The organism is Streptomyces sp. NRRL F-5727, from assembly GCF_000719555.1.
Taxonomy (GTDB): Bacteria; Actinomycetota; Actinomycetes; order Streptomycetales; family Streptomycetaceae; genus Streptomyces.
The window spans coordinates 52,260-102,805 of the sequence record NZ_JOGX01000044.1 but is presented as its reverse complement, the minus strand read 5'-3'; the positions used below and the strand labels follow the sequence as shown (position 1 = coordinate 102,805).

At 73.5% G+C, this 50,546-nt stretch carries 39 protein-coding genes; 17 read left to right on the top strand and 22 right to left on the bottom strand.

The window, feature by feature from the left end:
* The first annotated feature begins 34 nt into the window (after positions 1 to 34).
* Positions 35 to 1,537, top strand: a complete 1,503-nt coding sequence (locus IF73_RS0126130; protein WP_234338340.1) for a DUF5691 domain-containing protein — start codon at positions 35 to 37, stop codon at positions 1,535 to 1,537.
* A gap of 78 nt (positions 1,538 to 1,615) precedes the next feature.
* Here IF73_RS0126130 and IF73_RS0126125 read toward each other — a convergent pair whose 3' ends face one another.
* On the bottom strand, positions 1,616 to 2,026 hold the full coding sequence (locus IF73_RS0126125) for a cobalamin B12-binding domain-containing protein (RefSeq protein WP_030494332.1): 411 nt from the start codon (positions 2,024 to 2,026) through the stop codon (positions 1,616 to 1,618).
* A gap of 289 nt (positions 2,027 to 2,315) precedes the next feature.
* Between IF73_RS0126125 and IF73_RS0126120 the strand changes: the two genes are divergently transcribed.
* Positions 2,316 to 3,113, top strand: coding sequence for an esterase/lipase family protein (locus IF73_RS0126120; protein WP_031012236.1), 798 nt, complete (start codon positions 2,316 to 2,318; stop codon positions 3,111 to 3,113).
* A gap of 242 nt (positions 3,114 to 3,355) precedes the next feature.
* The gene (locus tag IF73_RS0126115; RefSeq protein ID WP_031012234.1) at positions 3,356 to 4,912 is read left to right on the top strand and encodes a M23 family metallopeptidase; all 1,557 of its coding nucleotides are present in this window, start codon (positions 3,356 to 3,358) and stop codon (positions 4,910 to 4,912) included.
* A gap of 73 nt (positions 4,913 to 4,985) precedes the next feature.
* Here IF73_RS0126115 and pcrA read toward each other — a convergent pair whose 3' ends face one another.
* Positions 4,986 to 7,454 carry a DNA helicase PcrA gene (gene pcrA, locus IF73_RS0126110; RefSeq protein WP_031012233.1) on the bottom strand — a complete coding sequence of 823 codons (2,469 nt, stop codon included), beginning with the start codon at positions 7,452 to 7,454 and terminating at the stop codon, positions 4,986 to 4,988.
* A gap of 170 nt (positions 7,455 to 7,624) precedes the next feature.
* Complete coding sequence (locus IF73_RS0126105) at positions 7,625 to 7,978, bottom strand: hypothetical protein (RefSeq protein ID WP_031012231.1); 354 nt, start codon at positions 7,976 to 7,978, stop codon at positions 7,625 to 7,627.
* Positions 7,979 to 8,323: 345 nt separating this feature from the next.
* On the opposite strand from IF73_RS0126105, the gene IF73_RS0126100 reads away from it, so the two are divergent.
* Positions 8,324 to 9,451: a C40 family peptidase gene (locus IF73_RS0126100; protein ID WP_031012229.1), complete on the top strand. Its 1,128-nt coding sequence runs from the start codon at positions 8,324 to 8,326 to the stop codon at positions 9,449 to 9,451.
* Positions 9,452 to 9,471: 20 nt separating this feature from the next.
* Here IF73_RS0126100 and IF73_RS0126095 read toward each other — a convergent pair whose 3' ends face one another.
* Both IF73_RS0126095 and IF73_RS0126090 read right to left on the bottom strand, forming a co-directional pair.
* Positions 9,472 to 10,203, bottom strand: coding sequence for a LuxR C-terminal-related transcriptional regulator (locus IF73_RS0126095; RefSeq protein WP_031012227.1), 732 nt, complete (start codon positions 10,201 to 10,203; stop codon positions 9,472 to 9,474).
* Positions 10,200 to 11,465, bottom strand: coding sequence for an ATP-binding protein (locus tag IF73_RS0126090; protein ID WP_031012225.1), 1,266 nt, complete (start codon positions 11,463 to 11,465; stop codon positions 10,200 to 10,202). The genes IF73_RS0126095 and IF73_RS0126090 overlap by 4 nt, the downstream gene beginning before the upstream one ends.
* A gap of 168 nt (positions 11,466 to 11,633) precedes the next feature.
* Between IF73_RS0126090 and IF73_RS0126085 the strand changes: the two genes are divergently transcribed.
* A complete protein-coding gene (locus tag IF73_RS0126085) occupies positions 11,634 to 13,001 on the top strand; it encodes a PspC domain-containing protein (protein ID WP_031012223.1) in 1,368 nt (455 codons plus the stop codon).
* Positions 13,002 to 13,157: 156 nt separating this feature from the next.
* On the opposite strand, the gene IF73_RS0126080 is transcribed toward IF73_RS0126085, so the two are convergent.
* The 4 genes from IF73_RS0126080 to guaA form a co-directional block, all read right to left on the bottom strand.
* The gene (locus tag IF73_RS0126080) at positions 13,158 to 13,673 is read right to left on the bottom strand and encodes a DoxX family protein (protein ID WP_031012221.1); all 516 of its coding nucleotides are present in this window, start codon (positions 13,671 to 13,673) and stop codon (positions 13,158 to 13,160) included.
* A 103-nt stretch (positions 13,674 to 13,776) separates the two neighbouring features.
* The gene (locus tag IF73_RS0126075) at positions 13,777 to 15,027 is read right to left on the bottom strand and encodes a hypothetical protein (protein ID WP_031012219.1); all 1,251 of its coding nucleotides are present in this window, start codon (positions 15,025 to 15,027) and stop codon (positions 13,777 to 13,779) included.
* A 152-nt stretch (positions 15,028 to 15,179) separates the two neighbouring features.
* Positions 15,180 to 15,968, bottom strand: a complete 789-nt coding sequence (locus IF73_RS0126070; protein ID WP_031012217.1) for a class II aldolase/adducin family protein — start codon at positions 15,966 to 15,968, stop codon at positions 15,180 to 15,182.
* Between the two features lie 115 nt (positions 15,969 to 16,083).
* Positions 16,084 to 17,676 (bottom strand): glutamine-hydrolyzing GMP synthase, encoded by a 1,593-nt coding sequence (gene guaA, locus IF73_RS0126065; RefSeq protein WP_031012214.1) that lies wholly within the window; start codon positions 17,674 to 17,676, stop codon positions 16,084 to 16,086.
* Between the two features lie 359 nt (positions 17,677 to 18,035).
* On the opposite strand from guaA, the gene IF73_RS0126060 reads away from it, so the two are divergent.
* Positions 18,036 to 18,326 (top strand): chorismate mutase, encoded by a 291-nt coding sequence (locus tag IF73_RS0126060; RefSeq protein ID WP_031012212.1) that lies wholly within the window; start codon positions 18,036 to 18,038, stop codon positions 18,324 to 18,326.
* Positions 18,327 to 19,109: 783 nt separating this feature from the next.
* Here the strand turns inward: IF73_RS0126060 and IF73_RS0126055 are convergent.
* From IF73_RS0126055 to IF73_RS0126030, 6 genes are all read right to left on the bottom strand, one after another.
* Positions 19,110 to 20,918: a GMC oxidoreductase gene (locus IF73_RS0126055; RefSeq protein WP_031012210.1), complete on the bottom strand. Its 1,809-nt coding sequence runs from the start codon at positions 20,916 to 20,918 to the stop codon at positions 19,110 to 19,112.
* Positions 20,919 to 20,969: 51 nt separating this feature from the next.
* A complete protein-coding gene (locus IF73_RS0126050) occupies positions 20,970 to 22,637 on the bottom strand; it encodes a succinic semialdehyde dehydrogenase (protein WP_031012208.1) in 1,668 nt (555 codons plus the stop codon).
* 152 nt (positions 22,638 to 22,789) lie between these two features.
* Entirely contained in the window at positions 22,790 to 24,463 is a 1,674-nt protein-coding gene (locus IF73_RS0126045; RefSeq protein ID WP_031012206.1) for a serine/threonine-protein kinase, read from the bottom strand.
* A gap of 181 nt (positions 24,464 to 24,644) precedes the next feature.
* Positions 24,645 to 27,521 carry a protein kinase gene (locus IF73_RS0126040; protein WP_031012204.1) on the bottom strand — a complete coding sequence of 959 codons (2,877 nt, stop codon included), beginning with the start codon at positions 27,519 to 27,521 and terminating at the stop codon, positions 24,645 to 24,647.
* Between the two features lie 54 nt (positions 27,522 to 27,575).
* Complete coding sequence (locus IF73_RS0126035; RefSeq protein ID WP_031012202.1) at positions 27,576 to 29,975, bottom strand: serine/threonine-protein kinase; 2,400 nt, start codon at positions 29,973 to 29,975, stop codon at positions 27,576 to 27,578.
* A gap of 197 nt (positions 29,976 to 30,172) precedes the next feature.
* The gene (locus IF73_RS0126030; protein WP_031012200.1) at positions 30,173 to 31,879 is read right to left on the bottom strand and encodes a glycerol-3-phosphate dehydrogenase/oxidase; all 1,707 of its coding nucleotides are present in this window, start codon (positions 31,877 to 31,879) and stop codon (positions 30,173 to 30,175) included.
* Between the two features lie 303 nt (positions 31,880 to 32,182).
* On the opposite strand from IF73_RS0126030, the gene IF73_RS0126025 reads away from it, so the two are divergent.
* Together IF73_RS0126025 and IF73_RS0126020 are read left to right on the top strand one after the other, a co-directional pair.
* Positions 32,183 to 33,424 (top strand): nucleotide sugar dehydrogenase, encoded by a 1,242-nt coding sequence (locus tag IF73_RS0126025; RefSeq protein ID WP_031012198.1) that lies wholly within the window; start codon positions 32,183 to 32,185, stop codon positions 33,422 to 33,424.
* 98 nt (positions 33,425 to 33,522) lie between these two features.
* A complete protein-coding gene (locus IF73_RS0126020; RefSeq protein WP_031012196.1) occupies positions 33,523 to 34,113 on the top strand; it encodes a hypothetical protein in 591 nt (196 codons plus the stop codon).
* Between the two features lie 74 nt (positions 34,114 to 34,187).
* Here IF73_RS0126020 and IF73_RS0126015 read toward each other — a convergent pair whose 3' ends face one another.
* The 4 genes from IF73_RS0126015 to IF73_RS0126000 form a co-directional block, all read right to left on the bottom strand.
* Positions 34,188 to 35,312 carry a GuaB3 family IMP dehydrogenase-related protein gene (locus tag IF73_RS0126015; protein ID WP_030750136.1) on the bottom strand — a complete coding sequence of 375 codons (1,125 nt, stop codon included), beginning with the start codon at positions 35,310 to 35,312 and terminating at the stop codon, positions 34,188 to 34,190.
* Between the two features lie 105 nt (positions 35,313 to 35,417).
* Positions 35,418 to 36,920 (bottom strand): IMP dehydrogenase, encoded by a 1,503-nt coding sequence (gene guaB / locus IF73_RS0126010; protein WP_031012195.1) that lies wholly within the window; start codon positions 36,918 to 36,920, stop codon positions 35,418 to 35,420.
* 140 nt (positions 36,921 to 37,060) lie between these two features.
* Complete coding sequence (locus IF73_RS0126005) at positions 37,061 to 37,663, bottom strand: sigma-70 family RNA polymerase sigma factor (RefSeq protein ID WP_030750140.1); 603 nt, start codon at positions 37,661 to 37,663, stop codon at positions 37,061 to 37,063.
* Between the two features lie 231 nt (positions 37,664 to 37,894).
* Positions 37,895 to 38,506: a response regulator transcription factor gene (locus IF73_RS0126000; RefSeq protein ID WP_003948568.1), complete on the bottom strand. Its 612-nt coding sequence runs from the start codon at positions 38,504 to 38,506 to the stop codon at positions 37,895 to 37,897.
* A gap of 438 nt (positions 38,507 to 38,944) precedes the next feature.
* Here IF73_RS0126000 and IF73_RS0125995 point away from each other — a divergent pair, with 438 nt between their 5' ends.
* Complete coding sequence (locus tag IF73_RS0125995; RefSeq protein ID WP_031012194.1) at positions 38,945 to 39,319, top strand: WhiB family transcriptional regulator; 375 nt, start codon at positions 38,945 to 38,947, stop codon at positions 39,317 to 39,319.
* A 93-nt stretch (positions 39,320 to 39,412) separates the two neighbouring features.
* Here IF73_RS0125995 and IF73_RS0125990 read toward each other — a convergent pair whose 3' ends face one another.
* Positions 39,413 to 40,312 (bottom strand): LysR family transcriptional regulator, encoded by a 900-nt coding sequence (locus tag IF73_RS0125990; RefSeq protein WP_031012193.1) that lies wholly within the window; start codon positions 40,310 to 40,312, stop codon positions 39,413 to 39,415.
* Between the two features lie 94 nt (positions 40,313 to 40,406).
* Here IF73_RS0125990 and IF73_RS0125985 point away from each other — a divergent pair, with 94 nt between their 5' ends.
* From IF73_RS0125985 to IF73_RS0125950, 8 genes are all read left to right on the top strand, one after another.
* The gene (locus IF73_RS0125985; protein WP_031012192.1) at positions 40,407 to 41,093 is read left to right on the top strand and encodes an MOSC domain-containing protein; all 687 of its coding nucleotides are present in this window, start codon (positions 40,407 to 40,409) and stop codon (positions 41,091 to 41,093) included.
* Positions 41,094 to 41,201: 108 nt separating this feature from the next.
* Positions 41,202 to 41,975, top strand: a complete 774-nt coding sequence (locus IF73_RS0125980; protein ID WP_031012190.1) for an SDR family NAD(P)-dependent oxidoreductase — start codon at positions 41,202 to 41,204, stop codon at positions 41,973 to 41,975.
* A 113-nt stretch (positions 41,976 to 42,088) separates the two neighbouring features.
* Positions 42,089 to 43,198 carry a substrate-binding domain-containing protein gene (locus IF73_RS0125975; protein ID WP_031012188.1) on the top strand — a complete coding sequence of 370 codons (1,110 nt, stop codon included), beginning with the start codon at positions 42,089 to 42,091 and terminating at the stop codon, positions 43,196 to 43,198.
* Positions 43,199 to 43,338: 140 nt separating this feature from the next.
* Entirely contained in the window at positions 43,339 to 44,655 is a 1,317-nt protein-coding gene (locus tag IF73_RS0125970; RefSeq protein WP_031012186.1) for an ABC transporter substrate-binding protein, read from the top strand.
* A 4-nt stretch (positions 44,656 to 44,659) separates the two neighbouring features.
* Positions 44,660 to 45,550, top strand: coding sequence for a carbohydrate ABC transporter permease (locus IF73_RS0125965; protein WP_031012184.1), 891 nt, complete (start codon positions 44,660 to 44,662; stop codon positions 45,548 to 45,550).
* A complete protein-coding gene (locus tag IF73_RS0125960) occupies positions 45,547 to 46,410 on the top strand; it encodes a carbohydrate ABC transporter permease (RefSeq protein ID WP_031012182.1) in 864 nt (287 codons plus the stop codon). The genes IF73_RS0125965 and IF73_RS0125960 overlap by 4 nt, the downstream gene beginning before the upstream one ends.
* A gap of 17 nt (positions 46,411 to 46,427) precedes the next feature.
* Positions 46,428 to 47,447: a hydroxyacid dehydrogenase gene (locus IF73_RS0125955; RefSeq protein ID WP_031012180.1), complete on the top strand. Its 1,020-nt coding sequence runs from the start codon at positions 46,428 to 46,430 to the stop codon at positions 47,445 to 47,447.
* A 43-nt stretch (positions 47,448 to 47,490) separates the two neighbouring features.
* Positions 47,491 to 48,189: an ester cyclase gene (locus tag IF73_RS0125950; protein WP_031012179.1), complete on the top strand. Its 699-nt coding sequence runs from the start codon at positions 47,491 to 47,493 to the stop codon at positions 48,187 to 48,189.
* 73 nt (positions 48,190 to 48,262) lie between these two features.
* Here IF73_RS0125950 and groL read toward each other — a convergent pair whose 3' ends face one another.
* Together groL and groES are read right to left on the bottom strand one after the other, a co-directional pair.
* Positions 48,263 to 49,891 (bottom strand): chaperonin GroEL, encoded by a 1,629-nt coding sequence (gene groL / locus IF73_RS0125945; RefSeq protein ID WP_031012177.1) that lies wholly within the window; start codon positions 49,889 to 49,891, stop codon positions 48,263 to 48,265.
* A 110-nt stretch (positions 49,892 to 50,001) separates the two neighbouring features.
* Positions 50,002 to 50,310 (bottom strand): co-chaperone GroES, encoded by a 309-nt coding sequence (gene groES, locus IF73_RS0125940; protein WP_004955293.1) that lies wholly within the window; start codon positions 50,308 to 50,310, stop codon positions 50,002 to 50,004.
* Positions 50,311 to 50,546: the final 236 nt, after the last annotated feature.

Here is a 50,546-nt window from a genome sequence, read left to right as displayed (position 1 = left end):
CCCCGGCACCCGCGGCCCCACCGCCGCCGACGCCCTGCTCGACACCGCCGCCCGCCACGCCCTGCGCCGCCGCGCCGGCCTGCGCCCCGGCCCCGCCGCCGTGCCGCCGGCACCGGCCCCGGAGGACCCCCGCCCGCCGCTGCCCGACGCGGCCCGCCGCCGGCTGGAGCGGCTGCTCGCCGGCCGCGCCGCGCCCGCGCCCGCGGGCGGCCGCCGGGGCACCGCGCCGGACCTCGCCGAACTGCTGCCGCAGTGGCTGGCGCTGGCCGTGGAGCGCGGTTTCAAGGCGCCCGCCGCGGCCCTGCCGGCGCTCCTCGACGCGGCCAGGGCGCGCACCGACCTGCGGCCCCAGGCGCTGGCGCTCGCCGGACCGCGCGGGCTGTGGCTGGCCGGGCTCAACCCGGACTGGCGGTTCGCGCTGCGGGGCGGCGGCGCGGGTGGCTCGCTGCCGGACCCGGAGGACGCGGAGGCGGTGCGGGAGCTGTGGGAGGAGGGCCTGTTCGCGGAGCGGGTCGCGCTGCTCGGAGCCGTACGGGCGAAGGATCCGGCGGCCGGGCGGGCCCTGCTCGCGGGGACCTGGGCCGGGGAGCGGGCCGAGGACCGGCTGATGTTCCTGGACTCGCTGCGCGCGGGTCTCTCGGCGGCGGACGAGGAGTTCCTGGAGGCGGCCCTCGCCGACCGCAGCCGCAACGTCCGGGCGACCGCCGCCGAGCTGCTCTCCGCGCTGCCGGGCTCGGCGCTCGCGGGCCGCATGGCGGACCGGGCGGTCACCTGTGTGGGACTGGACCGGACGGCGGCCGTGCCGACGGTCGTCGTGGAGGCCCCGCACGAGTGCGACGAGGAGATGCGCCGGGACGGTGTGTCGGCGGTGCCGCCGTCGGGCCGGGGCGAGCGGTCCTGGTGGCTGGGGCAGCTGGTGGAGGCGGCGCCGCTGTCCTGCTGGCCGGCCCGGTTCGGGGGGCGTGCTCCGGAGGAGATCGTGGCGCTGCCGGTCGCCGACGACTGGCAGGCGGAGCTGCACGCGGCGTGGTGCCGGGCGGCGGTGCGGCAGCGGGACGCGGCCTGGTCGCGGGCGCTGCTCGGCGCGCCGTCGGTGCCGCCTGCGACGGGTCCCGGCACCTCCTCGCTGGCGGAGCGGGCGCAGCTGCTCGCGACGCTCGATCCGGCGGAGCGGGCCGGGTGGGTGGCGGCGTTCGTGGCGGCGCACGGCCTGTCGGAGGCCTTCCAGCTGCTCGGGGTCTGCGCGGTGCCGTGGGCGGAGCCGCTGGGCGAGGCGGTGATCGACGCCCTGGACATCGCGCGGGACGCGGGCAGCTATCCGTGGAGCTTCAGCGGGGTGATGGGGCTCGCGGAGCGGTGCCTGTCCCCCACGGCCGCCCGGCAGCTGGAGTCGCTGGCCGCCGCGGTCCCGGAGGCGGAGGACGCCTCGCCGGGCGCGGGCGCGTACTGGGCGGAGGCGTTCCAGCGGCTGGTGGCGACGCTGGACCTGCGCGCCCGGATGCGCGCGGAGCTGGACGGCCCGGGCGCCCGGGCCTGAGGGCGGGTACGCGGACGGCCGGGAGCCTCGTCGGAGGGGGCTCCCGGCCGGTCGGGCCCGGACGGGTGTCAGGCGGGGTCAGGCGGCCGTCACGCGGACGTTCGCGTTCACCCAGTCGACGATCGACGCGGTCGTGGCGCCCGGCGTGAAGATCTCCGCGACGCCCTTCTCCTTCAGCGGCGGGATGTCCGCGTCGGGGATGATGCCGCCGCCGAAGACCTTGATGTCCTCGGCGTCGCGCTCCTTGAGGAGCTCGATGACCTTGACGAAGAGCGTGTTGTGCGCGCCCGAGAGGATCGAGAGGCCGATCGCGTCGGCGTCCTCCTGGATCGCGGTGTCGACGATCTGCTCGGGCGTCTGGTGCAGCCCGGTGTAGATCACCTCCATGCCGGCGTCGCGCAGGGCCCGCGCGATGACCTTGGCCCCGCGATCGTGGCCGTCGAGACCCGGCTTGGCGACGACCACGCGGATCGGACCGGTCACACCCATCACTGCCTCCACATGCGACCCCCGCGCAACTGTGCCGGGGAGGTGAACGAACGTTATCGACAGCATCCCGCAACGGGCCGTTTCGCGGTGCCCGGCGAGGGGGAAATCACACGTGGGACACGTTCGTTCCGCGGCCCACCCCGCTCCGGCCCTCCTCCTGGGCCACTCCAGCCGCCCGCGGGGCCGGTCGCGAACGGAGCCGCGACGCCGGTCGCCGGAGCTCCGTGCCGTCGTCCGTACGGCACGGGGGTCCGGCGCTCCGGCGTACGTGCCGCACGGGAGGTCGGCGATGGAGCTCGCCCAGGTCACCGCCCTGCTGAAGGCCACCACCCTGGAAGCCGCCGTCCTCACCGGCCGTCTCGTCCTCTATCCGTCGGGGCTCCTCTCCGGCCGGCCGGCCCCGGGCGCGTCGGCCGACGGGCCGGCGGTGGCCGAGGCGGGCGGCGGCGGGCGTCCGGTCGTGCTGCTGCACGGCTTCGCCGACAACCGCTCCGTCTTCCTGCTGCTGCGCCGCGCGCTCGCCCGGCACGGCCGCACCCGGGTCGAGTGCCTCGACTACTCGCCGTTCACCGGCGACCTGCGGACCGCCGCGGAGGAGCTGGGGCGGCGGATCGACGGGCTCCTGGACCGCACCGGCCGCGCCGAGGTGGACCTGGTGGGGCACAGCCTGGGCGGGCTGATCGCCCGTTATCACGTACAGCGGCTGGGTGGTGACGTACGGGTGCGGACGCTGGTCACGCTCGGCACCCCGCACGCGGGCACGACGGTCGGGACGCCGCTGGCCGACGCGCACCCGCTGGTGCGGCAGATGCGGCCGGGGTCGGAGGTGCTGCGGGAGCTGGCGGCTCCGGCGCCGGGCTGCCGGACGCGGTTCGTGAGCTTCTGGAGCGATCTGGACCGGATCATGGTGCCGGTGGAGACGGCCCGCCTCGACCACCCCGACCTGCTGGTGCACAACGTGCGGGTGAGCGGGATCGGTCATCTCGCGCTGCCGGTCCATCCGACGGTGGCCGCCGGGATCCTGGAGGCCCTGGATGCCGGTGGGGCGGAGGAGGCGGCGGACGAGGGGGCGGCCTCGGTGGCCTGACACCCCCGCTCGGGGCGACACCCCCGACACCGTTCTTCGAACGTTCCTCGAACACAAGGCCAAAGCTCTGTGCGTGAGCTGGCGAAACACGGCCGATTGCCCGTTTCCTGCGCCCGTCGGCCCTTCCGAAGATTGTCGGTCCCGCATACCGCCGGGTACAGTCGCGCCACTGCTTCCCCCCGGGACACCCCCTGTCGGGCCCGCCCCGGACTGGTCCTGCTGCCGAGGCGAGAGAGACGTTGGTGAACGACCAGCACCCCCACGCCGGGTACGCCGGAGACGGCGCCCACTCCACCGGCAGCTTCGCGACCGACCCGCTCTTCGGAACCTGGTCCGACACCGGGCAGACCGGCCACAGCGGCCAGTGGGACCTCGGCCAGTACGCCGCCACCGGCACGTACGACACGACGGGCCAGTGGGACACCACCGGCCAGTGGTCCACCGCCACCGCGACCGCCACCTTCACGGACCCCTACGCGACGGCGACGACGCCGTACGCGCAGCACGAGCAGTACGACACCACCGGCCAGTGGGACGCCTCCGCCTGGACCGCGGCCCAGCACACCGGCCAGTACGAGACCCTCCACTCCGGCGCCTACGCGGCGCAGGGCGCGTACGGGCACGAGGCGTACGACGCGACCGGCCAGTGGGCCGCCCCCGCCTTCGCGACCGACACCGGCGCCTACGACGCCACCGCCTGGAACCAGGCCGCCGACCCGGCCGAGCCGGTCGTCCCCCACCAGTACGTCCCCCCGACCGAACACGTCGGCCACACCGCCGAGTTCGAGTTCGCCTACGAACCGGCCCCCGAGCCCGAGGCGACGGCGTACGAGCCGGAGACGGCCTACGAGACCGAGGCCGCGTACGAGCCGGAGGCCGCGTACGAGCCGGAGGCCGCGTACGAGACCGAGACGTACGAGACCGAGACGTACGAGACGGTCGCGTACGACGCGCCCGAGGACGAGGCCCCCGCGCCCGCCGCCGAGGTCCGTACCGACGCCGCCACCGCCGCCCGTCCCGTACGCCGCTCCGCCGGCGGGAGCCGCGCCCGGCGCCGTACCCCGGCCAAGCGCTCCGCCCTGCTGACCGTCGCCGTCCCCTCCGCCTGCGTCATGGGCGTCGCCGGCATCGCCGCCGCCTCCGTCAGCGGACTCACCGGGGCCGACACCGACGGCCCCCAGCAGAAGAGCACCACCGCCCTCGCCGCCGCCGACCCGGCCGCCGTGAAGCAGGTCCCCGCCAACACCGCCCTGGACACCCAGCTCAGCGCCCTCGACGCCGACGTCCGCGACTTCGGCGACCGCGCCAGCCGCACCCAGGAGCGCATCGACCTCAAGGCCCGCCAGGCGGCCGAGAAGAAGAAGCGCGAGGAGGAGGCCGCCCGCAAGGAGGCCATGCGGCCCAAGTTCATGCTGCCGGTGAAGCTGCACCAGCTCAGCGCCCGCTTCGGCCAGTCCGGCGTCAACTGGATGTCCGTGCACACCGGCATCGACTTCCCCGTCCAGTACGGCACCCCCGTCATGGCCGCGACCGACGGCACCGTCCGCACCCAGTGGAACCCCGCCTACGGCAACATGGCGATCGTGACCGCCGCCGACGGCACCGAGACCTGGTACTGCCACCTCAGCAGCACCAAGATCCGCTGGGGCCAGGTCAAGGCCGGCGACGTCATCGCCTACTCCGGCAACTCCGGCAACTCCACCGGCCCCCACCTCCACTTCGAGGTGCGCCCCGGCGGCGGCTCCGCGATCGACCCGCTGTCCTGGCTCCGCAGCCACGGCCTCGACCCGACGAGCTGACACCCCGTCCCCGCACGCGCGAGGGCCCGGTCCATCGGACCGGGCCCTCGCGCGTGTCGTACCGGCGTACCGGCTACAGCTTCTCGACCGGCGCGTACCGCAGCAGCAGCCGCTTCGGCTTCTCGTCGCCGAAGTCGATCGTCGCCTGGGCGTCCGAACCCCCGCCCGTCACCGCGAGGACGGTACCGAGCCCGAACTGGTCGTGGGTCACCCGGTCGCCGACCGTCAGCGCGACCACCGGCCTCTCCGAGCCCGCGCGGCGCGTCGCGAAACCGGACGGGCCGGAGCGGGCGCGCGAGGAGGAGAGCGAGGACGTCAGCGAGGAGGCGATCCCCGACGTCGGCCCCGCCGGCTTCGCCACCGGCCCCGTCCGCTTCCACTCCAGGTAGGCGGGCGGGATCTCCTCCAGGAAGCGGGAGGCCGGGTTGTACGAGGGCTGGCCCCAGGCGCTGCGCATCGACGACCGGGTCAGGTACAGCCGCTCGCGGGCGCGGGTGATGCCCACGTACGCCAGGCGCCGCTCCTCCTCCAGCTCCTTGGTCTGGCCGAGGGCCCGCATGTGCGGGAAGACGCCGTCCTCCATGCCGGTGAGGAAGACCACCGGGAACTCCAGGCCCTTCGCGGTGTGCAGGGTCATCAGCGTGATGACGCCGGAGCCCTCCTCGTCCTCGTCCGGGATCTGGTCGGAGTCGGCGACGAGCGCGACCTTCTCCAGGAACTCGGCGAGCGTCCCCGCCCCTTCCTCCTCACCGCGCTCCTGCTCGAACTCCAGGGCCACCGCGGCGAGTTCCTGCAGGTTCTCGATCCGGGTCTCGTCCTGCGGGTCGGTGGACGCCTGGAGCTCGGCCAGATAGCCGGTCCGCTCCAGGACGGCCTCCAGGACGACGGCGGGACCCGCGCCGGACTCGGCGATGGTGCGCAGCTCGTCCATGAGCGTGTTGAACCGCTTCACGGCGTTGGCCGAGCGGGCGGCCATGCCGTACGCCTCGTCGACCCGCTTGAGGGCCTGCGGGAAGGTGATCTTCTCCCGGAGGGAGAGGGCGTCGATCATCGCCTCGGCGCGCTCGCCGATGCCACGCTTCGGCACGTTGAGGATCCGGCGCAGCGGCACGTTGTCCTCGGGGTTGGCGAGGACGCGCAGGTAGGCGAGGACGTCCCGGACCTCCTTGCGCTCGTAGAAGCGCACGCCGCCGACGACCTTGTAGGGCAGGCCGACCCGGATGAAGATCTCCTCGAAGACGCGGGACTGGGCGTTGGTCCGGTAGAAGACCGCCACGTCGCCGGCCTTCGCCTCGCCCTTGTCCGTCAGCCGGTCGATCTCGTCGGCGACGAACTGGGCCTCGTCGTGCTCGGTGTCCGCGACGTAGCCGGTGATCTGCGCGCCCGCGCCCGCGTTGGTCCACAGGTTCTTGGGCCGGCGGGACTCGTTGCGCTCGATGACCGCGTTGGCCGCGGAGAGGATCGTCTGGGTGGAGCGGTAGTTCTGCTCCAGCAGGATCGTCGTCGCGTCCGGGTAGTCCTCCTCGAACTGGAGGATGTTGCGGATCGTGGCGCCGCGGAAGGCGTAGATCGACTGGTCGGCGTCGCCGACGACGCACAGCTCGGCCGGGCCGAGGTCCTCGTAACCGGTGCCGACCAGCTCGCGGACGAGGGTGTACTGGGCGTGGTTGGTGTCCTGGTACTCGTCGACGAGGACGTGCCGGAAGCGGCGGCGGTAGTGCTCGGCGACGTCCGGGAACGCCTGGAGCAGGTGGACCGTCGTCATGATGATGTCGTCGAAGTCCAGCGCGTTCGCCTCGCGCAGGCGCGCCTGGTACATCCGGTACGCCTCGGCCAGCGTCTTCTCGAAGCCGTCGGCGGCCTGGTCGGCGAAGGACTCCTCGTCGATCAGCTCGTTCTTCAGGTTGGAGATCTTGGCGCTGAAGGACTTCGGCGGGAACTTCTTCGGGTCGAGGTCCAGGTCGCGGCAGACCAGCGCCATCAGGCGCTTGGAGTCGGCGGCGTCGTAGATGGAGAACGACGAGGTGAAGCCGAGCCGCTTCGACTCGCGGCGCAGGATGCGGACGCAGGCGCTGTGGAAGGTCATCACCCACATCGCGGCGGCGCGCGGGCCGACCAGCTGCTCGACGCGCTCCTTCATCTCGCCGGCGGCCTTGTTGGTGAAGGTGATCGCCAGTATCTGACCGGGGTGCACGTGCCGCGTGCCCAGGAGGTGCGCGATGCGGTGGGTGAGGACCCGGGTCTTGCCGGAGCCGGCGCCGGCCACGATGAGCAGCGGGGAGCCGGTGTGGACGACGGCGGCGCGCTGCTGCTCGTTCAGCCCCTCCAGCAGGGAGGCCGGGTCCACGGCGGGACGGTGGGCGCCGTCGCGGTAGTACGGGTCGCGGGGCGGGGGCGCGTCGAAGTGCTCCCCGAACAGGTCGTGCGGGACGTCCTCCGCGGCCGGGGCGCCGTGCTCGTCGTCCTCGGGCGGGGGCGGCACGTCCTCCGGGGAGTGGGACTGGAGGCCGGCCAGGAAGCTGTCGTCAAAGAGGCTGCTCATCGCCTCCCGAGTCTAGGACGCCGCGCCGACAACCGGGTCCGCCTTCGGCATGCCGGCGGTGTGAGGGCGCACACCGGGTGCACGCCGGGAGCGCATGGGGAACGCACCGGGGCGCGCACCCGGGGGCCGGGCTCCGCGGGTCCGGAGCCGGGCCCCGGGCGGGCCGGGGCTCAGACCCAGAGGGTGGCGATGAAGATGTTCGCCGTGGTCAGACCGCCGACGGCGGCGAAGAGGCCCTTGTCGGCGGTCTCCTCGTCGCGCTTGACGTAGACGATCCCGAGGATCACCACGAGGATCAGCAGCTTGATGCCGACCTTGAGGTTGTTGACCGTCTGGTCGTCGGCCTGGTTGAGGCCGACGAGCGCGACGCCGGTGACCAGCATGGTCAGCGCGCCGTGCAGCATCGCCGGGGTGAAGCGGGCCGTGCCGGCGCCGATCGCCTTCATCTGGGTGAGGAATCCGCCCAGCAGGGAGGCGATGCCGATGATGTGGAGCGCGACGAAGACATTGATGAGGACGTCCATGGGGCGGAGCCTAACCGGGCCCCTAGCACCGCTCCCCGGCCGGGTCCACCCACTCTCCCGCTTCGGTCGCCGGTCCCATGGAATCCATCGCCGACCGCCCCGGCAGGCGAAAGGGAACGGTCCCGGGAGGTCATCCGGCGCCAATAGCGGTCAACCCGCCGCCGGGGCGTGACCCCCGGGTCTAGCGTCCTGCCCCAGGTGGTCGGCTCCCCACCCCGCCGGATCACCCGGCGGTGCCGGCCATCCCCGCCGGAGAACCCCGGCGGCGGCCCGTCTCCCCTGTGCGGTCCGCCGCCGGCCCCGGCCGGCACCGTCCCCCACAGGGAGAGGATGTGACCCGCCCTCGTGGCAGCTCACCGAAAACCCCGGCCGTCCTCGCTCGGCCGCCCCGCGGCCCGCACGGCCGCCACGCTCGCCCTGGCCTCGGCCGCCACCGCCACCCTCTTCGAGGGCGCGGGACACGCCGACCCGGCCCGCCCCGACCGCACCCCCGCCCAGGTCAGGGCCGAGGTCGACCGGCTCTACCAGGAGGCCGAGGCCGCCACCGAGCGGTACAACGGCGCGAAGGAGAAGGCCGACGCCGCCCGCACCTCCTTCGACGAGCTCCGCGACGAGGCCGCCCGCCGCACCGAACGGCTCAACACCGCCCGCCGGAGCCTCGGGGCCGTCGCCGCCGCCCAGTACCGCTCCGGCGGACTCGACCCGGCCGTCCAGCTCGCCCTCACCTCGGACCCCGACCAGTACCTGGAGCGGGCCGCCCTCGCCGAGAAGGCCGGCGACCGGCAGGCCGCCACCGTCACCGCCGTACGCCGGGAGCTCGCCGCCCTCGCCCAGCTGCGCGCCGAATCCGCCGGCCGGCTCACCGCGCTGCGCGACCACGAGGCCGAGCTGCGCCGCCAGAAGGCCACCGTCCTCGGCAAGCTCACCGCCGCGCGGGAACTCCTCGCCCGGCTCACCGCCGAGGAGCGGGCCCGGTACGAGGCGGCCGTCGCCGCCCGCACGACCGCCCCGGCCACGACGACCGCCACCGCCCGCCCCGGCACCCCGGGCACCGTCACCGCCGGCGGCTCCACGGCGCGCGCGGACCGCGCCTCCGGCGACCGGGCCCCGGTGGCCGCCCCCGCCGGCCGTGCCTCCGCCGCCATCTCCTTCGCCCGCGCCCAGCTCGGCAAGCCGTACGTGTGGGGCGCCACCGGCCCGTCGGGGTACGACTGCTCGGGCCTCACCCAGGCCGCCTGGCGCGCCGCCGGGGTCTCCCTGCCGCGCACCACGTACACCCAGATCAACGCCGGGCGCCGGGTCTCCCGCTCCGAGCTGGCCCCGGGCGACCTGGTGTTCTTCTACTCCGGGATCAGCCACGTGGGCCTCTACATCGGCGGCGGTCAGATGATCCACGCGCCCCGGCCGGGCGCCCCGATCCGGATCGCGCCGATCGACGAGATGCCCTTCGCGGGCGCCACCCGCGTCGCCTGACCCCCGCCCGGCCGGGTCCCTCAGACCAGCCGGCGGGCGGCGGCCCAGCGGGTCAGCTCGTGCCGGTTGGAGAGCTGGAGCTTGCGGAGCACCGCGGAGACGTGCGACTCGACGGTCTTCACCGAGATGTAGAGCTGCTTGGCGACCTCCTTGTACGCGTAGCCGCGGGCGATCAGCCGCAGCACCTCGCGCTCCCGCTGGGTCAGCCGGTCCAGGTCCTCGTCCACCGGGGGCGCGTCGGTGGAGGCGAAGGCGTCCAGGACGAAGCCGGCAAGTCGCGGGGAGAAGACGGCGTCGCCCTCCTGGACCCGGAAGATCGAGTCCACCAGGTCGTCGCCGGTGATCGTCTTCGTGACGTAGCCGCGGGCGCCGCCCCGGATCACGCCGATCACGTCCTCCGCCGCGTCCGAGACCGAGAGCGCGAGGAAGCGGACCGGGTCCTCGGCCGCCGCCATCACCCCGGCGCAGCGGCGCAGCACCTCGACCCCGCCGCCGCCGGGCAGGTGCACGTCGAGGAGGACGACCTCCGGCCTGGTCGTGGTGATCACGGTGACGGCCTGGTCGACGTCGGCGGCCTCGCCGACGACCTCGACCCCGGTGATGTCGGTGCGGCCGATCTCGGCCTGCACCCCGGTACGGAACATGCGGTGGTCGTCGACGAGGACGACCCGCACCCGGCGGCCGGCCCCGCCCGCCGCGTCCGGCCCCGTCGCCCCGTCGGCTCCGGTCGTCGCCCCGGTCTCGTCGCTCATCCGTCCGCCCTCTCCATCTCCAGCTCGACCTCGGTGCCCCCGCCCGGCACGGCCCGCAGCCGGGCCGTGCCGCCGTTGCGCTGCATCCGGCCGATGATCGATTCTCGTACGCCCATTCTGTCCTCGGGGACCTCGTCCAGGTCGAACCCGGGGCCGCGGTCGCGCACCGACACGAAGACCGTGCGCCCCTCCACCTCCGCGTACACCTGGACCGCCCCGCCCTCGCCACCGTACTTCGCGGCGTTGACCATCGCCTCGCGCGCGGCCTTCATCTGCGCGGTCAGCTTCTCGTCGAGGGGGCAGTCGCCGACGACCACGACCTCCAGCGGCACCCCGTGCTGGTCCTCGACCTCGGCGGCGGCCCGCTTCACCGCCTCGGCGACGGTCTCCGGCTCCTCGTCCCCGCCGCCGCCCTCCGGCTTGTACAGCCAGTTCCGCAGCTCCCGCTCCTGGGCGCGGGCGAGCCTGCGGACCTCGCCGGCGTCGTCCGCGTTGCGCTGGATCAGGGTGAGGGTGTGCAGCACGGAGTCGTGGACGTGGGCGGCGACCTCGGCCCGCTCCTGGGCGCGGATACGCAGGGTCCGCTCCGCGGTGAGGTCCTGCGACATCCGTATCAGCCAGGGGCCGGCGAGCAGCGCTATGCCGGTGAGGACGGCGGCGGCGGCGGTGAGCGCGGTGCCGATCTGGGCGATGGAGCCGCGCACGACCATGAAGACCGCGAGGCCGGTGCCGACCAGGGCCACGCCGACGAGCCCCCGCACGAGATGGAAGCCGCGCCCGTGGGTGACCGCCCGGCCGGTCCAGGTGTCGCGGCGGGCGTTGTCGGCCTGCCGCCACACCAGGACCACGCCGAGGCCGATGAGCATCGCCGGCCACACGTACCGGCCGGTCTCGCCGTCGATCCTGAGGTTCGCGATGAAGACGGACGCGCCGATCGCGAGGGCGACGAGGGCGAGGATCTGGCCGCGGTCGGGTTTACGGAGCCGGCGTCTGCCGTCCTCGGTGCGCTCGAAGACGGTGAGCGGCTTGTCCCGGCCGCCGACGCCGAGCGGGACGACGATCCAGAAGACCGCGTAGAGCAGCAGCCCGAGGCCCTCGGTGAGCACGAGCACCGCGAAGACGGCGCGGACCCAGGCGACGGGCAGGCCGAGGTGTCCGGCGAGACCGCGGGCGACACCGCCGAGCCACCGCCCGTCGGCGCTGCGGTAGAGCCTGCGCACGGGCGGTTCGTCGAAGTCGGTGACGCGAGCGGTTGCGGACATGCACCGATCGTCACACGCCGGGCCCTCCCCGGGCATCAGGGTCCGCCCTGAGATCGCCCCCTGGTTCGCCTCGGGGTCGGCACCGGCGTGGCGCGGCGCCGAATATCAGGGTCGCGCCAGGGTCGTTCCCGGTGCCGTCCGGGGGTCACGGGCGGTCACCATGGACGCATGACGAGTTCGACGCCTTCGCGGCCCACGCAGCACGAGGCCCCACCGGTGGCCGGGGACGCCCCCGCGGCCCCGCCGCGCCGTTCGCGGACGAGCCGAGTGGTCGGCGGCGTCTGCGGCGGTCTCGGCCGGCACTTCGACATGGATCCGGTGATCTTCCGGATCGTGCTGGCGGTGCTGGCGGTGACGGGCGGCGTCGGTCTGCTCTTCTACGGCTTCGCGTGGCTGCTGATCCCGCTCGTGGGAGAGGACGAGAGCGAGGGCCGACGGCTGCTGACCGGCCGGGTGTCCGGGGCCGCGCTCGCGGCGGTCCTGATGGCGCTGGTGGGCTGCGGGATCTTCCTGTCGATGCTGCGCACCAACTCGATGGTGGGCTTCGCGGTGCTGCTGTCGCTGGTGACGGCCGGTGCCGCGTACTGGTCGCAGCGCCGGCACACCGCCGTGGAGGAGGCCGAGGGCGACCCGGAGGCGCGGCCGAAGGCCCCGCACGTGCGGGTCCCGGTGCCGCCGGAGGCGAAGGCGCCGCCGCTGACGTACATCGAGAGCCAGATGATGTCGTGGTGGCGGGACCCGATCGTGAAGGACGGTTCGACCGGCAAGGTGGCCTTCGGCTACATGTGGGGGCCGGTCGGGATCGTCGACGCGGAGGGCCGGGTCGGCGGCGAGGTGCCGAAGCCCGGCAGCCGGTGGGGCACGCCCGTCGATCCGGCGCGCCCGGCACCGTCGGTGCGGCGCACCCCGTACTCGATCGCGGGCCTCGTCCAGCTCTTCGCGCTGGCCGCGGCGGTCACGGGGACGGCCCTGACGTGGGAGTCGCAGCCGCTGGGCGTCAGCCTGGCGACGGGGCTCGCGGCGGCGCTGGCCGTGTTCGGCCTGGGTCTCGTCGTCAGCAGCTTCCTGGGCCGCACCGGGTTCGGCACGATCCTCCAGGTGGTGGTGACGTCGGCCTTGCTGGCCGGTGCCGTCGCGCTGCCGGAGAAGATCACCACGGAGTGGACGCGCCAGACGTGGACGCCGGCCGCGGTGACCGCGGTCGAGCCGCGGTACGACCTGGGCGCCGGGGTGGGGACGCTGGATCTGTCCCGGCTGTCGGTGCCCGAGGGGACGACGGTGAGAACGGCGGTCGACGTGGGCGCGGGGAAGCTGGAGGTGGTCGTGCCGGAGAACGTGGTCGTGAAGCTGCACGCCCAGGTGGGTCTCGGTGACCTCCAGCTGCCCGGGCAGGCGGCCGACGACATCGACATCGCCCCGGACCGCGACGAGACGCGGACGCTGAACCCGCCCGCCGGCACGGAGCCGGCGGGGACGCTGGACCTCTCGCTGGAGGTCGGTCTCGGACAGGTGGAGGTCACCCGTGCTGCTTCATGAGTTCCGTCCCGGCCGGCTGGTCGTCGGCCTGGCCGCGCTCGGCCTGGCCGGCGCCTACGGCGGGGACCTCGCCGGCTGGTGGACGACCCCGTGGTGGCTGGCGGTCCCGGTGATGTGCGGCGGACTCGGCCTGGCCGGGCTGCTGACCTGGGTGGCCTACGGCCTCCGGCGCCGTTCGGCGAGAAGACGGTCGGCGGAGAGCACCGGGGCGCCGGCGAGCAGCAGCGGCAGCCAGGCGATGAGATAGGCGAGGTCGTTGCCGAGGTAGTAGGGGTTCACCTGCCAGCTCACGGTGAGCCAGAGGCTCAGCGAGATGAGGGCGCCGCCGAGGGCGGCCACCCGGGCGAGGAGGCCGAGGAGGGTGCCGAGGCCGACGGCCAGCTCCCCGAAGGCGATGGCGTAGCCGAAGCCGGTGGGGCTGTGGAGGGCGAGGTCGACGAGCCAGGGGAAGGCCGAGGAGTCGCGGACGCCTCGCATGGTCTCGCCGATGGAGCCGGTGCCGGTGTCGGCGAGGAAGGCCGGGTCGGTGAGTTTGTCGAGACCGGCGTAGACGAAGGTGACGCCGAGGAAGATCCGGAGCGGAAGCAGGGCGTAGCGGGAGGCGGTGGCCTTCCAGGCGTCCGTGCGGTCTCGCAGGGTGGACCCGCCGCGTCGGTCCGGGTACGCGCTCATGATCGGTCACCTCTCCACACCCCGTACGACTGTTCGCGGACCGATTGTCTCCGGTTGTGCTGTGAAGGGATACGCGGAGGGGCTGGACGGAGGGGCCGGACGGTCAGTCGGCGACGTCGATCACGACCCGCTCGGTCTCGAGTCCGGCGGCGGTGACGACGGAGACCTCGACCCGGCCGGGCTCGACGTCCGCGGGGAGCGGGACGGTCAGGACGGTGTCGGTGGGGTTGGCGAAGCCGCCGGGGACGGGGACCAGGGGGACGTGGGCGTGGACGGCGCCGATCCGGACGACGAGCCGGGTGAGCGGGTCGGGGGCGGCGGCGCCGGGCGGGACGAAGCCGTGGCCGCGGATCTCGATGTCGTCGCCGACGCGGATGGGGGCGTCGAGGTCGCCGGCCTCGCGGGCGCGGACCACGGAGTGGACGACGGGCGGGCCGCCTTCGGTGCACTTGGCGGCGAGGTGCCAGGCGGCGGAGACGGCGACGAGGAGGGCGAGGGACCAGGGCGGCGCGGGGAGACGGTCGGGGGCGGTGGCGAGCCGGACGGCGGCGAAGACGAGGACGGTGCCGGAGACGAGGACGTACTGGACGTCGGCGAGGTCGGCGCGGCCGTTGTCGTCGCAGAGGAGGTCGGCGGCGCGGGGCCGGTCGGCGCGGACCTTCTGGAGCCGTCGGCCGGCGATCCGGGTGGAGACGACGAGCCGGGCGGTGACGGCGACGGCGGAGACGAGGGCGAGGACGGTGACGAGGGCGGCGGCGCCGGAGAGGCCGAAGGCGGTGGCGGTGAGCGAGCGGAGGGTGAGGAAGAGAAGGGTGTAGCAGAGGAAGAGGAGCCAGGCGGCGGCGACGGCGCGGGTGGTGGAGAGCCGGTTGTCCTCGCCGGTGAGCGGGGCGAGCAGGCCGCCGCGGGAGCGGTGGGCGTGGGCGGCGGCGGTGAGGGGGACGGCGAGCAGGAGGGCTGTGCCGAGGCCGGCGGTGCGGGCGGCGGTCCAGCCGGTGCCGAGGGCGGTGAGGGCCTGGCCGAGCAGGAGGGCGAGGACGGCGGCCCAGACGGCGGCGAGGCTGCCGGTGCGGACGCGGGCGAGCCAGGCGAGGCCGGCCTCCCGGCCGTGGGCGGTCACGGCACGGGCGGACTGGGCGAGCTCGTCGGAGACCCACTGGCGGGCGGCGACCGGGGAGTGGGCGACGGCGGCGGGGACGCCGTGGCCGGCGGCGAGTTCCTCGCGGCGGGCGAGGAAGGCGGCGACGGCGCGGCGGTGGCCGGTCTCGCCGCAGTGGGCGCAGCCGGCGCAGGCCGTCGGATGCTCGCCGGCGCCGTGGCGCCCGCCGTACTGTCTCGCCTCTTGAACCGCCACGGTGCCGCCACTTTCCGAGTTCCCGAGCTCAACTTGCCGCTGATTCCTCGGAATTGTGCCGCACCAAGGGGGCTCGGGAGGGCCGCGTGCGCCCCGCCGGAGAGTGATTGCCGTGCCATCGCCTTGACGTACAGAAGGGTGAAGCGATGGTGCTACGACAGGAGTTCGGGCTCCGCTCGGCTGATCCTGCGCCAGAGCGGCTGGTAGTTGATCCAGGCGACGAGGTCGCTGCCGAGCTGTTCGCGGGTGGCGACGGCGTCCTTGTGGTCGATGAGGACGGGTTTGCCGGCGGCGCGGGCGGCGAGCTGGATGCGGGCGCAGCGGTCCATGGCGATGAACCACCAGGCGGCGGCGTCGACGGAGGAGCCGACGGTGAGGAGGCCGTGGTTGCGCAGGACGATTCCTTTGAAGGGGCCGAGGGCGACGGCGACGCGGCGGGCCTCCTCGGCGTCGACGGTGACGCCGGTGTAGGCGTCGTAGAGGGCGTGGTCCTGGTAGAAGGCGCAGGCTTCCTGGGTGAGGGGGTCGAGGAGTTCGCCGAGGGCGGCGAGGGCGCGGCCGTGGGTGGAGTGGGTGTGGGCGACGGCGACGGCGTCGGGGCGGGCGCGGTGGACGGCGGCGTGGACGGTGAAGGCGGCCTGGTTGACGTGCTGGCCGCCGAGGACGACCTGGCCCTCGCCGTTGGCGAGGACGAGGTCGCTCGCGGTGAGGTCGCCGAAGGGCGCGCCGAAGGGGTTCACCCAGTAGCAGTCGTCGTACTCGGGGTCGCGGACCGTGATGTGGCCGGAGACGCCCTCCTCGTACCCGAGCCGTCCGAAGAGCCGGAGCGCGCCGGCGAGCCGCTGTTTGCGGTGGGCGCGTTCCTCCTCGGCCGTCGCGTGGACGGGCGGCATGGCGAAGTGGAGCCGGTCGACGGGGACGGGGGCCGGTATCTCGGTCATGCGCCGGAAGGTAACGCCCGGCCGGTCAAGTCACCAGAGTCCGGACGTGAACACGGCGAAGCCGCCGCCCTTCGCGGGGGCGGCGGCTTCGGCGGGGCTCAGGGAGCGGGAGGGGTCACTCCCACTCGATGGTGCCCGGGGGCTTGCTGGTGACGTCGAGGACGACGCGGTTGACGTCGGCGACCTCGTTGGTGATCCGGGTGGAGATCCTGGCGAGGACCTCGTAGGGCAGGCGGGACCAGTCGGCCGTCATGGCGTCCTCGGAGGAGACCGGGCGCAGGACGATCGGGTGGCCGTAGGTGCGGCCGTCGCCCTGGACGCCGACGGAGCGGACGTCGGCGAGCAGCACGACCGGGCACTGCCAGATGTCGCGGTCGAGACCGGCGGCGGTCAGCTCCTCGCGGGCGATGGCGTCGGCCTCGCGGAGCAGGTCCAGGCGCTCCTTGGTGACCTCGCCGACGATGCGGATGCCGAGGCCGGGGCCGGGGAAGGGCTGCCGCTGGACGATCTCCTCGGGCAGGCCGAGCTCCTGGCCGACCATCCGGACCTCGTCCTTGAACAGCTGGCGCAGCGGCTCGACGAGCTCGAACTCGATGTCCTCGGGGAGGCCGCCCACGTTGTGGTGGGACTTGATGTTGGCGGTGCCGGTGCCGCCGCCGGACTCGACGATGTCCGGGTAGAGGGTGCCCTGCACGAGGAAGGCGACCTCGGGGCCCTCCTCCTGGAGGATCTCCAGCTGCGCCTGCTCGAAGACGCGGATGAACTCACGGCCGATGATCTTGCGCTTGGTCTCCGGGTCGGAGACGCCGGCGAGGGCGTCGAGGAAGCGCTTCTCGGCGTCGACGACGACCAGGCGGGCGCCGGTCGCGGCGACGAAGTCCTTCTCGACCTGCTGGGTCTCGCCCTTGCGCATCAGGCCGTGGTCGACGTAGACGCAGGTGAGCTGGTCGCCGATGGCCTTCTGGACGAGGGCCGCGGCCACGGCGGAGTCGACGCCGCCGGAGAGGCCGCAGATGGCGCGCTTGTCGCCGACCTGGGCGCGGATGGCCGCGACCTGCTCCTCGATGACGTTGCCGGTCGTCCAGGAGGGCTGGATGCCGGCGCCGCGGTAGAGGAAGTGCTCCAGGATCTGCTGGCCGTGCGTGGAGTGCAGCACCTCGGGGTGGTACTGGACGCCGTAGAGCTTCTTCTCGTCGTTCTCGAAGGCGGCGACCGGGACCACGTCGGTGGAGGCGGTGACGGTGAAGCCCTCGGGGGCGGCGGAGCAGGCGTCGCCGTGCGACATCCACACGGACTGCTCGACCGGGGTGCCCTCGAAGAGGGTGGAGCCGGCCTTGGAGACGTGCAGCGGGGTGCGGCCGTACTCGCGGGCGCCGGTGTTGTCGACGGTGCCGCCGAGGGTCGTGGCCATCAGCTGGAAGCCGTAGCACATGCCGAAGACGGGGACGCCGGCCTCGAAGAGGGCACGGTCGAGGCGCGGGGCGCCCTCCGCGTACACGGAGGACGGACCGCCGGAGAGGATGATCGCCTTCGGGTTCTTGGCCAGCATCTCGGCCACCGGCATGGTGGACGGGACGATCTCGCTGTAGACCCGCGCCTCGCGGACGCGACGGGCGATGAGCTGGGCGTACTGCGCGCCGAAGTCGACAACGAGGACTACGTCCGGGTTGGTGACGTCGGGCGCGGCAGCGGGGGACGCTGATGACACTTCGGCGGCCTTCCGGCGGTAGGAGGGTTCCCGAGGGAGGGGGCTATTTGTCGATTCTACCGGCGCGCGCGTGTCTCTTTTCGTCTCACCATCCGAACGCGGGTGGCCTTCGTCTCACCATCCGGGCCCGGCTTGCCCCGGGGCGGCGGCCGGGGTCCATACTGGGCGCCATGCGCAAGCACTCGACCTTCCTGTTTACCTATGGCAACCGGCCCACCGGCTGCCATGGTCGTGCTGCTTGAGCAACTGACAACAGCGACTTCCCAGGCGCCCCGGGCCGACAAGGCCCGGGGCGTCTGGCGTTTCCCGGGCCGTGCCGATCCGGGGCCCCACCCCCTCAGGAACCCCAGGAGCCCCGTATGACCACGCAGACCCCCACCGAGCTGACCGGCGCCCGCACCGACGAGGCGGCCTCGCTGATCGGTGACGCCCGGGAGCGGATCGACGCGCTGGACGACCGGATCATCGGTCTCATCCAGGAACGGATGGCGATCTCGGCGGTCATCCAGGAGGCCCGGATCTCCTCCGGCGGCCGGCGGGTGAACCTGGCCCGCGAGATGGACGTGCTCGCCCACTACCGGGACGCGCTGGGCAAGCCGGGGACGGCGCTGGCGATGACGATGCTGGAGCTGTGCCGGGGCCGCGTCTGAGGTCACGCCCGGCCCCACCCGGGGGTGGGGCTCCGCACCCGCGTTCGGTGCCGGACTCACCCGTACGGCGCGTGACCGGCCCCCGCCGGGCTTCGTTGAGCGGGGTGTCCGTGCCAGCCAGGGGCGGGCCCGTAAGAAACCACGCGTGGCTTCGCTGGGGCGTGTGACGTGCTTCTGGTACGTCGTGGGACCTCGCTCCAGCGCGCGTGACCGGACGGCAGGGGACAGCAGCCCGGTCACCCAGAAAGGGCGGTCGGTCCCGGGGACGCCCGGGGCCGACCGCAACCGGCTCCCCCTCCCCCACCGCTCGATCCGTCCCCTCCGACTTCCCTCCCCGACGCGGCGCGACCCCCCGGCGCCGCTCCGCTCGGCACCGCCGCTGCCCTGACACCGGTGCCGACCCAGGGCCCGTGCCGCGACCGGAATCGCGGCACGGGCCCTTCTCACGCGCCTCCGCGAGCACCCCTCCGGGGTATGTGACGCGCGTCACACAAAGATCCCGTGCAACGCCTACAACCAAAGGCGGGGGCCGGCGGTCATCTATGCAGCAACACCGAAAAAGCCGGAAGGGCGCTGCACTCGGAGGGGGGTGCAGCGCCCTTTCCGTGCGTCCGGGGTCAGAACCGTCCGGGGTCAGGACCGTCCGGGGTCAGGACCGTCCGGGGCCGGAGCCTCCGGGGCCGGGAGCTCCGGGGCCGGGAGCTCCGGGGCCGGGAGCTCCGGGGCCGGGAGCTCCGGGTCAGGGAGCTCCGGGTCAGGGGCTACGGGTCAGGGAGCTCCCGGTCAGGGCGTCTTCTTCGGCGGGACGGCCGGGATGCCGAGGAAGGGCAGCCGCAGGGCGCCGAACGCCTCGGCCGGGACCGCCGGGGACTTCGGTTCGACCGCCGCCACGCGCGCGTACGCCTCTCCCTGCCGGGGCCGCGGGTCCTCCTCGCCCTTGTTGGGCCAGAAGGACATGGCCCGCTCGGCCTGGGCGGTGATCGTCAGGGACGGGTTCACGCCGAGGTTGGCGGAGACCGCCGAGCCGTCGACGACCGAGATGCCGGGGTGGCCGTAGAGCCGGTGGTACGGGTCGATGACGCCGGACTCCGCGTCGGCGCCGATCGGGCAGCCGCCGAGGAAGTGCGCGGTCAGCGGGGTGCCCATCAGCTCGCCGATGTTGGACCCGGCGAAGCCGTTGATCTCCTCGGAGATCACGGTCGCGGCCCGGGTCGCCGCCTCGATCTGCGTCGGGTTCGGTGCTCCGTGCCCCTGCCGGGCGGTGAGCAGGCCCTTTCCGAGGCCGCCGGGCTTGCGGTAGGTCGTCAGCGAGTTGTCGAGGGACTGCATGACGAGGCCGATGATGGTCCGCTCGGACCAGCGCCGGTTGGAGAGCGAGCGGAGCGCCAGGAGGGGGTGGCGGGCCATGTTGAGGGCCCAGTTGCGCACCCGGTGGGCGCCGTAGGGGACCTGCAGGACGGTGAGGCCGCCCATCGAGTTGGAGCCCTTGCCGTAGCGGACCGGCTCGATGTGGGTGTTCTCGTCGGGGTGGACGGACGAGGTGATGGCGACACCCCGGGTGAAGTCGGGCTTCTGCCCGCCGTGCTTGCGCCGGTAGCGGCGGTCGGTGGTCTGGGCGCCGACCAGGCCCTCGGAGTTCGTACGGGTCAGCTCGCCGAGCCGGGCGGAGATCCGGGGCAGCAGACCGCTGTCCTTCATCCGGTGGAGCAGGGTCTGGGTGCCGTAGGTGCCGGCGGCGATGACCACCTGGCGGGCGGTGAAGGTGCGGCCCCTGCCCTTCTTGCGGTTGTCGGTGGGGAGGGTCCTCACGGCGTAGCCGCCGCGCGAGTCCTCGGTGACGGCGACGACCGAGGTCATCGGGTGGACGACCGCGCCCGCCTTCTCGGCGAGGTAGAGGTAGTTCTCGTTGAGGGTGTTCTTGGCGCCGTGCCGACAGCCGGTCATGCACTCGCCGCACTCGGTGCACGCCTTGCGGGAGGGGCCCGCGCCGCCGAAGAACGGGTCGGCGACCTCCGCGCCGGGCTTCGCCTTCGCCGTGCCGTCGCCGTCGCCGCCGTCCCCGAAGAAGACGCCGACCGGTGCCATGTGGAAGGTGTCGCCGATCCCCATGGCCTGGGCGGCGGCCTTCAGGTGCACGTCGGAGGGGGTCATCGTCGGGTTGAGCCGGACGCCCAGCATCCGCTTGGCCTGGTCGTAGTACGGGGCGAGCTCGGCCCGCCAGTCGGTGATGTCCTTCCACTGCGGGTCGTCGAAGAACGGCGCCAGCGGCTCGTACAGGGTGTTCGCGTAGTTGAGGGAGCCGCCGCCGACGCCCGCGCCGGCCAGCACCATCACGTTGCCGAGCAGGTGGATGCGCTGGATGCCGTACAGGCCCAGCGTCGGCGCCCACAGGAAGTTCTTCAGGTCCCAGGAGTTCTTCGGCAGGGACTCGCGGGTGAAGCGGCGGCCGGCCTCCAGGACGCCGACCCGGTAGCCCTTCTCGGTGAGCCGGAGGGCGGTGACCGAGCCGCCGAAGCCGGAGCCGACCACGAGCACGTCGTAGTCGTACGCGTCTTCCTCGTCCTGATTTCGGGCAGGGGGTACCGCGGTCATGGCTCTCCTCGTGAGGAAAAGGGTCGAACGGGCAGGGGTTCGGGGTCCGCGTCAGCTCAGGCGGAGGGCCTTCAGCGCCTTCAGGGAGAGGCTCATCACCTTCGCGTACGCCTCGTCGTCCATCCCGAAGGACGGCGCGAGCGGCATCAGGCGCTGCTGGGCGACGGTCTGGGCCTCGGTGTACTTGAGGATGCCCTCGGAGCCGTGGCGGCGGCCGAGGCCGGAGTCCTTCATGCCGCCCATCGGGGCGCGGACGCTGCCGTACGCCGGGGCGTACCCCTCGTTGATGTTGACCGTGCCGGTGCGCAGCCGGGCGGCGACGGCGTGGCCGCGGCGGGCGTTCGTGGTCCAGACGGAGGAGTTGAGCCCGTACGCGGTGGCGTTGGCGCGCTCGATCACCTCGTCCTCGTCGCTGAAGCGGTAGATCGAGACGACCGGGCCGAAGGTCTCCTCGGCGCAGACGGCCATCGGGGCCTCGACGCCGTCGAGGATGGTCGGCTCGTAGAAGAGCGGGCCGATGTCGGGGCGGGCGACGCCGCCGGCGACCAGCGTGGCGCCCTTGGCGACGGCCTCGTCGACGTGCCGCGTGACGGCCTCCAGCTGGCGCTCGCCGACGAGGGAGCCCATGTCGGCGCCGTACGCGAGGGCGTTGCCGAGCCGCATGGCCTTGGTGCGGGCGGCGAAGCGCTCGACGAAGGCGTCGGCGATCGACTCGTGCACGTAGAGGCGCTCGATGGAGATGCAGAGCTGGCCGGCGGAGGAGAAGCAGGCGCGGACGGCGCCGGCGGCGGCCTTCTCGACGTCCGCGTCCTGAAGCACCAGCATGGCGTTCTTGCCGCCGAGTTCGAGGGAGACGCCGACGAGACGGGCGGCGGCGCCCTGGGCGACCTCGCGGCCGGTCCGGGTGGAGCCGGTGAAGGAGACGTAGTCGGCGTGCCGGACGACCTCGGGGCCGACGACCGGGCCCTCGCCGAGCACGACCTGGAAGACCTCGGCCGGGAGCCCGGCCTCGATGAGCAGGTCACGGGCCCAGAGCGCGGTGAGCGCGGTCTCGGTGTCCGGCTTCATGACGAGCGCGTTGCCCGCCACGAAGGCGGGCAGGGCGTCGCCGACGGAGAGTTCGAGCGGGTAGTTCCAGGGGGCGATCTGGCCGACGACCCCGCGCGGCTGGCGCAGCTCGGTGACCTTGGTGAGGGTCGGGACGACGCCGGTGTGCCGCTTGGGGCGCAGGTACGAGGAGGCCCGGCGGCCGTAGTGGCGGGCGGCGACGGCGACCGCGAGGACCTCCTCGTGGGCGTGCAGCCGGGCCTTGCCGGTCTCCAGCTGGATGAGGTCGAGCACCTCGGACTGGCGGGCGAGGACGAGGTCGTGGAAGCGGAGCAGGACGGCGGCGCGGGCCCGGACGGGGGTGGCGGCCCAGGCGGCCTGCGCGGCGCGGGCGCGGGCGAACGCCTCGGCGACGTCCTCGGGGGTGGCCTCGGGCAGGTCCGCCAGCTTCTTCCCGGTGAACGGGGTGTGGTTGACGGTGCGGCCGGAGCCGATGACGCCCCGGGTGAGCCGGGCGACCAGGTCGGGCGTCACCACGTCGGCGGCGGTCCGGGCGCCGGCGGGCGCGGGGGCGACCGGGTTGGTCGCGCCGGCCGGGGTGGCGGGGCGGGCCGCCTGCGCGGCGTCGGCGGGAACCGGGGGAGCGGCGGTGGCAGCCTGCGAGTCCGTCATGACGCCGAGCGTAGGCGCCGTTCCGGTCTTTGGGTACCCGCCGGTAACGCGTTTTCACCCACCGCACACATCGCGCCAGTGATCACTGGCGCGAAAGCCCTGATCAGCGGCTTACGGCCGCCGGGGCCTCCCCGGGAAGATTTTCGCGGCCCTCACGCGCCCGGCGCCCGCCAGTGCTGGAGGACGATGTCGAACTGCTCCCGGGTGGTGTCCCAGCTCGACTGCGGCGAGGTCATGTAGATCGCGTACTCGGTGCCGTCGTCGGCGAAGTACATCTGGTCGATCGCGTGCCGCGGGCCGGGGAAGTTCTGCTTCTCGGTCCACGTGAACTCCCACAGCGCGGACCTGACCTGATCGCGGTAGGTGTTCTGGTTCAGCCACACCCGCTGGTAGTCCATCCGCTTCTGGAGCGTCTTCTCCAGGTCGAGGAGGTGCTTGTACGGGTTCTCGAAGTCGGGGCTCTTGTCGATGCTGATCCGGAGGCGGTGGCGGCCGCCGTCCGGGGTGTAGTCGATGTTCTCGCCGTCCTTCTGGCGCTTCCAGCCGTCCGGGACGACCAGGCTGAAGCCCGCCGGGTCCTCGACCCGCCGCCAGCCGTCCGGGACGCCGTCCGCCGCCACGCCCTTGCGGTCGGCGGGGGTGCTGACACCGGTGCTGGGAACGGGGCCGGGCTCGCGGCCGCCGCCTCCGCCGCCGCCGTACTGCATCACGGCGAAGACGGCGCCGCCCGCGACGACGGCGCCGAGGACCGCCGTGAGGACGGCCGAGCGCCAGCGGCCCTTCCCCGCGGCCTGCGCGGGCGCGGGCGCGGGGGCGTCGGTGGCGGGGGCGGGCACGGACGGCCGCGTGGTGGCGGTCTGCCCGGGGGTCGGCCACGCGGCCGTCCGCGGCGCCGGGACCGGTACGTCCTCCGGCCCCGCCGCCCCGGCGGGCTGCTCCACGTCCAGCCGCATCCGCTGCGTCGGCACGTACGCCTGGGCGGTCTGCGGGCTGCGGCCCTCCATCGCGTCCAGCAGCATCCGCTCGGCCTCGTCCGCGTGCGGCCGCTGCGCCGGGTCCTTGCGCAGCAGCGCCACGATGACGGAGGCGAGCGGTCCCGCGTTCGCCGGGTACGGCGGCTCCTCGCCGACGACGGCCTGCATGGTGCTGATCGGGGACGTGCGGCGGAACGGCGAGGTGCCCTCGACCGCCGTGTACAGGGTGGCGCCGAGCGACCACAGGTCGGAGGCCGGGCCGGGGTCGCCGCCGCGGACCCGCTCGGGCGCCAGGTAGTCGATCGAGCCGACGAGTTCGCCGGTCCTGGTGATGGTGGAGTCGCCCTCGATCGCGGCGATGCCGAAGTCGGTGATGAGGACCCGCCCGTCCCGGGCGAGCAGGACGTTGCCGGGCTTCACGTCCCGGTGGAGCACCCCGGCCGCGTGCGCGGCCCGCAGCGCGCCGACGACGTGCAGGCCGACCCGGGCCGCCTCGCGCGGCGCGATCGTGCCGGCCTCCTTCACGGCGTCGGCGAGCGAGGGGCCGTCGACGAACTGCATGACGATCCAGGGCCGGTCGTCGTGTTCGAGGACGTCGTGGACGGTCACCACGCCGGGGTGGGTGATCCGGGCGGCGGCCCGCGCCTCCTTCTGGGTGCGGGCGTGCAGCACCAGCCGGTCGGCCTCGGCGACGAACCGACCCGCCGTCAGCTCCTTCACGGCCACCACGCGGTGCAGCACCTCGTCGTGCGCGCGCCAGACCTTGCCCATGCCGCCGCGCCCGATGGACTCGCCCAGCCGGTACCGCCCGGCGAGCAGCAGCCCCGCCCCTGTGCCCTGAGTATGTTCCACGTGCCCCCGCCCCGTTGCTTCGGATGCCAGGTTACGGAGGAGGGGACGGCGGACGGAACCTCGGGGCCCGCAAAGGAACCGCACCGTGACCGCCGGGGGCCCGCGGGGGCGGGGTGCCGGGCCGCCGGGGGCGTCGGTGACGGGCGTGCCGGGAGGGTCGGTGACGGGCCGTCGGCGCGGTTCAGCGGCCCGGGCGGAAGCCCTTCACGGCCTCGTCGAAGATCTCCGAGACCTTGTCCCGGTCGCTCTCCGGGCCGATGACCTGGACGACGTGGTAGCGACCGCCGTCGATCAGCGCGAGGTTGCGCACGAAGACCTCGCGGCCGGTGCTGTCCAGCCAGGTGTAGTGCCCCTCGGCGGTGGGCGTGCGGCCGATGTCGACCCGCCGGGCCTTCAGCTGCTGCGCCCAGCTGGACTGCCGGTACGGCTCCAGCTCCCGCTCCCTGGAGCTCTGGTACTCCAGCGGGTCGGAGCCGTGGTCCTGGACGCTGTCCCGGCCGGGCACCACGATCATCGTGAAGTCGCCGCCGGTGTAGCGGACTTGCCCGGCGTCGTTGACGGGGCTGCGCCGCCAGTCGCGCGGGACGCCGATCCGGAAGCCCTCCGGGTCCTCGCGCAGCGCGTAACCGGCGGCCAGGGCGGGGCCGGACGCGGAGGGGGGCGGGGCGGACGGGGTGGGCCGGCTCGACGGAGCCGACGGGCTCGGCGCCGTCGGACTCGGGGTGGCGGGCGGGGCGGAGGCGGACGGGGACGCCGCCGGGGGCGCGGAGGCGGACGGGCGGGCGCCGGCGGGCGCCTCGTCGGTCCGGGGCAGGGCGACCGCGGCGTACGCGAGGGCACCGCCGGCCAGCAGCAGCACGAGCAGCACCAGACGCCGCCCGAGGGAGCGCGGGGCGGCCGGGGGTCGCGAGGACCGGCGCGGGGGCTCGGGCTCGGCGTCCTCGTAGCCGTACTCGTACGCGTACTCGGGTGCCTGCTGGGGCTCGTCCTGGAAGAACGGCGCCTGCGGCTGCTCCTCCGGTACGGGGGCGGGCGGGGCGGCCTGCTCGCGGCGGGGTTCCTTGCCGCGCCGGTGCCGGTGGCGCCCCGCCCCGGCGGACGCGCGGCGGCGGCGCACCAGCTCGCCCCGGCGGCGCAGGATCGGCAGCCGCTTGGCGTCGAACGGCGGCGGGGGCACGGCGGCCAGGTCCGCCTCCGGTTCCGGCGCGGACCGGACGAGCGACCGCAGCCAGCCGCGCAGCTCCTCGAAGTCCGGGCGCTCGGTGGGGTCCTGGCGCAGCAGCGACTCCACCACCGGGCGCAGCGGGCCGCACTCCTCGGCGAAGGCGGGCGGCTCGGCGCAGACCAGCTGGACCAGCTCGGCCGCGCTGTCCTCGGGGTACGGGGCGTGGCCCTGGACGGCCCGGTAGAGCAGCGCGCCGAGCGCCCACAGGTCGGTGGCGGGGCCGATCGGCGGGGCGAGCCGCCAGTTCTCGTGCACGGGCCCGGCCTGTTCGGGCGCCCAGCGCTCGGTGACGGCGCCGACGACCGCGATCCGGGTCTGCCGGGCCCGCTCGGCGGCGAGCCGGGTGTCCGGGCCGCGGTACCGCTCCGCGGCCGGGCCCGGCTGCGCGGGCACGCCGGTCCGGGCGGGCGGCGGGGCCGGCCGGCCGGGCTCCGGGGCGGCGGGCGCGTACCCGGCGGGCAGCGCGGGCCGGCCCGAGCCGGGCAGCACGGAGCCGCCACCGGCCGGGACGGACGGCGTGCCGTCCCGGGAGGCGTGCGGGCCGTCGCTCCAGGTGCCCTTGAGCATCAGGCGCGGCGGACGCGGGGCGCGGTCCGCACCGCCGTACGCGTCGTCGCCGTCGTCGCCGTCGTCCTCGTCGTCCTCGTCGTCCGGTGTGTGCGCCCACCACTGGGGGGCCGGGCCGGGGCGGGTGGCCTCGGCGAGGACGGGGGGCTCGGGATCGGGTGCCTCCGCTGTGGGCGCCTCGGCTTCGGGTGCGGGTGTGGGTGCGAGGGCGGCCGGGGGCTCCGGCGGGCGCTGGGCCGGGAGAGGGCCGGTGTCGCCGAGCCGCGCGGCGGCGGCGCGGGTGGCCGCGCGGTAGGCGGCGATGGCGCCCGCTCTGGCCGCCCGCAGATCGGCGCTCGGCGGCACCGCCGGGGGCTCCGGCGGGCTGACGGGACGGGGCGCCGGCGTCGCCCGGCCGTAGGGATCGACGCCGTACGGGACGGGCTCCGGCTCCGGCGGCGCTTCGGGCGCCGCGTACTCGCCGGTCTCGTACACCTCGTGCTCGTAGCTGTCGGGCTCGTACGCCTCGGGCTCGTAGGTCTCGGGCTCGTAGGTCTCGTGCGTCTCGTGCGTCTCGTCCGGCTCGTACGCCTCTTCCGTCTCCTCGGCGTACTCCTCGTACCCCTCCTCCCCGTACTCCTCCTGCTCCTCGAACTCCGGTGCGGGCGGCCGGAAGGCGGGGTCCTCGGGGTCCGGGACGGGGGCGTAGCCGCAGAGGGCCTCCTCGGCGGCGCCGGCGGCCAGACCGGTGAGGACGACGCGCCCGTCGTCACAGATCAGGACCGTGCGGGCGGTGATGTTGCGGTGGACCCAGCCGTGGGCGTGGAGGGCCCGCAGGGCGGTGAGGACGTCCGCGGCGATCTCGGCGGCGCGGAACGGGTTGAGCGGGCCCTCGGCGAGGAGCGCGGAAAGGGGGCGCGAGGCGACGTGCTCGCTCACTATCCACAGCGAGCCGGCCTCCGCGAAGACGTCGAAGACCTGGTCGAGTAAGGGGTGGTCGGGGATCTGGGCGGCGGCCTGGGCCGCCTCGATCGCCCGCCGGACGACCGGCTCGGCCGGCCGGCGGGTGGCCCCGCCGCCCCCGTACGGGCCCGTGGGCGCGGGCCCTTCGCCGAGGACTTCGGCGTCGACGAACTCGGGCAGGGGGACCTGACGGATCCGCACCTCCTGCCCGCTGTAGGTGTCGAAGGCGCGGGTCTCGACGAGGTCGACGAGCGCGTCGGCGCCGGCGGGCGGCAGCGGCAGGCGGTAGCGCTCAGCGAGCACTCTTCCCGCGTACTCGTCCACGGCGCCTCCCCCTGCGCTTCGGTCGTCCCCCGTCCCTCACGATACGGGCGTCGGTCAGTCCTTGGGGCTGAACGTGGCGAACGCCGTCTCACGCAGCGTCCGGCACTCGGCGCCGTCCCACTCGGCGGCGCGGCAGGTGATCATGATCGAGTAGCCGTGCTTCGCGTCGACCTTGAAGCCGCGGTTGAGGACGCGGACCCGCTCGCCCTTCTGGTTCCGCTCGAACTTCCAGTCCGCGACGGTCGGGTAGCCCTTCCACGACACCGTGTCGATGCCGAGGTGCTTGTAGCCGGAGCTGGTGAGGCGGACGCCGCCGACCGCCGCGAGCCAGGCGGCCTTGGCGTCGTCCTTGGGGCTGCCGTTGAAGTCGACCTGGACGCGCGGGAAGCCGCCCTTCTCGCTCCATATGGCACCGCCGCTGTAGCCGTCTATGGGGCGCATGACGAAGGAGGAGGGCATGCCCATGGAGAAGTGGAAGCGGTCGTTGGTGACCAGGGTGTAGCCGGCCGGGAGCGCGGTGCCGGTGCCGCCGCTCGGCTTGGCGGTGGGCGGGGTGCCGGTCTGGCCGGTGGAGGTGCCGGGAGTGCCGGTCGCGCCGCCGGTCGCCGCCGGACCGCCGTCGGCCGAGCCGCCGTTGTCGCCGGGCTGGGCGTCGCCCTGCTGGCTGGGGTCGCCGGTCCCGGTGCCCGTGCCGCCGTCGGTGCCGGAGCCGCCGTCGCCGCCGGCGGTGGTCCCGGCCGAGACGGTGGTGTCGCCGCCCTTGCCCTCGGCGCCCTTGTCGTCGCCGCTGAGGGAGACCGCGAGGATGGTGCCGAGCACGGCGAGGACGGCGACCGCGGCGATGATCACCAGGGTGCGCCGGGGGACGACGTCGGTGAGCGGGGCGCGGGCCGGCGCCGGCCGGGAGCCGCCCTGCGCGGGCACGGGACGGGCCGGCTCCCTGCCCTTCTCCTTGGCGGTCCTGTCCTTGGCGCGGTCCTTCACCTTCGCCTCGGCCTTGGCCGCCGCGGCCGCGTTCCGTACGGAGGCGAGGGCGCCCCGCATCCGCTCGGCGGCGGGCTCGGGCGCCTTCTCCCGGCCGGTGGCCGGGGCCGCCGGGTCCCGCTCGGGGCGGGTCGGCAGCGGAACGATCCTGGTCACCTCGGGCGACGGCTCCGGCGCGGCCACGGGGGCGTCGAGGACGGCGCGCAGCAGCACCCGGGCGCGGGCGTCGTCGAGGCGCTGCGCCGGGTCCTTGGCGAGCAGCCCGTAGATGACCTGCTCCAGCTCGGGGCCCGCGTTCTTCGGCGGGTCGACGGGCTCGGTCATCACGGCGGTGAGGGTCGCGATCGCGGAGCCCTTGTCGTACGGCGGGCAGCCCTCGACCGCCGCGTACAGCAGCCCGCCCAGCGACCACAGGTCGGCGGCCGGGCCGGGCTTGTGGCCGCGGGCGCGCTCGGGCGAGATGTACGAGGGGGCGCCGACGAGCATGCCGGTGGAGGTGATGGAGGGGTCGCCCTCGACCTGGGCGATGCCGAAGTCGGTGAGGACGACGCGGCCGTCGTCGGCGATGAGGACGTTGGACGGCTTCACGTCGCGGTGCAGGATGCCCTCGCGGTGCGCGGAGCGCAGCACGTCGAGGATGGCGAGGCCGACCTCGGCGGCGCGGCGCGGGGTGAGGACGCCGTCCTCGCGCACGGCGTCGGCGAGCGACTTGCCCTCGATGAGCTCCATGACGATCCACGGGCGGTCGTCCTCGTCGACGACGTCGTAGACGGTCACGGCGCCGTTGTTGCGGATCTTGGCGATGGCCTTGGCCTCGCGCAGGGTCCGGGTGATCAGACGGCGCTTCTCGTCCTCGTCGATGCTGTTGGGGAAGCGGAGTTCCTTGACGGCGACGGTGCGGCCGAGGGTCTCGTCGACGGCGCGCCAGACGGTGCCCATGCCGCCGCGGCCGACGAGGGCGCCGAGCCGGTAGCGGCCGGCGAGCAGCCGGCCCTCGGTCTCGGCGGTGGTGGACGACGCGCCCTTGCGGAGCCGGTCGGCGGCGGGCCGCTGCCCGTCGCCGTCCCCGGCGCCGAAGCCGGCCCGCCCGGTGGACGGCTCGGTCCCCGGCACCCGGTCACGCGGCGCACCCGCGCCACCCACCGGCTTCACGTCCTGAGGCTTCTGGTCCTGGGGCGCCGCGTCCCGGGGCGCCGCGTCCTGGGGCTTCGCGGCCTGTGGCACGGCGTCCTGAGGCTTCGTCGGCTCCGGCGCGGCGGCGTCGGAGGTCGCGGCCTCCGGCCGGGTCCCGCCGTCCGGTTCCGTGCCGGCGGTCGTCCCGCCGGGCGCTTCCGCGCCCCGCTCCGCCGCGTCCCGCTCCGCCTCGCGCGCGGCCGGAACCGTCCCCCGCCCGCCGTCGGTCGCGGCCCCCGCGGCGGCGTCCCGCCGGGGGTCCTTCGCCGTGTCCCGCGACTGCTCCGACTCCGACATGCGTCCCCTCTGCGATCCCTGATCTCCGCCGCGCCCGCCGCACTCCGCACGCTGCGGCAACCCGCCCTGGAAGAGAGCCCATTGTCCCTCACCTCGCGGCGGGCGGCGCCCCCGGGTCCAGACTCCGGTATGACGACGCGCCACCGGCGTCCCCGGGTTCCCTCCCGCCCCGGACGTACCGTCAGACGGAGCCCCCGTCAGATCGGGACGATGTCGGGCGCACCGAGCCGCGCGGCGTCCGCCGTCTGGTCGTCGGGCTGCCGCTGCGACTCCCGCTCCGCCTCGACCCGCTTCTCGTAGTGGGCGATCTCTCTCGCGGTCTGGTCCTCGTCCCAGCCGAGGACCGGCGCCATCAGCTCCGCCGCCTCGCGCGCGCTGCGGGTGCCGCGGTCGAAGGTCTCGATGGAGACGCGGGTGCGGCGGGTGAGGACGTCGTCGAGGTGCCGGGCGCCCTCGTGGGAGGCCGCGTAGACGACCTCGGCGCGCAGGTAGTCGTCGGCCGCGGCGAGCGGTTCGCCGAGCGAGGGGTCCTCGGCGACGAGGGCGAGCAGTTCCTCCGTCAGGGAGCCGTACCGGTTGAGCAGATGCTCGACGCGGACGACGTGCAGGCCGGTGCGGGCGGCGATCCTGGCCCGGGCGTTCCACAGCGCCCGGTAGCCCTGGGCTCCGATCAGCGGGGTGTCCTCGGTGACGCACGGGGCGACCCTCTGGTCGAGGCCGTGCACGGCCTCGTCGACGGCGTCCTTCGCCATCACCCGGTAGGTCGTGTACTTGCCGCCGGCGACGACGACCAGGCCGGGCACCGGGTGGGCGACGGTGTGCTCGCGGGAGAGCTTGCTGGTGGCGTCGGACTCGCCGGCGAGCAGCGGGCGCAGGCCCGCGTAGACCCCCTGGACGTCGTCGCGGGAGAGCGGGGTGGCGAGCACCGTGTTGACGTGTTCGAGCAGGTAGTCGATGTCGGCGCTGGAGGCGGCGGGATGAGCCTTGTCGAGGTCCCAGTCGGTGTCGGTGGTGCCGATGATCCAGTGCCGCCCCCAGGGGATGACGAAGAGGACGGACTTCTCGGTGCGCAGGATGAGGCCGGTGGTGGAGTGGATCCGGTCCTTGGGGACGACGAGGTGGATGCCTTTGGAGGCGCGGACGTGGAACTGGCCGCGTTCGCCGATGAGGGCCTGGGTGTCGTCGGTCCACACCCCCGTGGCGTTGACGATCTGCTTGGCCCGGATGACGTACTCGCCGCCGGTCTCGACGTCCTGGACGCGGGCGCCGACGACCCGCTCGCCCTCCCGGAGGAAGCCGGTGACCCGGGCCCGGGCGGCGGCCAGGGCCCCGTAGGAGGCGGCGGTGCGGACGAGGGTGAGGACGAAGCGGGCGTCGTCCATCTGGGCGTCGTAGTACTGGAGGGCGCCGGTGAGGGCGTCCCTGCGCAGGCAGGGGGCGACGCGGAGGGCGCCCTTGCGGCTGAGGTGGCGGTGGACGGGGAGGCCGCGGCCGTGCCCGGAGGAGACGGACATGGCGTCGTACAGGGCGACGCCGGAGCCCGCGTAGACCCGCTCCCAGCCCCGGTGCTGGAGGGGGTAGAGGAACGGCACGGGCTTCACCAGGTGGGGGGCGAGCCGCCCCAGGAGCAGTCCGCGCTCCTTGAGGGCCTCGCGGACCAGGGCGAAGTCGAGCATCTCCAGGTAGCGGAGCCCGCCGTGGATGAGCTTGCTGGAGCGGCTGGAGGTGCCGGAGGCCCAGTCGCGGGCCTCGACGATGCCGGTGGAGAGCCCGCGCGTGACCGCGTCGAGGGCGGTGCCGGCGCCGACCACGCCGCCGCCGACGACGAGCACGTCCAGCTCGCTCCCGGCCATGGCCGCCAGGGCCGCGGCGCGCTCGGCGGGTCCCAGTGTCGCTGTCCTCACGGCTGCCGCCTCCCGTCGTCCGTGCGTCCGTCCGTCTCCGTCCCGTGTCCGCCGCGCGTCATGCGGGGTCCGACGCGCGTCCGGGCAGCGGCGAACCGGACCGTGGTGTGGCCCGGCTCACAGTCTCGATTCTGGACCGGCTCGACGGCTTCGGCCACCGCCCCCGCACAGACCTGTGGATAACACTCGGCGACCTTCGATCATGCAATGCCATATATCGGTCATATTTACTCCTAGTCTGACATTGCGCACGTGTTGCATACGCAGCACGCAACGGCTACCGGGAAGGACGGTCCACCCCCCATGCCCGCAGACCTCGCCGTCATCGGCCTCGGCCACCACGGACTCCCCCTCGCCCAGGCCGCGACCGCCGCGGGCATCGCCACCGTCGGCTTCGACACCGACCCCCGCCCGGTCGCCGAACTCACCGCGGGCCGACCCCCGGTCGACGGTTCCCTCACCGCCTCCGAGATCCGCCGGATGCTCTCCGGCGGCTTCCGCGCCACCACCGACCCCGCCGAACTCGGCCGGGTCCGCACCGCGGTGCTCTGCGCCCCGACCCCGCCCGGGCCCGACGGCGGCCTCGACCTCACCGCCGTCACCGACGCCGCCCGCGCGCTCGCCGCCCGGCTCCGCCCGCACACCACCGTCGTCCTGGAGTCCCCCGCCCCGCCCGGCACCACCGAGGGCCCGCTCCGGGAGCTCCTGGAGGAGGGCTCGGGCCTGCGGGCCGGCCGCGACTTCCACCTCGCGTACTCCCCCGGCCGCGTCGACCCCGGCACCCGTCTGCCCGGCCTCGCCGGCACCCCGAAGGTCATCGGCGGCCTCACGTCCGCGTGCACCGAGTCCGCCGCCGCCTTCTACGGCCGCTTCACCGACAAGGTGGTCCGCGCGCGCGGCCCCCGCGAGGCCGAGACGGTCAAGCTCCTGGAGACCAACTTCCGGCACGTCAACATCGCCCTCGTCAACGAGATGGCGGTGCTCTGCCACGAACTCGGCGTGGACCTCTGGGACGTCATCCGCTGCGCCGAGACCAAGCCCTTCGGCTTCCAGGCGTTCCGCCCCGGCCCCGGCGTCGGCGGCCACGGCGTCCCCGTCGAACGGCTCGGCGGCCACCGCCCGCTCCGCCTCGTCGAACTCGCCGGCCAGGTCAACCAGCGGATGCCGCGGTACGTCGTCCAGCGCGCCGCCACGCTCCTCAACGAGCACGGCAAGTCCGCCCGCGGCGCCCGGATCCTGCTCCTCGGCATCACGTACAAGCCCGACCTCGCCGACCGCGAGGGCTCCCCCGCCGACGAGATCGCCCACCGCCTCATGGACCTCGGCGCGGCGGTCAGCTTCCACGACCCGCACGTCCCCGACTGGCGGGTGCGGGACCTCCCCGTCCCCCGCGCGGACTCCCTCTACGAGGCCGCCGCCCACGCCGATCTGACGGTCCTGCTCCAGCACCACCGCGTCTACGACCTCCAGGGCCTCGCGGTGAAGGCCCAGCTCCTCCTCGACACCCGCGGCGCCACCCCCGCCGGCACCGCGCACCGGCTCTGAACCTCAGGTAACAGGTGGGCCACTGTCGGAACGGACTGCTAGTCTCCGGCCCCATTGATCGCACACCCGTGCGGCATCCGTCTTGGGGGACCACCACCATGAGCCAGCCCGTTCCGCCGCCCGGCAACCCGTACGCGCAGGACCCGTCCGGCCAGCAGCCCGCCGGCCAGAACCCGTTCGCCCCGGGCGTGCCCCAGCAGCCCGCGGGCCAGAACCCGTTCGGCCAGACCCCCGCGGGCCAGAACCCGTTCGGCGCCTACCCGCCGGCGCCCGCGCCGCGCCGGAACAACATCGGCCTCGGCATCCTCGCCGCCGTCGTCGCCGCGCTGGTCACCGCCGGCATCTACGGCGCCGTCCTGGGTGGCGTCGAGGTCGAGATCGGCTGGGCCGCGGTCGGCGTCGGCTTCGCGGTCGGCTTCGCCGCCGGCAAGGTCGGCGGCTCCAACCCCCTGCTGCCGATCGTCAGCGCGATCCTCTCCCTCGGCGCCGTCTACCTCGGCCAGCTCGTCGGCATCGCGGTCTTCGCCTCCAAGGAGTTCGGCGTTCCCTTCACCGAGCTCTTCTTCCAGGAGTTCGGCATGCTGACCGACGCCTGGAACGAGGCCAAGGACCCGATGACCTTCCTCTTCCTCGCGCTCGGCCCCATCGCCGCCTTCTCCGGCGCCAAGAAGGCCGGCGCCTCCGACTGACCCGGAGCACGCGCGTACGGCAGAGGGCCCCGCACCGTTCGGTGCGGGGCCCTCTGCCGTACGGACCAACGGCGTCAGCGGCGGTGCTGCGAGTCCGCGACGGTGACCTCGACGCGCTGGAACTCCTTGAGCTCGCTGTAGCCCGTGGTGGCCATCGCGCGGCGCAGGGCGCCGAAGAAGTTCATCGAGCCGTCCGGGGTGTGCGACGGACCGGTGAGGATCTCCTCGGTGGTGCCGACGATGCCCAGGTCGACCAGCTTGCCGCGCGGCACGTCCTCGTGGACGGCCTCCATGCCCCAGTGGTGGCCCTTGCCCGGCGCGTCGGTGCCGCGCGCCAGCGGGGAGCCGATCATCACGGCGTCCGCGCCGCAGGCGATGGCCTTCGGCAGGTCGCCGGACCAGCCCACGCCGCCGTCGGCGATGACGTGCACGTACCGGCCGCCGGACTCGTCCATGTAGTCGCGGCGGGCCGCGGCCACGTCGGCGACGGCGGTCGCCATCGGGACCTGGATGCCCAGCACGTTCCGGGTGGTGTGCGCGGCGCCGCCGCCGAAGCCGACCAGGACGCCCGCGGCGCCGGTCCGCATCAGGTGCAGGGCGGCGGTGTACGTGGCGCAGCCGCCGACGATGACCGGGACGTCCAGCTCGTAGATGAACTGCTTCAGGTTGAGCGGCTCGGCCGCGCCGGAGACGTGCTCGGCGGAGACCGTGGTGCCGCGGATGACGAAGATGTCCACGCCCGCGTCGACGACGGCCTTGGAGAACTGGGCGGTGCGCTGCGGGGAGAGCGCGGCGGCGGTGACGACGCCGGAGTCGCGCACCTCCTTGATGCGCTGCCCGATCAGCTCCTCCTTGATCGGAGCGGCGTAGATCTCCTGCAGACGGCGGGTGGCGGCGGCCTCGTCCAGCTCGGCGATCTCGTCGAGCAGCGGCTGCGGGTCCTCGTAGCGGGTCCACAGACCTTCGAGGTTCAGCACGCCCAGACCACCGAGCTCGCCGATCCGGATGGCGGTCTGCGGGGAGACGACCGAGTCCATCGGGGCGGCCAGGAAGGGCAGCTCGAAGCGGTAGGCGTCGATCTGCCAGGCGATCGAGACCTCCTTCGGGTCCCGGGTGCGCCGGCTCGGTACGACGGCGATGTCGTCGAACGCGTACGCCCTGCGGCCGCGCTTGCCGCGCCCGATCTCGATCTCAGTCACGATGTGTGGCCTTTCCCTCTATGTCTGCGCCTACCAGTATCCCCGACACACGCGCGGGGGGCGGCTCCGGCCACATGCCGGAACCGCCCCCTCCCGTGTGCGCGACTACTTCCTGCTGTAGTTCGGCGCCTCGACCGTCATCTGGATGTCGTGCGGGTGGCTCTCCTTGAGGCCCGCCGAGGTGATCCGGACGAAGCGGCCCTTGGACTCCATCTCCTCGATGGTGGCGGCGCCCACGTAGCCCATCGTCTGGCGCAGGCCGCCGACGAGCTGGTGGACGACGGAGGAGAGCGGGCCGCGGTACGGCACCTGGCCCTCGATGCCCTCGGGCACGAGCTTGTCGTCGGAGGTGACGTCGGCCTGGAAGTAGCGGTCCTTCGAGTAGGACCGGCCCTGGCCGCGGGACTGCATGGCGCCGAGCGAGCCCATGCCGCGGTACGACTTGAACTGCTTGCCGTTGATGAAGAGCAGCTCTCCGGGGGACTCCTCGCAGCCCGCGAGGAGGCTGCCGAGCATCACGGTGTCGGCGCCGGCGGCGAGCGCCTTGCCGATGTCGCCGGAGTACTGCAGGCCGCCGTCGCCGATCAGCGGGACGCCGGCGGCGCGGGCCGCGAGCCCCGCCTCGTAGATCGCGGTGACCTGCGGGACGCCGATGCCGGCGACCACGCGGGTGGTGCAGATGGAGCCGGGGCCGACGCCGACCTTGATGCCGTCGACACCGGCGTCGATCATCGCCTGGGCACCGTCGCGGGTGGCGACGTTGCCGCCGATCACGTCGACGTTCACGCTCGACTTGATCTTCGACATCCAGCTCAGGGCGTTGCTGTTGTGGCCGTGCGAGGTGTCGACGATCAGGAAGTCGACGCCGACGGCGGCGAGCGCCTGGGCCCGCTCGAGCGCCTCGGGGCTGGCGCCGACGGCCGCGCCGACGAGCAGCCGGCCCTCGGCGTCCTTGGCGGCGTTCGGGTACTTCTCCGCCTTGACGAAGTCCTTGACGGTGATGAGGCCCTTGAGCACGCCCTCGTCGTCGACGAGCGGCAGCTTCTCGATCTTGTGGCGGCGCAGCAGCTCCATGGCGTCGACGCCGGAGATGCCGACCTTGCCGGTGACCAGCGGCATCGGCGTCATGACCTCGCGGACCTGACGGCTGCGGTCGGTCTCGAAGGCCATGTCGCGGTTGGTCACGATGCCGAGGAGCTTGCCGTCCGGGGCGGTGACGGGGACGCCGCTGATGCGGAACTTGGCGCAGAGGGCGTCGGCCTCGGCGAGGGTCGCCTCCGGGTGGACGGTGATCGGGTCGGTCACCATGCCGGACTCGGACCGCTTGACGAGGTCCACCTGGTTGACCTGGTCCTCGACGGAGAGGTTCCGGTGGAGCACGCCGACGCCGCCCAGACGGGCCATGGCGATCGCCATGCGGGACTCGGTCACCTTGTCCATCGCCGCGGAGAGCAGCGGGATGTTGACCCGGACGTTACGAGAGATGCGGGACGAGGTGTCGACCGCGTTGGGGAGCACCTCGGAGGCTCCCGGCAGCAGCAGCACGTCGTCGTAGGTCAGCCCGAGTGTCGCGAATTTTTCGGGCACTCCGTCGACGTTGGCAGTCATGACACCTTCCCAAATGGCCTTGATCGGTGCGGGATGTCCATGCTAACGGGCCCGAGCGGTGTCTCATTCCACGATCAAGATCAGCGGCAAGCTTTGGACCTTCGTACGTGGACGAAAGGGACGGTGCCGTCCGGTGGGGCTTACTGCTCGGCCAGGGCCCGCAGCCGGCTGAGGGCGCGGTGCTGGGCGACCCGGACGGCGCCCGGGGACATGCCGAGCATCTGGCCGGTCTCTTCGGCGGTCAGCCCGACGGCGACCCGGAGGACGAGGAGCTCGCGCTGGTTCTCCGGGAGGTTGGCGAGGAGCTTCTTGGCCCATTCGGCGTCGTCGCTGAGGAGGGCGCGCTCCTCGGGGCCGAGGGAGTCGTCGGGCCGCTCGGGCATCTCGTCGGAGGGCACGGCGGTGGAGCCGGGGTGCCGCATGGCGGCGCGCTGGAGGTCGGCGACCTTGTGTCCGGCGATGGCGAAGACGAACGCCTCGAAGGGGCGGCCGGTGTCCTTGTAGCGGGGCAGGGCCATGAGGACGGCGACGCAGACCTCCTGCGCGAGGTCCTCGACGAAGTGGCGGGCGTCACCGGGGAGCCGGTTGAGCCGGGTGCGGCAGTAGCGCAGCGCGAGGGGGTGGACGCGCGCGAGCAGGTCGTGGGTGGCCTGCGCGTCCCCCTCGACGGCACGGTGGACGAGCGCACCGATCTCCCCCTGCCCGGCAGGCATGGGGGAACCCATGGTCTCGTCGTCGCGCATCGCTCCATGGTGCCTTGACGCCTGTCCGTCCGTGGCACCGTGTCCGTAGTTGTGCACCGAAGCGTTATGAGCAGGTGCGCCGGGATTCATCTCTGGCGCCCTCCCCTTCCGCTCGATCGACTCGTCCCCGAGGAACTCCACACCTCAAGGATGCGGCATCGGGCGGGGAATCGACACAGGCCCGCCCCGTCCGCCGCTCGGCGGACGGGGAGGAGGCGTGTGTCCGCGGGTTCAGCGGACCAGGCCCCAGCGGAATCCGAGCGCGACGGCGTGCGCCCGGTCGGAGGCGCCGAGCTTCTTGAAGAGGCGTCGGGCGTGGGTCTTGACGGTGTCCTCGGAGAGGAAGAGCTCGCGCCCGATCTCCGCGTTGGACCGGCCGTGGCTCATGCCTTCGAGAACCTGGATCTCGCGGGCGGTGAGGGTGGGGGCGGCGCCCATCTCGGCCGAACGGAGCCGGCGCGGGGCGAGCCGCCAGGTCGGGTCGGCGAGCGCCTGGGTGACGGTGGCCCGCAGCTCGGCGCGCGAGGCGTCCTTGTGCAGGTAGCCACGGGCACCGGCGGCGACCGCGAGGGCGACGCCGTCGAGGTCCTCGGCGACGGTGAGCATGATGATCCGGGCGCCGGGGTCGGCGGAGAGCAGCCGGCGGACGGTCTCCACACCGCCGAGACCGGGCATGCGCACATCCATGAGGATGAGGTCCGAGCGGTCCGCACCCCAGCGGCGGAGGACTTCCTCGCCGTTGGCCGCGGTGGTCACGCGCTCCACGCCTGGCACGGTCGCGACCGCGCGGCGAAGCGCCTCTCGGGCAAGCGGGGAGTCGTCGCAGACGAGAACGGACGTCATGACTGACCTCCGCGACTCTCGCAGCTGAAGCGCGTCACCTTGGGCCTCCAGGGCTGGTACGTATCGTCACCTGTGCGGTTGACGCTCCCGGACACCTGCCCGATCGCCTGTTCATTCAACCGCCTCGCACTCTCAACGATGGTCACTCGAAAGAGTTACGGGTCGGACGAGACCTTCGGCACTCCTTGTGAGGGGCCGTGCACGGAGAAGAGCGTCGCAGGTCGTTGCGTCCACACAGCAGAAGCTATGCCCCATTTAGCGGGTTTTCTTCCCTTTTCGCGGTGTCTGTGGCTAGATTCGCAATGAGTCATATTTACATCTACTTCGACAGTAGTCGGACACATCCGGACGGACCGGGGCCCGAGGAACCCCGGAGTGACAGCCACTTCCCGCCCACCCACCAACCCGTTTCGACACGGTTTCAAGGGGACTAGCGCAATGGCAGATTTCTCCCGCCTTCCCGGACCCAACGCCGATCTGTGGGACTGGCAACTGCTCGCGGCCTGCCGCGGGGTCGACAGCTCCCTGTTCTTCCACCCCGAGGGAGAGCGCGGCGCGGCACGGAGTGCGCGTGAGAACTCGGCGAAAGAGGTCTGCATGCGGTGCCCGGTCCGCGCGGAGTGCGCGGCACACGCACTCGCCGTGCGGGAGCCCTACGGCGTATGGGGCGGCCTCACCGAGGACGAACGCGAAGAACTCATGGGACGCGCGCGCAACCGTCTGATCACGGCGGCACCGGCGACGGCGATCGCCGGACGGGCCGCGCCCACGGCGGCGTCGGCCGCCGGACGATCGACCGTGGAACACGCGTGAAGGAACGTTTCCTCGCACACTGAGGCCCCGCCGAGCCCCTGATCCAGGGCTCCGTGGACCCGGCCGCCACGCGCGCGTGGCCCCGGGCCCGGACTACGCGCGCGTGGCGGCCCGGGTCAGCTCGTCGAGGGTGGCCGCGACCGCCGGAACCTGGGCCAGGTCCGGCAGGGTCAGCGCCACGATCTCCCGCTCCACGGCCGGCTCGACCGCGACGGTCCGCGCCCCCTTGGGCCGTACGGACTCGATGGCCAGCTCCGGCAGGACGGCCACGCCGAGCCCCGCGCCGACCAGCCCCACCACGGCCGGGTAGTCGTCGGTGGCGAAGTCGATGCGCGGGGCGAAGCCGGCCTCCTCACAGACGTCGACGAGCTGCCGGCGGCACCGCGGACAGCCGGCGATCCAGGAGTCCCCGGCGAGCTCGGCGATGGAGACGGAGCCCGCGCCGGCGAGCGGGTGCGCCTCGGGGACCAGGCCGACGAGCCGGTCGGTGAGCAGCGGGCGGACCACCAGGTCGTCCCATTCGCCGGCGGTCTGGCCGGACCCGTACCGGAAGGCGAGGGCGATGTCGCAGTCGCCCTCGCGGAGCATCTCGACGGAGCGCGGCGGTTCGGCCTCGACGAGGGAGACCCGGGTGCCGGGGTGGGCGGCGCGCAGGGCGGCGAGCGCGGTGGGGACGAGGGTGGAGCTGCCGCTGGGGAAGGAGACCAGGCGGACCCGGCCGGCCCGCAGCCCGGCGATGGCGGCGACCTCCTCCTCGGCGGCGGTGAGTCCGGCGAGGATGCCGGCGGCGTGCCGGACGAGGACCTCGCCGGCCTGGGTGAGGCGCATCTCGCGGCCGGTCCGGATGAGCAGCGGGGTGCCGGCCGAGGTCTCCAGGGCCTTCATCTGCTGGCTGACGGCGGGCTGGGTGCAGCCGAGTTCGCGCGCGGCGGCGGAGAAGGAGCCGGTGGCGGCGACGGCCCGCAGGACGCGGAGATGGCGTGCCTCGATCATGGGTCGAGCATAAGCGACGCTTGGATGTGGGCGCGAATCTTCGCTCGAATCTTTGAGATCCGGGGGCGGGGCCGCGCGCGCCTACGCTGCCCTCATGACGACCTTGCTGAGCGTGAACGCGGGCCGGGCGAAGCCCGTCGCCTACACCGACTCCGCCTCCGGGAGGACGGGCATCGACAAGCACCCCGTCGACGGCCCCGTACGGATCGAGTCGCCGGGGCCCAACGGGGTCGGGGCGAGCGGAGTCGCCGGGGACGCCGTGTGCGACCTGCGCTACCACGGCGGCACCGACCGGGCGGTGTACGCCTTCGCCCGCGAGGACCTGGACCGGTGGGAGCGGGAGCTGGGCCGGGAGCTGCCGAACGGCTCCTTCGGGGAGAACCTGACGACGGACGGCCTGGACGTGAACGGGGCGCTGATCGGCGAGCGCTGGCGGATCGGCGGGTCCGTGGTCGTCGAGGTCACCGGCGGCCGGATCCCCTGCCGCACCTTCCAGGGGCACCTGGAGGAGCAGGGGTTCGACCCCAGGGGCTGGGTGAAGCGGTTCACCCAGGCCGGCGCGCCGGGGGCGCTGCTGCGGGTGATCGAGCCGGGCGAGGTGCGGGCCGGCGACCCGGTCACGGTGGTGCACCGGCCGGACCACGGGGTCACGGTCGCCTTCCTGCACCGGGCGGCGACCACCGAGCGGGAGCGGCTGGCGGAGACGCTGGTGGCCGCCGAGTGGATGGAGTCCGGACTCCTCGCGCTGGCCCGCGAGCACGTCGAGAAGTACGGCTCCTGAGGCCGGGGCCGTGCGGAGGGGGCCGGGGGGCCGTAGGGGGCAGGGCCCGCCGCGGAGGCCGGGCGGTACAGGGGCCGGGGCGTCGGTTCCGGGCACTACGGTTCCGGTATGACCACTGCACTGATCACGGGAGCCACCGCCGGCATCGGAGCCGCCTTCGCGCGGCGGCTGGCGGCCGACGGCCATGACGTCGTCCTGGTGGCGCGGGACCTGAAGCGCCTTCGGGAGCAGGCGACCGAGCTGCACGACCGGCACGGCGTGGAGGCCGAGGTGCTCGCCGCCGACCTCTCCTCCGAGGAGGGGATCGCCGCGGTCGAGGCCCGGCTCTCCGACCCGCGCCGCCCGGTCGACCTGCTGGTGAACAACGCGGGCTTCGGCAACAAGGGCCGGTTCCTCGACGTGTCGATGGCCGACGAGCTGCGGATGCTGACCGTGCACTGCGAGGCGGTGCTGCGGCTGACCTCGGCCGCGGCCGCGGCGATGAAGGGCCGCGGGCGGGGCGGGGTGGTGAACGTGGCCTCGGTGGCGGCTTTCGTGCCGCGCGGCACCTACGGGGCCTCGAAGGCGTGGGTCGTGCAGTTCACCCAGGGCGCGGCGCGGGACCTCGCGGGCAGCGGGGTGCGGCTGATGGCGCTCTGCCCCGGCTTCGTGCGCACCGAGTTCCACGAGCGGGCCGGGATGGGGACGGACAACATCCCCGGCTGGATGTGGCTCGACGCCGACAAGCTGGTGGCGGCGGCCCTGTCGGACCTGGCGCGGGGGAAGACCCTGTCGATCCCGGACCCGCGCTACAAGGCCCTGATGGGTGTGGTGAAGCTGGCGCCGCGCGCGCTGCTCGGCGGGGTGTCGTCGAAGGCGGGCCGCAAGTACGGCCCCCAGTAGGCCCGTCGTCGATCGAATCGTCAAGAGCTCCGGAGCGAATGATCGAAACCCCCGCCGTTCGATCATTCTGGTCTAAGGTCGGGGAACCACGACACCGCGAGGGGGAACCGCACGTGCGCGAGAGTGCCGCCGAACGACACGCCCGACTGCTGGACCTGGTGCGCGAGCGCGGCACGGTCCGCGTCGCCGAGCTGGCCGGCCTCCTGGGGGTCTCCCCCGTCACCGCCCGCCGCGACGCGGAGGCGCTGGCCTCGCGGGGCCTGCTCGACCGGGTGCACGGCCAGGTCTCCTGGCCGCGCCCCGCCGCGCCGGGCGACCAGCGGACCGGGCCCGGCGCCGGCGAGGGCCTGGTGCTCGGCCTGCTCGCGCCCTCCGCCACGTACTACTTCGCCGAGGTCATCCGGGGCGCGCACGAGGCGGCCGCCCGGGCCGGCGCGCGGCTGGTGCTGCGGATCTCGGACTACCGCCCGGAGGAGGACCGGGCCCGCACCGAGGGGCTGCTCGCGGCCGGTGCCGAGGGGGTGCTGGTGGCGCCGGGCTGGCGGGGGCCGGAGGACCGGCTCGCGTACGGCGACTGGCTGGCGGAGCTGCCGGTGCCGGCCGTGCTCCTGGAGCGGCGGGCCGAGCCGGGCAGTCCGCTCGACGGGCTCGACCGGGTCGCCTCGGACCACGCCCACGGCGTGCTGCTGGCCCTGCGCCACCTGATCGGGCTCGGCCACGCGACCCCGCTGCTCGTGGCCCGCGGGGACTCGCCGACCGCGCTCGCGGTGCGGGCCGGGTACGCGGAGGCGCTGACCGTGCTGGGCCGGGAGGAGCCCCGGCCGGTGATCGACTCCGTACCGGCCGAGGCGGATCCGGAGGGGTTCGAGCGGGCGGTGCGGGCGCTGTACGAGGAGGTCCGCTCGGGGCGCGCGAGCGCGGCCCTGGTCCACAACGACGTGGACGCGATCGAGATCGTGCAGCGGCTCGCCCCGCTCGGCGTGCGGGTCCCGGAGGACCTGGCCCTCATCGCGTACGACGACGAGGTCGCCGCGCTGGCCGACATCCCGCTGACGGCGGTCGCCCCGCCCAAGCGGCAGGTGGGCAGGCACGCCACGGAACTGCTGGTGGAGCGGCTGGCCGGGGGTGCGGACGAGGACGCGGCGAGCCGGCACGTGAGCCTGCTGCCCCGGCTGCGGGTACGGGCGTCCTGCGGGGCCGCCCGTCCGGTGCCGCCCCTCTGACCCCACCCCGGCGCCTGCCGCGCACTCCCTGATCGATCTGATCTTTTTTCGATCATTCAATCTTTCGCTCTTGACTTCGTTCAGGAACGGTCCCAGGATCACGGCCAACCCCGTCCACGCCGCCGATCAGGAGCCGTGCCGTGAGTCTCAGTCGGAGCAGAACGTCCCGCGTCATAGCCGGCGCCGCCACCGCCCTCGCCGTCCTCACGGCCTGCGGCGGAGGCGGTGACGCCGCCGATTCCGCCGCCGGGAAGCCCGTCACGATCACCTTCTGGGGATGGGCCAAGGGCTCGAAGGACGTCGTCGACGCCTTCAACGCCTCCCACACCGACATCAAGGTCACCTTCGAGGAGATCCCCTCCGGCAACGCCGGCGGCTACGCCAAGATCTCCAACGCCGTGAAGGCCGGCAACGCCCCCGACCTCGTCTCCATCGAGTACCCCTCGCTCCCCGAGTTCGTCTCCTCCGGCGCCCTCCAGGAGATCGGCGACGTCTTCCCCGACTCCGCCCGGGCCGGCCTCCTGCCCCAGGCCGTCGAGCTCACCACCCTCGGCGGCAAGACCTGGGCCGTCCCCTTCGACGCCGCCCCGCAGGCCCTCTACTACCGCAAGGACCTCTTCGCGAAGCACGGGATCGAGGTCCCCACCACCTGGGACGCGTTCCGGAAGGCCGCCGAGCAGGTGAAGAAGGCCGACGCCAAGGCCCGTATCGCCACCTTCTTCCCCGACGACCCCACCACCTTCGAGGCGATGGCCTGGCAGGCCGGCGCCCAGTGGTTCAAGGCCGAGAACGACACCTGGAAGATCGACACCACCGACCCGGCCACCGCCAAGGTCACCGCCTACTGGCAGGGCCTCCTCGACGCCGGCCTCGTCCACAAGAACGCCTCCTTCAGCCCCGAGTGGACCGGCTCCCTCAAGAACGGCACCACCCTCGCCTACCTCGGCGCCTCCTGGGGCGCCGGCGTCCTCAAGGGCACCCTCCCCGAACAGGCCGGCAAGTGGGCCGTCGCCCCCATGCCCAGCTGGGACGGCAAGCCCGCCTCCGGCATGCTCGGCGGCTCCACCTTCGCCGTGCCGAAGAACAGCACCAAGAAGGCCGCCGCCGTCGAGTTCGCCACCTGGATGGCCACCACCGAGGCGGGCGTCAAGGCCCGCATCGCCTCCGGCACCTCCAGCGCCTTCCCCGCCGCCACCGCCCTGCGCCCCACCGCCAAGAAGGCGTTCGACGCGAGCTTCTACGGCGGCCAGGACATCTACGCCCTCTTCGAGGCCGCCGGCGCCTCCATCACCGAGCAGTGGTCCTGGGGCCCCACCACCGGCACCACCAACACCGCCATCAAGGACCGCTTCGGCGCCGTCGCCCCCGGCGGGCCCACCCTCGCCGACGCGGTGAAGGCCGGCCACGACGCCACCGTCGCCGAGCTCACCAAGCGCGGCCTGAAGGTCGAGGGCTGAGCGCGTGAAGGCCCGCACCCGTGCCGCGGCACTCCTGCTGACCCCGTTCTTCCTGCTCTTCACCGCGGTGCTGGTGGTGCCGATCGGATACGCGGTCTGGCTCAGCCTCTTCACCGAGAAGCAGTCGGGACTGGGCTTCGGCGGCTCCGAGACCGTCTTCACCGGACTCGGCAACTACGCCGCGGCACTGGGTGACCGGGCCTTCCGCGAGGGCTTCGGCGTGCTGCTCGGCTACTGCCTGCTCTACCTCCCGCTGCTGCTCGCCGGCGCCCTCGGCCTCGCCCTGCTCCTCGACACCGCCCTCGCCCGCGCCCGCCGCTTCTTCCAGCTCGCGCTCTTCCTGCCGCACGCCGTCCCCGGCATCATCGCCGCCCTGATCTGGGTCTACCTCTACACGCCCCAGCTCAGCCCGGTCGTCCAGGCGATGGAGGCGGGCGGGATCGGCTTCGACTTCTTCTCCCCCGAGGGCGCCCTGCCGTCCGTCGTCAACATCGCCCTGTGGGAGTGGCTCGGCTACAACCTGATCATCTTCTACGCCGCCCTCCAGGCCATCGACCGCTCCGTCCTCGAAGCCGCCACGGTCGACGGGGCCGGCGCCTGGCGCACCGCGTTCGCCGTCAAGATCCCGCTGCTCCGCGGCTCCCTGGCGATGGTCGGCCTCTTCACCGTCATCGGCTCCCTCCAGCTCTTCACCGAACCGCTGATCCTCAGCAGGGGCACGGGCTCCGCCGTCACCTCCACCTGGACGCCGAACATGTACGCGTACTCCGCCGCCTTCGACCGCAACGACTACGGCCTGGCCGCGGCCGCCTCGATCCTGCTCGCCCTGACGGCCGCGCTGCTCTCCTTCGCCGTCACCCGCCTCACCCGGGACCGGAAGGAGAAGGCCGCATGAGCACCCGCCCCTCCCGCGCCCCCCGCTCCCGCTGGCTGTCGAAGACCGCCGTCAACGGCGTCCTCCTGCTCGCCACCTGCTACATGCTCTTCCCGCTCGTCTGGCTGGTCACCGCCGCCACCAAGGACGCCGGCGGCCTCCTCGCCGGGAACGCCTTCTCCTTCGAGGGCTTCGACCTCGGCGGCAACCTCGCCCGGCTCGCCGAGTACAACGACGGCGTCTACTTCCGCTGGTACCTCAACAGCCTCCTCTACGCCGGCGTCGGCGCCGCCGCCTGCGCGCTGATCAGCGTCGCCGCCGGATACGCCTTCCACGTCTACGACTTCCGGGGCAAGGAGAAGCTCTTCGGCCTCGTCCTCCTCGGCGTCCTCGTCCCCACCACCGCGCTCGCGCTGCCGATGTACCTGCTCGCCAGCGAGATCGGCATCGTCAACACCTACGCCGCCGTGCTCCTGCCGGTCCTGGTCAACCCCTTCGGGGTCTACCTCTCCCGGGTGCTGTGCGCCGCCTACGTCCCCGACGAGGCCCTGGAGGCCGCCCGGATCGACGGCGCCGGCGAGCTGCGGGTCTTCTGGTCGATCGGTCTGCGCACGGTCATGCCGGGCTTCGTGACCGTCTTCCTCTTCCAGTTCACCGCCGTCTGGAACAACTTCTTCCTCCCCCTGGTGATGCTCTCGGACCAGAAGCTCTTCCCGCTGAGCCTCGGCCTCTACGCGTGGAACAGCAACGCCCACGCCGAACCGGACTACTACCCCCTCGTCGTCACCGGCTCGCTGCTCGCCGTCGTCCCCCTCGTCGTCGCCTTCGTCTCGCTCCAGCGCCACTGGAAGGCCGGACTGACCGCCGGCAGCGTCAAGTGAGGAGCACAGGTCCCACCATGCACCCGACCACCGACAACCGCCCCGCCCTCCTGCTCGCGATGGGCCCCGGCGTCGCCGGCCGGCTCCTCACCGACGCCCACCGCACCCGCCTCGCGGAGCTCACCCGCACCGACCCGCACCTGGTCGCCCACGACCTGACCGCCCCCGACCCGCGCACCGCCGCCGCCCTCGCCGAGGCCGAACTCCTCCTCACCTGCTGGGGCGCCACCCCGCTCACCCCGGAGGTGCTGGCCCGCGCCCCGCGCCTCAAGGCCGTGGTGCACGCGGCCGGTTCGGTCAAGCACCACATCACCGACGCCTGCTGGGACCGCGGCCTCAGGGTCACCAGCGCCGCCGCCGCCAACGCCCTGCCGGTCGCCGAGTACACCCTCGCCGCGATCCTCTTCGCCGGGAAGCGGGTGCTGCGCTCGGCCCAGCGGTACGCCGAACTCCGCACCGACCACGCCTGGCTCGCCGAGTCCGCCGCCTGGGGCAACTACCGCCGCACGGTCGGCATCGTCGGCGCCTCCCGCATCGGCCGCCGGGTCGTCGAACTGCTGCGCCCCTTCGACGTCGAGGTGCTGCTGTACGACCCGTACCTGACGGTCCCGCCGCCGGGCGCGGCCCTCGCCGGCCTGGACGAACTCTGCGCCCGCAGCTCGGTCGTCTCCGTCCACGCACCCCAACTCCCCTCCACGTACCGGATGATCGGGGCCCGCCAGCTCGCCGCCCTGCCCGACGGCGCCACCCTGATCAACACCTCCCGCGGCTCGCTGATCGACGAGGACGCCCTCCTCCCCCACCTGACGGCGGGCCGCCTCCACGCGGTGCTCGACGTGACCGACCCGGAACTGCCTCCCGCGGACTCCCCGCTCTACACCCTCCCCAACGTCCTCCTCACCCCGCACATCGCCGGCTCCCTCGGCAACGAGCTGCACCGGATGACCGACCAGGCCCTGGCGGAGATCGTCCGCTACACCCGCGGCGAGCCCTTCGCCGAGGAGGTCAGAGCCGCCGACCTCACCCACTCGGCCTAGACTGGAGGGGTCCATCCGCGGCTTCGCCCGGTCGGAGGCGGCCATGACCTTCGTGCAGATCATCGAGTGCAGGACGAGCCGGGTCCAGGAGCTGAACCGGCTCATGGACCGGTGGGTCGAGGAGACCCGGGGGAAACGGACCGCGACCCACAGCATCGTCGGGACCGACCGGTCCGACGCCTCGCACATCGTGGAGATCGTCGAGTTCCCCTCGTACGACGTGGCCATGCGCAACTCGCAGCTGCCGGAGACCGACCGGATCTTCCGGGAGATGGTCGCCCTCTGTGACGAGATGCCGACCTTCACGGACCTGGACGTGGTCCGGGACGAGGCGCTGTACAAGGCGAACGCGCGGCAGATGTTCGAGCAGATGGCGAACGGTTCGGACCTGGCGCTGCTCGACGGGCTGCTCGCCGAGGGCTACCACGACCACGATCCGACGAATCCGCAGGACACGATCGGGATGGACGCGGTCCGGCGCGAGGTGGAGATGTGGCGCGCGGGCTTCGACTTCGCGTTCACGATCGACGACCAGATCGCCGACGGCGACCGCGTGTGCACCCGCTGGACCTGGCGCGGGACCCACGTCGGGGACTTCATGGGCCTCCAGCCGACCGGCATGGAGGTCACCATGACCGGCACCACCATCCACCGTTTCCGTGACGACGGGAAGATCGTCGAGGGCTGGTGGCAGTACGACCTGCTCGGCCTGATGGGGCAGCTCGGCGCGGTGGAGACCTAGCGAGAGGGAGACACCGAGGCCCGGTGCCCCCGCGACGGGGGCACCGGGCCTCGGTGGTCTGCTACGGCGTGCCTCAGTGGGAGTGGCCGTGACCGTGGCCGTGACCGTGGTCCGCCGGCTCCTCCTCCTTCTTCTCCACCACGAGGGTCTCGGTGGTGAGGAGCAGGGAGGCGATGGAGGCGGCGTTCTCCAGGGCGGAGCGGGTGACCTTCACCGGGTCGATGACGCCGGCCTTGACCAGGTCGCCGTACTCGCCGGTGGCGGCGTTGAAGCCCTGGCCCTTGTCGAGCTCGGAGACCTTGGAGGTGATGACGTAGCCCTCCAGGCCGGCGTTCTCGGCGATCCAGCGCAGCGGCTCGACGGCGGCGCGGCGGACGACGGAGACACCGGTGGCCTCGTCGCCGGTCTTGCCGAGGTTGTCCTCCAGCACCTTGACGGCGTGGACGAGCGCGGAGCCGCCACCGGAGACGATGCCCTCCTCGACCGCGGCGCGGGTCGCGGAGATGGCGTCCTCCAGACGGTGCTTCTTCTCCTTCAGCTCCACCTCGGTGGCGGCGCCGACCTTGATGACGCACACGCCGCCGGCCAGCTTCGCGAGGCGCTCCTGGAGCTTCTCGCGGTCCCAGTCGGAGTCCGTGGCCTCGATCTCGGCCTTGATCTGGGCGACGCGGCCCGCGACGTCCTCGGACTTGCCGCCACCGTCGACGATGGTGGTGTCGTCCTTGGAGACGGTCACGCGGCGGGCGGTGCCCAGCACGTCCAGACCGGCCTGGTCGAGCTTGAGGCCGACCTCCTCGGCGATGACGGTGGCACCGGTGAGGGTGGCCATGTCCTGGAGCATCGCCTTGCGGCGGTCACCGAAGCCGGGGGCCTTGACGGCCACGGCGTTGAAGGTGCCACGGATCTTGTTGACGACGAGGGTGGAGAGGGCCTCGCCCTCGACGTCCTCGGCGATGATCAGCAGCGGCTTGGAGCCACCCGCCTGGATGACCTTCTCCAGCAGCGGCAGCAGGTCCTGGATCGAGGAGATCTTGCCCTGGTTGATCAGGATGTACGGGTCGTCGAGGACGGCCTCCATACGCTCCTGGTCGGAGACCATGTACGGGGAGAGGTAGCCCTTGTCGAAGGCCATGCCCTCGGTGAACTCCAGCTCCAGGCCGAAGGTGTTGGACTCCTCGACGGTGATGACACCGTCCTTGCCGACCTTGTCCATGGCCTCGGCGATGAGCTCGCCGACCTGCTGGTCCTGGGCGGAGAGCGCGGCGACGGCGGCGATGTCGGACTTGTCCTCGATCGGGCGCGCGGTGGCGAGCAGGTCCTCGGAGACGGCCTTGACGGCGGCGTCGATGCCCTTCTTCAGGGCGGCCGGGGAGGCGCCGGCGGCGACGTTGCGCAGACCCTCGCGGACGAGCGCCTGGGCGAGCACGGTGGCGGTGGTGGTGCCGTCACCCGCGATGTCGTTGGTCTTGGTCGCCACCTCCTTGACGAGCTGGGCGCCGAGGTTCTCGTACGGGTCCTCGATCTCGACCTCGCGGGCGATCGTGACACCGTCGTTGGTGATGGTGGGGGCGCCGAACTTCTTGTCGATGACGACGTTGCGACCCTTGGGGCCGATCGTCACCTTCACCGTGTCGGCCAGCTTGTTGACGCCGCGCTCAAGGGCGCGACGGGCGTCCTCGTCGAACTTCAGGATCTTCGCCATGGGAGCGATTCAGCCCTCTCGGAAATCGTGTGGAGAAAAACGAAACCGCGCCCCTGGACGCCCAAGAGATCAAGGGGTCAGGGGCGCGGTTCAAAGCAGGTACGTCGTCTTTACTTCTCGATGATCGCGAGCACGTCGCGGGCCGAGAGGACGAGGTACTCGTCGCCGTTGTACTTCACCTCGGTGCCGCCGTACTTGCTGTAGAGCACGACGTCGCCGACCTTGACGTCGAGCGGCAGGCGCTCGCCGTTCTCGAAGCGGCCCGGGCCCACGGCGAGGACGGCGCCCTCCTGGGGCTTCTCCTTCGCGGTGTCCGGGATGACCAGGCCCGAGGCCGTGGTCTGCTCGGCGTCGAGCGGCTGGACCACGATGCGGTCCTCGAGCGGCTTGATGGCAACCTTGGAGCTGGCGGTCGTCACGATCCGACCTCCCCCTTCGGAGATCTCGCGGGGTTAACTGTCTGAGGTGGCGACCAGGTGGATCCGTCGTCGCGGGTGCCGGACCTGCCCGTCGCTGTGTTGGCACTCTCCGGTGGGGAGTGCCAGAGCCGAGACTATGACCGCGATTAGCACTCGGTCAAGCGGAGTGCCAATTCCTCACCTCGTGGCGGTGCCGGTACGGCGCGCGGGCGCCGCGATCCGGCCCCGATCCGGGG

What these genes read in the sequence shown, in the direction of transcription:
- IF73_RS0126125 (WP_030494332.1), bottom strand. Translation starts at nt 2,026, where the DNA reads ATGGGTGTGACCGGTCCGATCCGCGTGGTCGTCGCCAAGCCGGGTCTC.
- IF73_RS0126120 (WP_031012236.1), top strand. Translation starts at nt 2,316, where the DNA reads ATGGAGCTCGCCCAGGTCACCGCCCTGCTGAAGGCCACCACCCTGGAA.
- pcrA (WP_031012233.1), bottom strand. Translation starts at nt 7,454, where the DNA reads ATGAGCAGCCTCTTTGACGACAGCTTCCTGGCCGGCCTCCAGTCCCAC.
- IF73_RS0126105 (WP_031012231.1), bottom strand. Translation starts at nt 7,978, where the DNA reads ATGGACGTCCTCATCAATGTCTTCGTCGCGCTCCACATCATCGGCATC.
- IF73_RS0126095 (WP_031012227.1), bottom strand. Translation starts at nt 10,203, where the DNA reads ATGAGCGACGAGACCGGGGCGACGACCGGAGCCGACGGGGCGACGGGG.
- IF73_RS0126090 (WP_031012225.1), bottom strand. Translation starts at nt 11,465, where the DNA reads ATGTCCGCAACCGCTCGCGTCACCGACTTCGACGAACCGCCCGTGCGC.
- IF73_RS0126085 (WP_031012223.1), top strand. Translation starts at nt 11,634, where the DNA reads ATGACGAGTTCGACGCCTTCGCGGCCCACGCAGCACGAGGCCCCACCG.
- IF73_RS0126080 (WP_031012221.1), bottom strand. Translation starts at nt 13,673, where the DNA reads ATGAGCGCGTACCCGGACCGACGCGGCGGGTCCACCCTGCGAGACCGC.
- IF73_RS0126070 (WP_031012217.1), bottom strand. Translation starts at nt 15,968, where the DNA reads ATGACCGAGATACCGGCCCCCGTCCCCGTCGACCGGCTCCACTTCGCC.
- IF73_RS0126060 (WP_031012212.1), top strand. Translation starts at nt 18,036, where the DNA reads ATGACCACGCAGACCCCCACCGAGCTGACCGGCGCCCGCACCGACGAG.
- IF73_RS0126055 (WP_031012210.1), bottom strand. Translation starts at nt 20,918, where the DNA reads ATGACCGCGGTACCCCCTGCCCGAAATCAGGACGAGGAAGACGCGTAC.
- IF73_RS0126050 (WP_031012208.1), bottom strand. Translation starts at nt 22,637, where the DNA reads ATGACGGACTCGCAGGCTGCCACCGCCGCTCCCCCGGTTCCCGCCGAC.
- IF73_RS0126035 (WP_031012202.1), bottom strand. Translation starts at nt 29,975, where the DNA reads ATGTCGGAGTCGGAGCAGTCGCGGGACACGGCGAAGGACCCCCGGCGG.
- IF73_RS0126025 (WP_031012198.1), top strand. Translation starts at nt 32,183, where the DNA reads ATGCCCGCAGACCTCGCCGTCATCGGCCTCGGCCACCACGGACTCCCC.
- IF73_RS0126020 (WP_031012196.1), top strand. Translation starts at nt 33,523, where the DNA reads ATGAGCCAGCCCGTTCCGCCGCCCGGCAACCCGTACGCGCAGGACCCG.
- guaB (WP_031012195.1), bottom strand. Translation starts at nt 36,920, where the DNA reads ATGACTGCCAACGTCGACGGAGTGCCCGAAAAATTCGCGACACTCGGG.
- IF73_RS0126005 (WP_030750140.1), bottom strand. Translation starts at nt 37,663, where the DNA reads ATGCGCGACGACGAGACCATGGGTTCCCCCATGCCTGCCGGGCAGGGG.
- IF73_RS0126000 (WP_003948568.1), bottom strand. Translation starts at nt 38,506, where the DNA reads ATGACGTCCGTTCTCGTCTGCGACGACTCCCCGCTTGCCCGAGAGGCG.
- IF73_RS0125995 (WP_031012194.1), top strand. Translation starts at nt 38,945, where the DNA reads ATGGCAGATTTCTCCCGCCTTCCCGGACCCAACGCCGATCTGTGGGAC.
- IF73_RS0125990 (WP_031012193.1), bottom strand. Translation starts at nt 40,312, where the DNA reads ATGATCGAGGCACGCCATCTCCGCGTCCTGCGGGCCGTCGCCGCCACC.
- IF73_RS0125985 (WP_031012192.1), top strand. Translation starts at nt 40,407, where the DNA reads ATGACGACCTTGCTGAGCGTGAACGCGGGCCGGGCGAAGCCCGTCGCC.
- IF73_RS0125980 (WP_031012190.1), top strand. Translation starts at nt 41,202, where the DNA reads ATGACCACTGCACTGATCACGGGAGCCACCGCCGGCATCGGAGCCGCC.
- IF73_RS0125960 (WP_031012182.1), top strand. Translation starts at nt 45,547, where the DNA reads ATGAGCACCCGCCCCTCCCGCGCCCCCCGCTCCCGCTGGCTGTCGAAG.
- IF73_RS0125955 (WP_031012180.1), top strand. Translation starts at nt 46,428, where the DNA reads ATGCACCCGACCACCGACAACCGCCCCGCCCTCCTGCTCGCGATGGGC.
- IF73_RS0125950 (WP_031012179.1), top strand. Translation starts at nt 47,491, where the DNA reads ATGACCTTCGTGCAGATCATCGAGTGCAGGACGAGCCGGGTCCAGGAG.
- groL (WP_031012177.1), bottom strand. Translation starts at nt 49,891, where the DNA reads ATGGCGAAGATCCTGAAGTTCGACGAGGACGCCCGTCGCGCCCTTGAG.